Annotated in this window: 54 protein-coding genes and 2 pseudogenes; 22 read left to right on the top strand and 34 right to left on the bottom strand. The window is 70.2% G+C overall.

All coding sequences use genetic code 11. From position 1 onward, the window contains the following. Nucleotides 1-485 precede the first annotated feature (485 nt). The 12 genes from AWZ10_RS40045 to AWZ10_RS39990 all read right to left on the bottom strand — a co-directional run bounded on the left by AWZ10_RS40045 (nt 486) and on the right by AWZ10_RS39990 (nt 12,246). A complete protein-coding gene (locus AWZ10_RS40045) occupies nt 486-1,208 on the bottom strand; it encodes a FadR/GntR family transcriptional regulator (protein WP_046702579.1) in 723 nt (240 codons plus the stop codon). After that, the gene (locus AWZ10_RS40040) at nt 1,199-2,227 is read right to left on the bottom strand and encodes an aldo/keto reductase (protein ID WP_060893517.1); all 1,029 of its coding nucleotides are present in this window, start codon (nt 2,225-2,227) and stop codon (nt 1,199-1,201) included. Before AWZ10_RS40040 ends, AWZ10_RS40045 begins: the two co-directional genes overlap by 10 nt. A 70-nt stretch (nt 2,228-2,297) precedes the next feature. After that, nucleotides 2,298-3,335, bottom strand: a complete 1,038-nt coding sequence (locus AWZ10_RS40035; protein ID WP_046702581.1) for a sugar kinase — start codon at nt 3,333-3,335, stop codon at nt 2,298-2,300. Continuing rightward, entirely contained in the window at nt 3,332-3,961 is a 630-nt protein-coding gene (locus AWZ10_RS40030) for a bifunctional 4-hydroxy-2-oxoglutarate aldolase/2-dehydro-3-deoxy-phosphogluconate aldolase (protein ID WP_046702582.1), read from the bottom strand. Before AWZ10_RS40030 ends, AWZ10_RS40035 begins: the two co-directional genes overlap by 4 nt. Further along, complete coding sequence (locus AWZ10_RS40025; protein ID WP_060893516.1) at nt 3,958-4,719, bottom strand: SDR family oxidoreductase; 762 nt, start codon at nt 4,717-4,719, stop codon at nt 3,958-3,960. Before AWZ10_RS40025 ends, AWZ10_RS40030 begins: the two co-directional genes overlap by 4 nt. Next, nucleotides 4,716-5,768 carry a (R,R)-butanediol dehydrogenase gene (locus AWZ10_RS40020; protein WP_046702584.1) on the bottom strand — a complete coding sequence of 351 codons (1,053 nt, stop codon included), beginning with the start codon at nt 5,766-5,768 and terminating at the stop codon, nt 4,716-4,718. The genes AWZ10_RS40025 and AWZ10_RS40020 overlap by 4 nt, the downstream gene beginning before the upstream one ends. Next, entirely contained in the window at nt 5,765-6,202 is a 438-nt protein-coding gene (locus AWZ10_RS40015) for an RbsD/FucU domain-containing protein (RefSeq protein WP_037697294.1), read from the bottom strand. Before AWZ10_RS40015 ends, AWZ10_RS40020 begins: the two co-directional genes overlap by 4 nt. Before the next feature lie 18 nt (nt 6,203-6,220). Further along, nucleotides 6,221-7,111, bottom strand: a complete 891-nt coding sequence (locus AWZ10_RS40010) for an amidohydrolase family protein (protein ID WP_060893515.1) — start codon at nt 7,109-7,111, stop codon at nt 6,221-6,223. Next, the gene (locus AWZ10_RS40005; RefSeq protein ID WP_046702586.1) at nt 7,104-8,429 is read right to left on the bottom strand and encodes an L-fuconate dehydratase; all 1,326 of its coding nucleotides are present in this window, start codon (nt 8,427-8,429) and stop codon (nt 7,104-7,106) included. Before AWZ10_RS40005 ends, AWZ10_RS40010 begins: the two co-directional genes overlap by 8 nt. A gap of 113 nt (nt 8,430-8,542) precedes the next feature. Continuing rightward, a complete protein-coding gene (locus tag AWZ10_RS40000; RefSeq protein WP_060893514.1) occupies nt 8,543-9,580 on the bottom strand; it encodes an ABC transporter permease in 1,038 nt (345 codons plus the stop codon). Next, a complete protein-coding gene (locus tag AWZ10_RS39995; RefSeq protein ID WP_046702588.1) occupies nt 9,573-11,135 on the bottom strand; it encodes a sugar ABC transporter ATP-binding protein in 1,563 nt (520 codons plus the stop codon). The genes AWZ10_RS40000 and AWZ10_RS39995 overlap by 8 nt, the downstream gene beginning before the upstream one ends. A 46-nt stretch (nt 11,136-11,181) precedes the next feature. Next, nucleotides 11,182-12,246: a sugar ABC transporter substrate-binding protein gene (locus AWZ10_RS39990; RefSeq protein WP_046702589.1), complete on the bottom strand. Its 1,065-nt coding sequence runs from the start codon at nt 12,244-12,246 to the stop codon at nt 11,182-11,184. Nucleotides 12,247-13,018: 772 nt separating this feature from the next. On the opposite strand from AWZ10_RS39990, the gene pgm reads away from it, so the two are divergent. Beyond that, nucleotides 13,019-14,659, top strand: coding sequence for a phosphoglucomutase (alpha-D-glucose-1,6-bisphosphate-dependent) (gene pgm / locus AWZ10_RS39985; protein WP_060893513.1), 1,641 nt, complete (start codon nt 13,019-13,021; stop codon nt 14,657-14,659). A 315-nt stretch (nt 14,660-14,974) separates the two neighbouring features. Further along, nucleotides 14,975-16,546 (top strand): ricin-type beta-trefoil lectin domain protein, encoded by a 1,572-nt coding sequence (locus tag AWZ10_RS39980; RefSeq protein ID WP_046702591.1) that lies wholly within the window; start codon nt 14,975-14,977, stop codon nt 16,544-16,546. Here AWZ10_RS39980 and AWZ10_RS54585 read toward each other — a convergent pair. From AWZ10_RS54585 to AWZ10_RS39965, 4 genes and pseudogenes are all read right to left on the bottom strand, one after another. Further along, on the bottom strand, nt 16,527-16,808 hold the full coding sequence (locus tag AWZ10_RS54585) for an EthD domain-containing protein (protein WP_234360923.1): 282 nt from the start codon (nt 16,806-16,808) through the stop codon (nt 16,527-16,529). The two genes, AWZ10_RS39980 and AWZ10_RS54585, sit on opposite strands and share 20 nt — an antisense overlap. A gap of 55 nt (nt 16,809-16,863) precedes the next feature. Further along, nucleotides 16,864-17,079 (bottom strand): annotated as a pseudogene (locus tag AWZ10_RS54580) (EthD domain-containing protein); the annotation flags it as partial. Nucleotides 17,080-17,261: 182 nt separating this feature from the next. After that, entirely contained in the window at nt 17,262-18,536 is a 1,275-nt protein-coding gene (locus AWZ10_RS39970; RefSeq protein WP_046702592.1) for an MFS transporter, read from the bottom strand. Nucleotides 18,537-18,837: 301 nt separating this feature from the next. Then, on the bottom strand, nt 18,838-19,794 hold the full coding sequence (locus AWZ10_RS39965; RefSeq protein ID WP_046702593.1) for a LysR family transcriptional regulator: 957 nt from the start codon (nt 19,792-19,794) through the stop codon (nt 18,838-18,840). A 131-nt stretch (nt 19,795-19,925) separates the two neighbouring features. Here AWZ10_RS39965 and AWZ10_RS39960 point away from each other — a divergent pair, with 131 nt between their 5' ends. The 8 genes from AWZ10_RS39960 (at nt 19,926) to AWZ10_RS39925 (ending at nt 27,592) form a co-directional block, all read left to right on the top strand. Beyond that, a complete protein-coding gene (locus AWZ10_RS39960) occupies nt 19,926-20,924 on the top strand; it encodes a fumarylacetoacetate hydrolase family protein (protein WP_046702594.1) in 999 nt (332 codons plus the stop codon). Further along, nucleotides 20,921-21,883, top strand: coding sequence for a cyclase family protein (locus tag AWZ10_RS39955; protein ID WP_107417592.1), 963 nt, complete (start codon nt 20,921-20,923; stop codon nt 21,881-21,883). The genes AWZ10_RS39960 and AWZ10_RS39955 overlap by 4 nt, the downstream gene beginning before the upstream one ends. A gap of 23 nt (nt 21,884-21,906) precedes the next feature. Further along, a complete protein-coding gene (locus AWZ10_RS39950) occupies nt 21,907-23,049 on the top strand; it encodes an FAD-dependent oxidoreductase (RefSeq protein WP_046702596.1) in 1,143 nt (380 codons plus the stop codon). Then, entirely contained in the window at nt 23,046-24,044 is a 999-nt protein-coding gene (locus AWZ10_RS39945) for an amidohydrolase family protein (protein WP_060893511.1), read from the top strand. The genes AWZ10_RS39950 and AWZ10_RS39945 overlap by 4 nt, the downstream gene beginning before the upstream one ends. Nucleotides 24,045-24,068: 24 nt before the next feature. After that, the gene (locus tag AWZ10_RS39940; RefSeq protein ID WP_046702598.1) at nt 24,069-25,007 is read left to right on the top strand and encodes a VOC family protein; all 939 of its coding nucleotides are present in this window, start codon (nt 24,069-24,071) and stop codon (nt 25,005-25,007) included. 13 nt (nt 25,008-25,020) lie between these two features. Continuing rightward, entirely contained in the window at nt 25,021-25,950 is a 930-nt protein-coding gene (locus AWZ10_RS39935) for a fumarylacetoacetate hydrolase family protein (RefSeq protein WP_046702599.1), read from the top strand. After that, nucleotides 25,947-26,693: an SDR family oxidoreductase gene (locus AWZ10_RS39930; protein WP_046702600.1), complete on the top strand. Its 747-nt coding sequence runs from the start codon at nt 25,947-25,949 to the stop codon at nt 26,691-26,693. The genes AWZ10_RS39935 and AWZ10_RS39930 overlap by 4 nt, the downstream gene beginning before the upstream one ends. Before the next feature lie 335 nt (nt 26,694-27,028). Beyond that, nucleotides 27,029-27,592 carry a snapalysin family zinc-dependent metalloprotease gene (locus tag AWZ10_RS39925; protein ID WP_046702601.1) on the top strand — a complete coding sequence of 188 codons (564 nt, stop codon included), beginning with the start codon at nt 27,029-27,031 and terminating at the stop codon, nt 27,590-27,592. 229 nt (nt 27,593-27,821) lie between these two features. Here AWZ10_RS39925 and AWZ10_RS39920 read toward each other — a convergent pair whose 3' ends face one another. Beyond that, complete coding sequence (locus AWZ10_RS39920; RefSeq protein ID WP_234360924.1) at nt 27,822-29,267, bottom strand: FG-GAP-like repeat-containing protein; 1,446 nt, start codon at nt 29,265-29,267, stop codon at nt 27,822-27,824. Nucleotides 29,268-29,459: 192 nt separating this feature from the next. Continuing rightward, nucleotides 29,460-30,023 (bottom strand): DUF4396 domain-containing protein, encoded by a 564-nt coding sequence (locus AWZ10_RS39915; protein WP_046702602.1) that lies wholly within the window; start codon nt 30,021-30,023, stop codon nt 29,460-29,462. 213 nt (nt 30,024-30,236) lie between these two features. Between AWZ10_RS39915 and AWZ10_RS39910 the strand changes: the two genes are divergently transcribed. Next, complete coding sequence (locus AWZ10_RS39910; protein ID WP_052769453.1) at nt 30,237-30,938, top strand: DUF5134 domain-containing protein; 702 nt, start codon at nt 30,237-30,239, stop codon at nt 30,936-30,938. Between the two features lie 99 nt (nt 30,939-31,037). Here the strand turns inward: AWZ10_RS39910 and AWZ10_RS39905 are convergent, their stop codons facing one another. The 6 genes from AWZ10_RS39905 to AWZ10_RS39880 all read right to left on the bottom strand — a co-directional run bounded on the left by AWZ10_RS39905 (nt 31,038) and on the right by AWZ10_RS39880 (nt 35,776). Then, nucleotides 31,038-31,949 carry a M56 family metallopeptidase gene (locus AWZ10_RS39905; protein ID WP_060893510.1) on the bottom strand — a complete coding sequence of 304 codons (912 nt, stop codon included), beginning with the start codon at nt 31,947-31,949 and terminating at the stop codon, nt 31,038-31,040. Continuing rightward, the gene (locus tag AWZ10_RS39900; protein ID WP_037697597.1) at nt 31,946-32,314 is read right to left on the bottom strand and encodes a BlaI/MecI/CopY family transcriptional regulator; all 369 of its coding nucleotides are present in this window, start codon (nt 32,312-32,314) and stop codon (nt 31,946-31,948) included. The genes AWZ10_RS39905 and AWZ10_RS39900 overlap by 4 nt, the downstream gene beginning before the upstream one ends. Nucleotides 32,315-32,640: 326 nt before the next feature. Beyond that, nucleotides 32,641-33,276, bottom strand: coding sequence for a DUF305 domain-containing protein (locus tag AWZ10_RS39895; protein WP_060893509.1), 636 nt, complete (start codon nt 33,274-33,276; stop codon nt 32,641-32,643). A gap of 94 nt (nt 33,277-33,370) precedes the next feature. Next, entirely contained in the window at nt 33,371-33,832 is a 462-nt protein-coding gene (locus AWZ10_RS39890) for a hypothetical protein (RefSeq protein ID WP_234360925.1), read from the bottom strand. Nucleotides 33,833-34,413: 581 nt separating this feature from the next. Further along, entirely contained in the window at nt 34,414-34,890 is a 477-nt protein-coding gene (locus AWZ10_RS39885; protein ID WP_060893508.1) for a nuclear transport factor 2 family protein, read from the bottom strand. Between the two features lie 394 nt (nt 34,891-35,284). Beyond that, nucleotides 35,285-35,776 carry a MarR family winged helix-turn-helix transcriptional regulator gene (locus AWZ10_RS39880; protein WP_046702608.1) on the bottom strand — a complete coding sequence of 164 codons (492 nt, stop codon included), beginning with the start codon at nt 35,774-35,776 and terminating at the stop codon, nt 35,285-35,287. A gap of 101 nt (nt 35,777-35,877) precedes the next feature. Here AWZ10_RS39880 and AWZ10_RS39875 point away from each other — a divergent pair, with 101 nt between their 5' ends. Beyond that, nucleotides 35,878-36,624 carry a dienelactone hydrolase family protein gene (locus tag AWZ10_RS39875; protein WP_060893507.1) on the top strand — a complete coding sequence of 249 codons (747 nt, stop codon included), beginning with the start codon at nt 35,878-35,880 and terminating at the stop codon, nt 36,622-36,624. A 424-nt stretch (nt 36,625-37,048) separates the two neighbouring features. Continuing rightward, the gene (locus tag AWZ10_RS39870) at nt 37,049-38,242 is read left to right on the top strand and encodes a PP2C family protein-serine/threonine phosphatase (protein WP_046702610.1); all 1,194 of its coding nucleotides are present in this window, start codon (nt 37,049-37,051) and stop codon (nt 38,240-38,242) included. Nucleotides 38,243-38,714: 472 nt separating this feature from the next. Here the strand turns inward: AWZ10_RS39870 and AWZ10_RS39865 are convergent, their stop codons facing one another. Beyond that, nucleotides 38,715-39,164 carry an ATP-binding protein gene (locus AWZ10_RS39865; RefSeq protein WP_046702611.1) on the bottom strand — a complete coding sequence of 150 codons (450 nt, stop codon included), beginning with the start codon at nt 39,162-39,164 and terminating at the stop codon, nt 38,715-38,717. 492 nt (nt 39,165-39,656) lie between these two features. Beyond that, nucleotides 39,657-39,830 carry a CsbD family protein gene (locus tag AWZ10_RS49155; protein ID WP_078935109.1) on the bottom strand — a complete coding sequence of 58 codons (174 nt, stop codon included), beginning with the start codon at nt 39,828-39,830 and terminating at the stop codon, nt 39,657-39,659. A gap of 146 nt (nt 39,831-39,976) precedes the next feature. On the opposite strand from AWZ10_RS49155, the gene AWZ10_RS39860 reads away from it, so the two are divergent. The 5 genes and pseudogenes from AWZ10_RS39860 to AWZ10_RS54575 all read left to right on the top strand — a co-directional run. Further along, nucleotides 39,977-40,147, top strand: a complete 171-nt coding sequence (locus AWZ10_RS39860) for a hypothetical protein (RefSeq protein ID WP_037697218.1) — start codon at nt 39,977-39,979, stop codon at nt 40,145-40,147. Nucleotides 40,148-40,327: 180 nt separating this feature from the next. Then, the gene (locus tag AWZ10_RS39855; protein ID WP_052769454.1) at nt 40,328-41,161 is read left to right on the top strand and encodes a transposase; all 834 of its coding nucleotides are present in this window, start codon (nt 40,328-40,330) and stop codon (nt 41,159-41,161) included. Nucleotides 41,162-41,522: 361 nt separating this feature from the next. After that, nucleotides 41,523-42,746 carry a phospholipase D-like domain-containing protein gene (locus tag AWZ10_RS39850; RefSeq protein WP_060893506.1) on the top strand — a complete coding sequence of 408 codons (1,224 nt, stop codon included), beginning with the start codon at nt 41,523-41,525 and terminating at the stop codon, nt 42,744-42,746. Between the two features lie 515 nt (nt 42,747-43,261). After that, the gene (locus AWZ10_RS39845; RefSeq protein ID WP_046702613.1) at nt 43,262-43,687 is read left to right on the top strand and encodes a DUF6003 family protein; all 426 of its coding nucleotides are present in this window, start codon (nt 43,262-43,264) and stop codon (nt 43,685-43,687) included. Between the two features lie 126 nt (nt 43,688-43,813). After that, nucleotides 43,814-44,065, top strand: a pseudogene (locus AWZ10_RS54575) (IS200/IS605 family accessory protein TnpB-related protein); the annotation flags it as partial. Nucleotides 44,066-44,149: 84 nt separating this feature from the next. On the opposite strand, the gene AWZ10_RS51965 reads toward AWZ10_RS54575, so the two are convergent. The 4 genes from AWZ10_RS51965 to AWZ10_RS39825 form a co-directional block, all read right to left on the bottom strand. Beyond that, nucleotides 44,150-45,073 (bottom strand): hypothetical protein, encoded by a 924-nt coding sequence (locus AWZ10_RS51965; RefSeq protein WP_159058533.1) that lies wholly within the window; start codon nt 45,071-45,073, stop codon nt 44,150-44,152. A 69-nt stretch (nt 45,074-45,142) separates the two neighbouring features. Then, the gene (locus AWZ10_RS39835) at nt 45,143-45,544 is read right to left on the bottom strand and encodes a hypothetical protein (RefSeq protein ID WP_046702615.1); all 402 of its coding nucleotides are present in this window, start codon (nt 45,542-45,544) and stop codon (nt 45,143-45,145) included. Nucleotides 45,545-45,695: 151 nt separating this feature from the next. Then, entirely contained in the window at nt 45,696-46,403 is a 708-nt protein-coding gene (locus tag AWZ10_RS39830) for an AraC family transcriptional regulator (protein ID WP_159014910.1), read from the bottom strand. Between the two features lie 774 nt (nt 46,404-47,177). After that, the gene (locus AWZ10_RS39825) at nt 47,178-47,693 is read right to left on the bottom strand and encodes a YceI family protein (RefSeq protein ID WP_046702616.1); all 516 of its coding nucleotides are present in this window, start codon (nt 47,691-47,693) and stop codon (nt 47,178-47,180) included. A gap of 127 nt (nt 47,694-47,820) precedes the next feature. Between AWZ10_RS39825 and AWZ10_RS39820 the strand changes: the two genes are divergently transcribed. The 4 genes from AWZ10_RS39820 to AWZ10_RS39805 all read left to right on the top strand — a co-directional run bounded on the left by AWZ10_RS39820 (nt 47,821) and on the right by AWZ10_RS39805 (nt 50,937). Beyond that, a complete protein-coding gene (locus tag AWZ10_RS39820; RefSeq protein WP_060893504.1) occupies nt 47,821-48,345 on the top strand; it encodes a MarR family winged helix-turn-helix transcriptional regulator in 525 nt (174 codons plus the stop codon). Nucleotides 48,346-48,530: 185 nt separating this feature from the next. Then, a complete protein-coding gene (locus AWZ10_RS39815) occupies nt 48,531-48,773 on the top strand; it encodes a DUF6411 family protein (RefSeq protein WP_046702618.1) in 243 nt (80 codons plus the stop codon). A 146-nt stretch (nt 48,774-48,919) separates the two neighbouring features. After that, on the top strand, nt 48,920-49,876 hold the full coding sequence (gene ppk2 / locus AWZ10_RS39810; RefSeq protein WP_046702619.1) for a polyphosphate kinase 2: 957 nt from the start codon (nt 48,920-48,922) through the stop codon (nt 49,874-49,876). 95 nt (nt 49,877-49,971) lie between these two features. Next, nucleotides 49,972-50,937 (top strand): YihY/virulence factor BrkB family protein, encoded by a 966-nt coding sequence (locus AWZ10_RS39805; RefSeq protein ID WP_060893503.1) that lies wholly within the window; start codon nt 49,972-49,974, stop codon nt 50,935-50,937. A gap of 146 nt (nt 50,938-51,083) precedes the next feature. Here the strand turns inward: AWZ10_RS39805 and AWZ10_RS39800 are convergent, their stop codons facing one another. From AWZ10_RS39800 to AWZ10_RS39785, 4 genes are all read right to left on the bottom strand, one after another. Beyond that, nucleotides 51,084-52,043 carry a hypothetical protein gene (locus AWZ10_RS39800; protein ID WP_046702621.1) on the bottom strand — a complete coding sequence of 320 codons (960 nt, stop codon included), beginning with the start codon at nt 52,041-52,043 and terminating at the stop codon, nt 51,084-51,086. A gap of 10 nt (nt 52,044-52,053) precedes the next feature. Then, nucleotides 52,054-53,541, bottom strand: a complete 1,488-nt coding sequence (locus tag AWZ10_RS39795) for an APC family permease (RefSeq protein ID WP_060893502.1) — start codon at nt 53,539-53,541, stop codon at nt 52,054-52,056. Nucleotides 53,542-54,073: 532 nt separating this feature from the next. Then, nucleotides 54,074-54,769: a type 1 glutamine amidotransferase domain-containing protein gene (locus tag AWZ10_RS39790; protein ID WP_046702623.1), complete on the bottom strand. Its 696-nt coding sequence runs from the start codon at nt 54,767-54,769 to the stop codon at nt 54,074-54,076. A 461-nt stretch (nt 54,770-55,230) separates the two neighbouring features. Next, a partial coding sequence (locus AWZ10_RS39785; protein ID WP_341846115.1) for an FtsX-like permease family protein occupies nt 55,231-56,392 on the bottom strand: 1,162 nt, incomplete at its 5' end.

The raw sequence follows: 56,392 nt of genomic DNA, 5'->3' as shown, positions 1-56,392 counted from the left end.
CGCCGGCACGCATATGAGGGCGCGTCGAAACACGAACGCCTGCCATGCCGGTCAGTCCCCGACGCACACACGGTGACCAGCGCCGCGACGGTCGCCGCCTCCTCCCTCGGCAGCCACGCCCGGGTCGTATCATCACCGCCGGGACTAGGACGACCCTCACCGTCGGCCTGCTCGCCGGCACGTTCCGCCTGGTCAACCGCGCAGGCGGCACGATGCTCGACATCGAGCACACGTCGACCGCCGACGACGCCGACACCGGGCGGGTGGCGCGGGCGCCGGAACGCTCCCTGCCCATCGGCCCGGTTCTGCCGCAGACGCGCGACGCCCCGTACGCCGCGGCCCAGGTGTGGCAGAAGCTCCCGGCGGAGCCCCTCTCCACCTCGCCTTCGGGACCCACGACCACGATCCGAGTCCAACGACGACGGCGTCGCTCGCGGACTCGGCACGGCTGGTCTGCGCCGCGAGCATGCGAGTGACGCCGCTCGTCACTTCTGTGCCGGTGCTCCGTAGGAGAGGGGCTGGTTGGAGCGAAGGTGTTCCCTCAGCGCCTGTTCGGTGTTGCTCACGTGCAGTAGCGCTGCGGCCTGACTGAGGGCGGAGTCGCGGGTGACGAGGGCCGAGTAGATCGCCTCGTGCTCGGCGAGGGTCCGGCCCGCGGCCTCGTCGTCGACCAGGCCGCGCCAGATCCGGGCGCGCAGCGTTCGGCCGGAGACGCCCTCCAGGATGGTGAGCAGGGTCTCGTTGCCCGTCGCCGCGACGACGGCGCGGTGGAAGGCGGCGTCGTGCCGGTTGAGCAGTTCGACGTCATCGCGGGCTTCGCGCATGGCGTCCAAGTGGCTTTTGACCTCCGTCAGTTGGTCGTCGTTGATCCGGATGGCGGCCAGCGCGGTGGCGACGGGTTCGAGGAGTCGGCGTACCTCCATGAGGTCCTGCAAGGCGGCCGAGTCGCCCTGCAGAAGCTCCACCGCGCCGCCGAGCCCCTCCAGAAGCAGGCTCGGCTGCAGGCTGGTGACATAGGTGCCGTCGCCCCGGCGGACCTCCAGGACCCGGGCGACGGCCAGTGCCTTGACCGCCTCACGCGCGAGGTTGCGGGACAGGCCGAGCTGCGCCGCCAGATCCGGTTCCGGGGGGAGCTTCGATCCCGGAGGCAGCGCACCCGTGCGGATCAGTTCACGGATCTGGTCGATGGCTCTGTCAGTCAGAGACACTGCGCTCTCCTTGCCCTGCCGCCCCCACCGGGCGTGTCCGACCTGATCAGTCCTTGGGCACGGAGATCGTCCCAGAGTGCTTCGGGAAGGTGTTGTTGGTGGAGCGCCACGTTCCGTCCGACCTGTTCCGCAGTCCGCATACCGAGGGTGACGTTGATGATAGTGGGATGGGTGAGGGGGAAGGCGATGGCGGCGGTGGGCAGGGTGGTGCCGTGCTGCTCGCAGACGTCGGCGATGGCTCGGGCCCGGTCGATCAGAGGGGTGGGGGCGGCTTGGTAGTCGTACGTCATTCCTTCGGTGGGTCGGTCGTGCGAGAGCAGTCCTGAGTTGAACACTCCGACGGCGACCACGCTCTTGCCTGTTCGGTGTGCGGCGGGTAGGACGTCGTCGAGGGCGGTCTGGTCGAGGAGGGTGTAGCGGCCGGCGAGCATCACCACGTCGGCGGCGGTGTCGTTCAGGAAGCGGGTGAGCATGGCGGACTGGTTCATGCCGGCGCCGATGGCGCCGATGACTCCTTGGTCGCGCAGGTCCGCCAGGGCGGGCATGGCTTCGTCTGCGGCCTGCTGCCAGTGGTCGTCGGGGTCGTGCAGGTAGACGACGTCGAGGCGGTCCAGGCCCGTGCGGCTCAGCGTGGCCTCGATGGACCGCAGGACCCCGTCCCGGCTGAAGTCCCACTGCCTGCGCAGATCGTCCCGTACGACGAAGCCCTCGCTGTCGACGCCCCGCGGGCGTTCGTTGGGCACGAGGAGGCGTCCCACTTTCGAGGAGACGACGTACTCGGCACGGGGCCGCTGCCGCAGCGCGGCCCCCAGACGCAGCTCGGACAGGCCCAGGCCGTAGTGCGGGGCCGTGTCGAAGTAACGGATGCCGGCTTCCCATGCGGCCTCGATCGCGGCGGTCGCGTCCTCGACCGGGGTGACCCGGTACAGGTTGCCGATGACGGAGGCCCCGAAGCCGAGTTCGGTGAGTTCGACAGAGGTGTTCGTGATCTTCCGGCGTCCGACGGTGCGAGGCCTCAACTGTGCTCCTGGCGACTACAGCCATGAGGGGACATGGGCGTACGGATGGTGCGGTCGGCCCGTCGACCGGTCAGCGTCTGACGGCGGCTGAGCCGTCGTTCATGAGTGCTTCGACTTCGGTGAGGGAGGTCATGGAGACGTCGCCGGGGGTGGTCATGGTGAGGGCGCCGTGGGCTGTGCCGTAGGCGAGGGCTTGTTGGAGTGAGGTGCCGGCGAGCAGGCCGTGGATGAGTCCGGCGGCGAAGGCGTCGCCGGAGCCGATGCGGTCCAGGACGTGCAGGCCGGGCATGTGGGGTCCTGTGAGACATCCGGTTTCGGGTGACCAGGCGGCTGCGGTCCAGTCGTTGACACCGGCTGAGGGCACGTCGCGCAGGGTTGTCGCGAGGACTTTGGCGGAGGGGACCAGGCCGGCGACTTCGGTGAGTGCGTCTGCGACCTCGTCGGTGGGGACCTGTTTCTCGCCTGGGCGTGGGCCGGCCAGACCCAGAGCGCCGACGATCACATCGGCGTGGCGGGCGAGTCGGAGGTCGGTTTCGCGGGCGTGGTCGGCGCCGCCTCGGTCGGTCCAGAGGCTGGGGCGGTAGTTGGGGTCGTAGGAGACGGTGAGGCCGTGGCGGCGGGCCGCGGACATTGCTTCGTCGGCGACGTCGGGGGTGGTGTCGGACAGGCCGGCGAAGATGCCGCCGGTGTGGAACCAGCGTGGTCCGGTTGCGAAGATCGTGTCCCAGTCGATGTCGCCTTTTCGGAGTTGGGAGACGGCGGTGTGGGCGCGGTCGCTGACGCCGAGGGCGCCGCGGATGCCGTAGCCGCGTTCGACGAAGTTGAGGCCGTTGCGGGCGGTGCGGCCGATGCCGTGGTCGGGGACCCAGCGGATGAGTGAGGTGTCGACGCCGCCTTGGAGGATGAGGTCTTCGACGAGGCGGCCGACCGCGTTGTCGGCGAGGGCGGTGACGATGGCTGTGCGCAGTCCGAAGCAGCGGCGCAGTCCGCGTACGACGTTGTACTCGCCGCCGCCTTCCCAGACCTGGAAGGTGCGGGTGGTGCGGATCCGCCCCTCGCCCGGATCGAAGCGCAGCATCACCTCGCCGAGCGCCAGCACATCAGTCACGGCATGCTCCTCTCCACGGCCTCGGCGGTGAGCCGACGGATCTCCGCGTAGTCGCCCCGCCCCAGGTGCGTGGCGGTCACCATCCAGCTGCCGCCGACGGCGACGACCGCCGGCTCGGCGAGGTAGCCGGCCAGCAGATCGGCGCCGATCCCGCCGGTCGGCACGAAGCGCGCCCGCGGAAACGGCGCGGCGAGCGCCCGCAGCGTTTGCAGGCCGCCGAGGGGTTCGGCCGGGAAGAGCTTGACCGTGTCCACACCAGCACGCAGGGCACTCATCAGCTCGGTGGCGGTGGCGATACCCGGCACCACCGGCACGCCCAGTTCCCGGCACTTCGCGACGACGCCGACGTCGAAGCCCGGTGAGACGACGAAGCGGGCCCCGGCCGCCACGGCCCGCTCGGCCTGCTCTGCGGTGAGGACCGTGCCGGCGCCGACGACGAGCCCGCCCTGGGCCGCCATCGCCTTGAGCACCTGTTCGGCGTCCGGGGTGCGGAAGGTGACCTCGGCGCACCGGGCGCCGCCCGTGGCGAGCGCGTCGGCCAGCGGAGCGGCCGTCGCCGGGTCGGGCACGGTCAGTACCGGCAGGATCCGCGCGCCCGCCAGCACACTGGCCAGATCCGTGGTCATCGGCCGAGCCATCCGCCGTCGACGGAGAGAGTGGTGCCGTGGATGTAGGCGGCGGCGTCCGAGGCGAGGAACACGGTGGCCCCTGCCAGGTCGTCCGCGCTGCCCCAGCGTCCGGCGGGGATGCGCTCCAGGATGGCTTTGCTGCGTGCGGGGTCGTCCTGCAGTGCCTGGGTGTTGTCGGTGGCGATGTAGCCCGGCGCGATGGCATTGACGTTGACGCCGTGCGGCGCCCATTCGTTGGCGAGTGCTTTGGTGAGTCCGGTGATGGCGTGCTTGGCGGCGGTGTAGCCGGGGACGGTGATGCCGCCCTGGAAGCTGAGCAGCGATGCGGTGAAGATGATCTTTCCTTGGCCGCGGGTCACCATGGTTGCGCCGATGGCGCGGGTGAGCGCGAATTGGGCGTTGAGGTTGACCTGGAGGACCAGGTCCCAGTCGGCGTCGGTGTGGTGGGCGGCGGGAGCGCGGCGGATGGTGCCGGCGTTGTTGACGAGGATGTCGACGGGGCGTTCGCGTGCGGCGAGGTCCGCACCCAGGGCGCGGACGGCGTGGGGGTCGGCGAAGTCGGTGCGGATTGCTTCGAGGGTGCGGCCGGTGGCGAGGACGTCCTTCTCCACTGCGCTCCCCGAGGTCTCCAGTGTGGCGCTGACGCCGATGATGTCGGCGCCGGCCTCGGCGAGGGCGCGGGCCATGGCCCGGCCGATGCCGCGCTTTGCGCCGGTGACGACGGCGAGCTTTCCGGTGAGGTCGAAGGAGGTCATACGGCGGCTCCCTGGGCGTCGTCGGTGGTGTCGGTGCAGTCCACGAGGATTTTCATCACGTCGCCGCCCGCTTCCAGGGCTTCGAAGGCGGCGGGTGCCTCGGTGAGGGGTACGACCTTGCTGATGAGCCGGTCGGCGGGGATGGTGCCGTCCGCCACCAGGGTGACGGCTTTCTCGAAGTCGTCCCGGGTGTACAGGCGGGCGCCGATGAGGGTGAGTTCGCGCCAGAAGAAGCGGTGCAGGTTGATCTCGCGGGGCCGGGGGTGGATGGCGACGAGGCAGAGCCGGCCGCGTACGCCGAGGACCTCGACCGCGGTGTCCATGCCGGCGGCGGCGCCGGACACTTCGAAGGCGACGTCGGCGCCGGCGTCGTTGGTCCATTGCCGGACCAGTTCGGGTACGTCGTGGGCGGCGGGGTCCCAGGCGGTCAGTCCGGACTCCTCGGCCAGCAGGCGGCGGTGGGGGCTCGGCTCCACGATCCGTACGTCGGCTCCGGTGGCGCGTGCGACCAGGGCGATGAGGATGCCGACGGGGCCGCCGCCGACCACGACGGCTTTGTCGTTTTCCTGGATCTTGGCGCGACGGGTGTCGTGTACGGCGACTGCGGTGGGTTCGACGAGTGCGGCCCGGTCCAGGGGGAGGGAGTCGGGCAGGCGGATGAGGGTGGAGGCGGGGACGGTCCAGCGTTGTTGCATGGCGCCGGGGGAGTCGATGCCGATGAAGTCGAGGTGCTGGCAGATGTGTTGGTGGCCGGCTCGGCAGGCGGGGCAGGTGTCGTCCCAGCGCAGCGGCATCACGGTGACGGCGTCTCCGGGTGCCCAGCCTGCCACGTCCGGGCCGATGCTTACGATGCGGCCGGACATTTCGTGTCCCAGGACGGCCGGGGTGTGGACCCGGGTGTCCATGTCGCCGTGGAAGATGTGCAGGTCGGTGCCGCAGATACCGACGTAGGCGGGGGCCAGTTCCACCTCGCCCGGGCCGGGCGGTGTGGTGCGCGCGGGAGCCGTGTCCAGCGTACGGGCGGCCATGTAACGGACGGCGAGTGTCATCGTGTTCTCAGGGTCCCTTCAGCGCGGACACCGATGGTCAGCAGCAGGTTGGCGTAGGTGCGGATGTCGGCGGTGACGATCGTCAGTGCCAGGTCGGGGGAGCGGGCGGCGTCGTAGAACTCGAAGCGGCCGAGCGTGTCGACCGGGACGGGTGCCAGACGTGCGCGGTACTCGGCGATGGCGGGCGGTTCCGGTTCGCCCTCGGGTGGCACCATCACCTGGGCCGACTCGATGGGCAGGGCGCTCAGCAGGACGTCGAGCACGGTGGTGACGTCCAGCAGGCCGGGGGTCAGGTTGAGGTGGACGGTCCGGGCGCGTTCGCCGGTGGCGGTGCTCGCGGGGTAGTGGCCGTCGGCGAGCAGCACGCGGGCGCCGTGGCCGGCTCCGGCCAGCGCTTGAAGGATCCCGGGGTGCAGCAGGTCGGTCAGAAGCACGGTGTCGCCTCCTTCCTCTCAAAGGGCTTTCGGGGCTGGTGAGTTCAGGTGGTAGAAGTCGGTCGCCGTGCCGGCGAGGATCGCCTCGGTCTCGGCGGCGGAGCAGCCGCGGAGCAGGTCCTCGACGGTGGTGGCCCACCGGTTCCAGCCGCCGGCCAGGACACAGACCGGCCAGTCCGAGCCGAACATCAGTCGGTCGGGGCCGAAGGCGGAGAGCAGGACGTCCCACACCGGGCGGATGTCGTCGGTCGTCCACTTCCGGTGGTCGGCCTCCGTGACCAGGCCCGAGACCTTGCAGCGCACCTGAGGACGGTTGGCCAGTCGCCGCAACTCCTTCTCCCAGACCTTGAGTTCGCCCGAGGCGATGGAAGGCTTGCCGGCGTGGTCGAGGACCAGCGGCAGGTCGGGGAGGCGCTCGGCCAGGCGGACCGCCTGGCCGAGCTGGTGGCTCCGGACCAGGAGGTCGTATCCGAGCCCGTGGTCACTGACCGTCCGCAACCCCCGTTCCACGGAGGGGCGTTGCAGCCACTCCGGGTCCGGCTCGTCCTGGACGACGTGTCGTACGGCGCGCAAGTACGAGCCACCGGGGCCCGCGCACAGTTCGTCGAGGATCTCGCTGATGGCGAGACTGGTCAGGTCCACCCAGCCGACGACCGCGCCGACCAAGGGGTCCTTGTCGGCCAGGACGAGCAGGTCGCGGGTCTCCGGTAGGGATGCCACACACTGGACGACCACAGAGCCGGCCAGGTGCCGTCCGGCGATCGACCGGGTCGCGGCCGATCGCAGGTCGTCGGTGTCGAAGGTCCGGCGGATGGGTTCGTGGCCGGGCTCGTCCAGCCAGGGCTGGGGGCGGTGGTCGAGGTTCCACACATGGTGATGGGCGTCCACCACCGGCCGCTTGTCAGACACGGGAGGACCAGACCGGGCCGTCGGGGTACGTGTACTCCTTCAGGGACTCGGCGTGCATCTCCGCGCTCAGACCGGGCAGCGTGGGCGCGAGGTAGTGGCCGTCGGTGATACGCACCGGGTCGACGAAGTGCTCGTGCAGGTGGTCGACGTACTCGATGACACGGTCCTCGACGGTGCCGGACACGGCGACGTAGTCGAACATCGACAGGTGCTGGACCATCTCGCACAGGCCGACCCCGCCCGCGTGGGGGCAGACCGGCACCCCGAACTTCGCGGCGAGCAGCAGGATCGCGAGGTTCTCGTTGACGCCGCCGACCCGGGCCGAGTCGATCTGCACGATGTCCACCGCACCGGCCTGGAGAAGCTGCTTGAAGACGACCCGGTTGGCGATGTGCTCGCCGGTGGCGACCTTGATGGGGGTCAGGGCCCTGCGGACGGCGGCGTGGCCGAGGATGTCGTCGGGGGAGGTGGGCTCCTCGATCCAGTACGGGTCGTAGGGGGCGAGGGCACGCATCCAGTCGATGGCGGGCTGGACGTCCCATCTCTGGTTGGCGTCCACAGCGATGCGGATGGAGTCGCCGACGGTCTCGCGGGCGGTGCGCATCCGCCGTACGTCGTCCTCCAGGGACGCGCCGACCTTCAGCTTGATCTGGGTGAAGCCGTCCGCGACGGCCTCACGGGCGAGGCGGGAGAGCTTCTCGTCGGAGTAGCCGAGCCAGCCGGGGGTGGTGGTGTAGGCGGGGTAACCGCGCTCCAGCAGACGCGTGACGCGCTCCTCGCGGCCCGGTTCGGCGCGGCGCAGGATGTCCCGCGCCTCGTCGGGGGTGAGGGCGTCGGACAGCCAGCGGAAGTCGACCTGGGCGACCAGTTCCTCGGGTGACATCTCGGCGAGGAAACGCCAGACGGGCTTGTCGGCGCGCTTGGCGGCGAGGTCCCAGGCCGCGTTGACGACCGCGCCCGTGGCCATGTGGATGACGCCCTTCTCCGGTCCCAGCCACCGCAGTTGCGGATCGTGGACCAGGGAGCGGGAGAACCCGCCGAGGTCGTCGCAGACCTCGTCGACGGACAGGCCGATCACGTGGGGGGCGAGGGCCGCGATGGCGGCGGCCTGGACGTCGTTGCCGCGGCCGGTGGTGAAGGCCAGGGCGTGGCCCTCCAGTCCGTCGCCGGCGTCGGTGCGCAGGACGACGTAGGCGGCCGAGTAGTCGGGTTCGGGGTTCATCGCGTCCGAACCGTCCAGGTGTTCGGACGTGGGGAAACGTACGTCGAGGACGTCCAGGGCGGTGATGCGGGCGGAGGCGGATTCAGAGGACGACATGGCAACTCCTGTGCGAGCAGGGGGCGAACAGCCCCTGCGACGAGATGGGGGGGGAGGAGGAACGGGGTCCGGTGGCCGCGCCGGCACGGTGTGTCCGTGACGGCCGTCCGGAGTCACTCCTGGACCTTGCCGCCCGTGATACGCGAGAGCATCAGTGCGACCAGGATGATCAGGCCGTTGAGGGCGCCGATCCACTGGGCGGGGACGCCGGCCAGGGTGAGCACGTTCTGGATCATGAAGAGCAGCAGGATGCCGCTGAAGGCACCGAACATGGTGCCCTTGCCACCGTTGAGGCTGATGCCGCCGATGACGGCCGCGGCGAAGACGGTGAAGATGTAGCCGTTGCCCTGGGCGGAGGCGACGGACGCGAGCCGCCCGGACAGCAGCAGTCCGGCGAGGGCGGCGAGCAGGCTGCCGGTGACGATGACGATCCACAGCACCCGGTCGGTGCGGATACCGGCCGCCTTCGCCGCGTCGACGTTGCCGCCGATGGCGTACAGCGAGCGGCCGAAGCTGGTCCAGCCGAGGACGACGACGGCGACGGCGAACAGGGTGAGACAGAGCCAGATGGAGGCGGGCATCCCGAACCACTGGGCCGTGCCCAGGTAGAGCATCGACTCCGGTAGCTGGAAGAAGGTCTGGCCGCCGGAGATGCCGGTCAGGACGCCGCGCAGCACGATCAGCATGCCGAGGGTGACGATGAAGCCGTTCAGGCCGAAGCGGATGATCAGCAGGGCGTTGACCACGCCGATGAGTGCGCCCACGGCGAGGGTGAGGGGGATCGCCCAGGCGCCGGGGAGGAGCCCGAGGCCGTGTCCGGCGCCGGTCGGTACGACCAGCCAGGCCGCGACGCCGGGTGCGAGGCCCATGGTGGACTCCAGCGACAGGTCCATCTTCTTGACGATCAGGATCATCGTCTGGGCGAGGACCAGCAGGGCGATCTCGGACATGGTCTGCAGGACGTTGATGAGGTTGTCGCCCTGCAGGAAGATCGGGTTGACGATCTGGCCGACGATCGCGATGACCACGATCGCGGGGACCAGCGCGAGGTCGCGCAGCCGGGCCAGGGGTATGCGGCCGCCGAGCAGCGCGGTCCCCTTGGCCCCGGGCTCGGTGGCCCTGGGCGTGTCCGCGAGGACGGTTTCAGGCATTGAGGTCCACTCCTTCCATCGCGGCCACGAGGTCGTGGTCGTGCCAGCCGCGGGCGATCTCCGAGGTCACTCGGCCCTGGAACATCACCAGGACCCGGTCGCACATGCGCAGGTCGTCGAGTTCGTCGGAGGCGATGAGCACTCCGGTTCCGCTCTCCGCGGTCTCCTCGACCTTGCCGAGGAGGAACTCCTTGGAGCGCACGTCCACGCCCGCGGTCGGGTTGATCAGGACCAGCAGCCGGGGGTGGTCGGCGAGGGCGCGGGCCATGACGACCTTCTGCTGGTTGCCCCCGGACAGGGAGGAGACGGGCAGCTCGGGGCCGGGTGTCTTGATCGCCAGGTTCTCGATCAGTCCCTCGGCGAGCCGGTCCCGGGTGCGGCCGCTGAGGAACCCGTTGTGTCCGAGTCGGTGGGGTACGGACAGCGTGGCGTTGTCCGCGATCGACATGTCGGGGACGAAGCCCTGGTGGTGCCGGTCCTGGGGCACGAACCCGGCGCCCGCGGCGAGCGCGGCGGGGACGCTTCCCGGCCGGGGACGCGTTCCGGCGATCTCGACCCGGCCGCCGTCGGCGGCCCGCAGCCCCACGACGGTCTCGGCGACCTCGGTGCGGCCGCTGCCGGCCGCCCCCGCGAGGCCGACGATCTCCCCGGCGCCCACCCGGAAGGTGACGCCGCCGTAGGTGTCGCCGTTCAGGTCGCTGATGTTCAGGGCCGCCGTCGCGGCGGAGTTCAGCGAACTCGCCCGTTCCTGACGGTGGCCGGCCGCCGCCTCGCCGGTCATGGCGGCGACGAGTTCGGTGCGGGGGAGTTCGGTGACCGGCGCGGTCAGGATGTGCCGGGCGTCCCGGAACACCGTCACCATGTCGCAGATCTCGTAGATCTCCTGGATGTGGTGACTGATGAACAGGAAGGTCACGCCCTGGCGCTGCAGGTCGCGGATGCGGTCGAAGAGCCGGTTGATCGCCGCACCGTCGAGCTGGGCGGTCGGCTCGTCGAGGATGATGAAGCGGGCGCCGAAGGACAGTGCGCGGGCGATCTCGACGAACTGCCGCTGCTCCACGCTGAGATCGCCGGCCGGTGACTGCGGATCCACGTCCACCGACCACGTCGACAGCAGTTCCTGAGCCCGGCCACGTACCCCCTGCCAGCTGATCAGCCGGTGCCGGCCGTGATCGTGGCGGTTGAGGAAGAGGTTCTCGGCGACGGTCAGCGTGGGGATGATCGTCGACTTCTGGTAGACGCAGGCCACCCGCTGCCGCCAGGCGTCGCGGTCCGACAGTCGGGGGGCCGGGGCCCCGCCGAACGTGACCGTTCCCTCATCAGGGGCCTGAAGTCCGGTGAGGACGGACACCAGCGTCGACTTGCCGGCCCCGTTGCGGCCGACGAGCGCGTGGGTCTCGCCGGGCCTGATGGTGATCCGGGCGCCGTTCAGGGCCACCGTCGGACCGAATCGTTTGACTATGCCCGTCGCCTCGACGACGGCCGGGCCCGCCGGCGCCCGTCCGTCGTCCGCCGGGGCGGGCGCGGGGGTGACTGTTCGCTCCCCGTCGCTCATCTCAACCGCCTTGTTTTCGTGAGCCGTCGCGTCGTCAGGCGATCCGTCAGCCGAGGTTGTTGCCCCACAGGGACGTGTCGTCGCTCTTCAGGCTGGGCACACCGCCGTAGGTGCCGCCGTCGGCGGTGACGAGCGGGGCGGAGAGCTGGTCCTCCAGCAGTCCCTCGCGGACCTGGACGATGGTGCTGCCGTGGTCGGTCTTGCCGGGCTTGAACGTCTTCCCGTCGATCGCGGCCTTCAGGTAGTACAGGGCGTACTTGGCGTAGAGGTCCGCCGGCTGGGAGACGGTGGCGTCGATCTTCCCCTCCGCGATCGACTTGAGCTCCTCGGGGATGCCGTCGTTGGACACGACGAACACGTGCTTCTTGTCCTTCGGGTCGACCAGCAGGCCCTTCTGCTTGAGGACCTGGAGGGTGCCGGACAGGGCGAAGCTGGACTGCATGTAGATGCCCTTGATGTCCGGGTTGGCGGTGAGGTCCGTCTGGAGCTTCTGTGCGGCGACGGCGCCGTCCCAGTTGGTGGCCTCACCGAACACCTTGATGTCCGGGTAGTCCTTCTTCATGCACTCGTTGAACGCATCGGTTCGGTCACGGCCGTTGATGGAGTCGAGGCCGCCCTGGAGCATGACGACCTTGCCCTTGCCGCCCAGCTTGGTGCCGAGGTACTGGCACGCCTTCTCGCCGTACGCGCGGTTGTCGGCGCGTACGACCATGTAGACGTTGCCGCTGTCGGGGCGGGTGTCGACGGTGACGACGGGGATCTTCTTGGCCTCCAGCTGCGCCAGCGTCGGGGCGATGGCGGCGGTGTCCTGAGGGGCCATCGCGAGGCCCTTGACGCCCTGGCTGATGAAAGTCTGCGCGTTGGCGGTCAGCTTCGCGACGTCGTTCTGCGAGTTGGTGGTCTTGAGGGAGAGGCCGAGTTCCTTGGCGTACTCCGGCGTGTACTTGATGTACGAGTTCCAGAAGTCGGTGTCGGAACGCGGGTAGTCGACGCCGATCAGCGGTTTGTCGCTGCTCGACGCGGTGGTGCTGCCGGAGCCGCCGCAGGCGGTGAGCAGGGCCAGGGCGGAGAGGGCGGAGGCGGCGGAACAGAGGGCGGTTCTGACTCTCATCGGTGTGTCCTCACGCTGGTCCCGTAGCGGGAGAGGTTTCGCATGGGCGACGACTGTGTGGCGCCGCCGAGGAGACATGGGATGTATATATAGGCCGCGATCGCGGGACTGTCCAGCCCTTAGTCTGTTTTGCCTGTTGATCCCGATTTAAAGTGCACTTCCACATCAGGAGTGACCTGCGGGAGATCAAATCCATCCCATCAATTATGGCCGGTCTGTGATGCGACTTGACCGGATGGGAATGGTGGGACATCCCATGTCTAGTGCGGTTAAATGTGGCAAACAAGATGATAAGCCCCAAAAAATCTTGCTCCACGGGGCTTTCATCCCTGCACACCCGTTGACATCCCGTGGGCACTGAGTGACCCTCGTGCCAGACCGCGCCGAGCACGTACACGCCCGACGCCACCGACCGGTGGACACGGCACCCGCGACCGTGACCGGAGGACGCGACTGCGTCGAGGTCCTGGCGGCCTTCCGCTGGGAGCAGTCCGGGTGGCGACCGCCGGGTGGGTCGGGCCCGGTCTGCCTGTCCGGCGAGGCTGGATCCCGATGTCCGGCGGCTTCCGGGATCCAGGGTCGAGCCGTGCCCGCGAAGACGGTCATTGCTTCCCGACCGACTGCCCGACCTGTGCGAGACCTCCGCTCGCCGACCTGCCCGTCACACCGGCCGGACGCCTGCCACAACGGCCACCCGGTGCGCGTGCGTTCCGGATGGTCGGGCAGGGGAGAATGAGGACCGTACTCAGCGGTCGAGCGGAGGAGCGGGGAAATGCAGGACGCGCGTGCGGGCCAGGTCGCCGGGCCCGAGGACCTCATCGATGTGGCCCGCCTGGTCACGGCGTACTACGCGTTGCACCCCGACCCGGCCGAGCCGGGGCAGCGGGTGGCGTTCGGTACCTCGGGGCACCGCGGCTCGTCCTTCGCGGCGGCGTTCAACGAGGACCACATCGCGGCCACCAGTCAGGCCATCTGTGAGTACCGCACCGCCCAGGGCACCGACGGCCCTCTCTTCCTCGGCGCCGACACCCACGCCCTGTCCGAGCCCGCGCGGATCACGGCACTGGAGGTGTTCGCCGCCAACGACGTGAGCGTCCTCATCGACCAGACCGACGGCTACACGCCCACCCCGGCGGTCTCGCACGCCATCCTCACCCACAATCGAGGTCGTACGTCCGGCCTCGCCGACGGCGTGGTGGTCACCCCCTCGCACAACCCGCCCGCCGACGGCGGCTTCAAGTACAACCCGCCGAGCGGCGGACCGGCAGGTTCCGATGCGACCTCCTGGATCCAGGACCGCGCCAACGAGATCATCACGGCCGGCCTGAAGGACGTACGGCGCATCCCGTACACCCGCGCCCTGGCCGCGCCCGGCACCGGCCGCCACGACTTCCTCGGCGCCTATGTGGCCGACCTGCCCAACGTGCTGGACCTGGAAGCGATCCGGTCCGCCGGTGTCCGCATCGGCGCCGATCCGCTGGGCGGCGCGTCGGTCGCCTACTGGGGCCGGATCGCCGAACAGCACCGGCTCGACCTGACGGTGGTGAACCCGCTCACCGACCCCACCTGGCGCTTCATGACGCTGGACTGGGACGGCAAGATCCGCATGGACTGCTCCTCGCCGTACGCCATGGCCTCGCTCATCGAGCAGCGCGACCGGTTCGACATCGCCACCGGCAACGACGCCGACGCCGACCGCCACGGCATCGTCACGCCGGACGGGGGCCTGATGAACCCCAACCACTATCTGGCCGTGGCGATCTCGTACCTGTTCTCGCACCGGGAGCGGTGGCCCGCGGGCGCCGGGATCGGCAAGACCCTGGTGTCGTCCGGCATGATCGACCGGGTCGCGGCGGATGTCGGCCGGCAGTTGGTCGAAGTCCCGGTCGGATTCAAGTGGTTCGTGGACGGCCTGTCCGACGGAACGCTCGGCTTCGGCGGCGAGGAATCGGCCGGCGCGTCCTTCCTGCGCCGAGACGGCTCGGTGTGGACCACCGACAAGGACGGCATCATCCTGGCCCTGCTCGCCTCCGAGATCACGGCGGTCACGGGCAGGACCCCGTCGCAACACTACGCGCAGCTCACCGACCGCTTCGGTGCCCCCGCCTACGCGCGCGTCGACGCCCCCGCCTCCCGCGAGGAGAAGGCGCTGCTCGCCAAGCTCTCCCCGCGCCAGGTCACCGCCGACACCCTTGCCGGTGAGCCGGTCACCACGGTCCTCACCGAGGCCCCGGGCAACGGCGCCGCCCTCGGCGGCATCAAGGTCGTCACCGACAACGCCTGGTTCGCGGCCCGCCCTTCGGGCACCGAGGACGTCTACAAGATCTATGCGGAGTCGTTCCTCGGCCCGGACCACCTGAGCCGGATCCAGGAGGAGGCCAAGTCCGTGGTGCTCGCGGCGCTGGGAGCCTGACGCGGACGAGGCCGTCGGCCCGAGTGCCATCGCCCTTGAGACGTGGCCCGTCCCCGACGGCGGCCATGGCCCGGCCCTGTCGACAGGGCCGGGCTGCCCGAAACGGTCCGACGGCCGATGGCGACGCCCGTGGGTGAACCGTGTAACCGTTCGGGACGTACTCCTCATCGATGCCGCGTGACCGCGACCATCCGGCTCGGGCGTTGAGCGCGGAACCGCGGTCGGCCGTATCGACCGTACGGAAGCAGGGAGGGGACCGGATTCATGGATGGTGCTCCCGTGGTGGAAGCTCCGTTTCGCGGAGGAGAGCGCGTGATGCCCGGAGAGGACTTCGTCTTCAAGTACTCCGAGCCCATGGAATTCGAGCGTTCCGATCCCATGGAGGAGGAACACGCGGGCGCGGCGCCTTCGGCCGGTGAGCTGCTGACGCTGCACGGCCGATCCGTCCTGGACTACGCGGCGCTCTGCACGGAGCCGAGCCGGGGCGCCGCGGAGCGGCTGGCCGGGCAGGCCTTCCGGAACATCTATGAGGACGCGGCGTCGCATGCCGCCGCCGACTTCCCGTGGCGGCCGCGGCTGCTCGCGGCGGTCCATGCGGCCGCGCGGGAGTGGAACGCGGACGACAGGCGTTCGTCCCTCCACCCGGACCTGCGCGACGGCCCGACCGGCGACGTGGGCCGGGCGGTGTCCGGCACGGACCGCGGGAGCGGTGCCAGAAGCCTGGTCCTGCGCGCTTTACGGAACCTGCCGGACCGCGCTCAGGTACTGCTGTGGCACACCGTGGTCGAGGCCGAGGGCATCGAGGCGGTGGCACCCCTGCTCGAGGCCGAACCCTCCCTGCTGAATCCCGAGCGCGCCCGGACGCTGCTGCGCGACGAGTGCGTGCGGGTCCACCTCGACCTCGCGCCCGACGAGCGCTGCCGCCGCCTCAACCGGCTCATCGACGTCCACGCCCGCCGAGGATCCGACGAGATGATGGCGGAGGTGCGAGATCACCTCGACGGGTGCGCCTACTGCGGGGCTGCGGTGGACCAGCTGGACCAGTCCCCGGACCGGCTGCCCGCGCTGCTCGCGGAGGCCGTGCTGGGATTTCGTGCGGCGGACTACCTCGCGTCCCGGCCCGCCCGCCGGGCGATCGCGTCGGCCCGCGCGCGTTCGGAGCCCGCCCCACAGCCCGCGGACGCGGAGACCCGGCCGACGTCCACGGGCGATCCCGAACAGCGGCGCCGCCGCCGGCCGCTGCTGATCGCCGTGGGTGTGGTGCTGTGCGGGGTGATCGCGGCGTCTCCCATGGCCCTCAGCGGAACCGAGGACGACAGCGAGGCGGTGGGCAGTTCGGTGCCCGGGCCGACCGGGAGCCCGTCCGGCTCTGCCGCGCCGTCCGCCGCCCCGTCCGCCGCTCCCGGCTCGCCCAGCGCGTCTTCGGCCCCCGGTGCCGACGAGGGCCTGGTCACGCGGCTGCGCAACGTGAGGACGGGGCTGTGCCTCGACCTGCGCGCCGCGGCGGAGGTGGTGGGCGCCCCCGCGGTGACGGCGCGGTGCGCGGAATCGGCAACGCAGATGTGGCTGTTGGAAGAAGGGGGACGACTGCGGAACCAGGCGGCCCCCGAACTGTGTCTGAACGCCGAACCGCAGGGCACCGTCGCCCTGCGACCGTGCACCGATCCGCAGGGCGCGGAAGGAGAGGAGTCCGGCGACACGCGGTACGACCTTGCGGCCGACGGCCTCCTCACCCTTGTCGCCGAGCCCGGAGTCGCCGTGACGCCCGTTCGCCGGGCCGAGGGGGCGGTCATCCTCCTGGAGCCCGTCCCGCAGGACCGGCTCCGCAGGTCGCAGCGTTGGACCACCGACGAGGGGGCTGCCGGCGTCACCTTGCGAGAACGGTGACCTCGCGGCTGTAGAGGACGAACGATCGGGACGGGTCGTGGAAACCTCCGGCCTTGGCGGAATGCTCCCGCAATGACCACTCGTAGGCGGGGAAGTGGGCCAGTGCGTCGTCCGCGGAGTCGCAGTACAGGGCGGCGACTCCTTCGTACACATGCTGGTCCCGACCGCCGAAATGGCTCAGGAGCTGCTCGGCGCCCGGTACTTGGCGGTGCTGGACGCAACCGTGCAACGCCTTGGCGTGCGGCGCTTCCTGTCCCAGCATCGTTGAAATGGGCGCCGTCGGGGCCGACGACCTCGCGCGAGTACGGGTCGGACATCGTGGCGGCCGGCGCCTCCATGCTCTCGAAGTGCAGCTCGGTGACGGAGTCCCGGCCGAAGTCGGTCAGGTGGGTCGGGTCCCGATCGGTGCCGAACGCTGCGTCGAACACGTGGTTCTGGATGTATCGCCCGATGCGAAGTGGGTTCGCTGTGGCCAAGGATCCGTGCACATGCTGCAGGTAGTGCAGGTAGTGCAGGAACGCCTGGTGGGTCATTCCCGGCTTGCGGCGGATGGCGGCGATCAGGTTCAGCACGCTTCTCCAGGGCTGTGTGACGGAGGTGAGTGTCAGAGGTGTGTGCGACAGAGGTGTGTGACAGAGGCGATCGGCATCGCGGGGGAGGGGAGCAGCTCCGCGATGCCGATCTCGTGTGTGGTTCTTGGAGTGGGTCCAGCAGGTCAGCCCGCCAGTTGCTCGATCGGTTCCGGGGAGGCCGCCGTCCGGCGCAGACGGGCGGAGCGGGCGAGTCCGGCGGCGCCGACCGCAGCGGCGGCGGCGAGGACACCCATGGCGTTCGCCGTGCTGCCGACGGCGGGGGTGACGGCGAGGACCACGAGCGGGCAGATGAACTGGCCCAGGAAGAAGAAGCCGGTCCACAGGCCGGTGCCGCGGCCGCGGTCGGCGTAGTCGAGCTTGGACATCGCCAGCGTGAGCAGGCTCGGCAGCATGATTCCGCCGCCGAACAAGGTGATCATGCCGCCGATGGTGAGGACGACGGCGTTGGGGGCGAGCCAGATCACCCCGAGGCCGAGGGCACACAGGCCGAAGGCGATGGGCAGCCAGGCCTGTTGACTGCGGCCGGACCTGGTGAAGACGACGGCGCCGATCACGACTGCCGCGTTGCAGATGGCGATGGCCAGTCCGATCATGCCCGAGTCGGTCACGCCCCTGTCGTCCAGGAGGAAGGACAGCTCGACCTGCACGGTGTAGAAGAGGACGGCGCCGAAGAGGGTCAGCGCGCACGTCCCGGCCAGGGGCCGCCAGGGGAAGGGCCGCTTGACCGGCGCTGCGGTGGTGGCGGACTCGTCCGTGCGGTCGGCCGGCCCGGGCTTGGGCAGGAAGGCGGCCATGGCGGGGGCGAGGAGCAGGGCCACGGCGTAGGCCCAGAACGGTGTGCGCCAGCCGGCCGACCCGGCGGCGCCGCCCAGGAGGATGAAGGCCGTCGCGGAGATCGCGGCGCACATCGTCTGCAGGGCGAGATAGCGGTCGCGTTGCTTGCCGGAGTAGTAGTCGGCGATCAGAGTGGTGCAGCAGGTCATGATGGCGGCCTCGACGACGCCGACGAGGGCGCGGCTGGCGACGATCGCGCCGAGGGAGTCCAGCCACAGCGGGGCGGTGCCGAGGAACGCGTACAGCACGGTGGCGATGACGAGCAGGCGTTTGCGGCCGACCTTGTCGACGATGACGCCGGCGAAGGGGGCCAGCAGGGCCAGGGAAAGAGCCGGGACGGTCAGGGCCATCGGGACCAGCGCGTCCACGCCCGCCACGTCGGCGAAGTGGTCCTGCATCTGCGGCAGGACGGGAGCGATGAGGACGGCGCCGAGGATGGGCAGACAGCTGCCCGCCATCAGCAGCGTGATGCGAAGCCGGTGACCGGGGCCGGACACGGCCTCCTCGGAGGGGTGGCCCTCGACGGCTGCGGGTGACGGGGACGGGGGCACGGGTGCAGGCATGCGGGAACTCCACCGGGCGTAGTGGGAACGGTGATGGGGAGGCGCGGCCACGTGGGTGGGCCGCCCGGAGCGCGGAGCCGGGGCGGAGCGTGGGGCGCCGCTGACTGCCGTGGCGTCGCGAAGGGCCCGGTTGCCGGGCGCCTGCGCCGGCCCGGCAGCGGTGGGTGGTGCGGCTCCGGTGCCGGGTTGAGACGACTATGGGGTACCGCGCAGGTCCTGCCTAGCCCTTGCCCGATCGAGATCGAGGATGCCGATCATCCATGTCATGGATGCTGTGGGGTCGACGCACCGATCTGCTCCTTCAGCCGGACGTGGGCCTCGTCCTCGCTGCTGCGGCGATACGGCCGGGCACGGACGAGGTCAGCTCCGCTCCCACGCGGGCGGCGGTCTCGCGCAGCCAGATGTGGGCGGCGTCGTGGGTGTGGACGGGGTGCCACCACAGTGCTTCCTGCAGCGGCACGGCCTCGTAGGGCGGTGCCATGATGCGTACGGCGGCCACCCCGCTCAGCTGCTCGGCCAGGCGCTGTTGCACCAGGGCGATCCGGTGGGTGCCGGCGACCAGGAAGGGGAGGGCCTGGAAGCTGTCGACGAAGACCTCGACGTGGGGGTCGATGCCCAGCATGCTCAGCTGCCGGGCGGCCGGGGCGTCGTAGGTGCGCTGGTAGATGACCCAGGGCAGCCGTGCCAGGTCGTCCATGGTCAGCCGGTCGCCGACCTCGTCATTGGTCTCGGCGACGAGGAAGGCCCACCGGTCGGTGAACAGCTCGACGGCGGGGAATCCGCTGATGACACCGTGCGGCATCAGCAGGCCGTCAGCCGTGCTGAGCAGCGTCGCGGTGTCCTCGGTGACATCGGGCGGCGTCCGCTGGAAGCGCAGCCGTACACCCGGTGCCTCGGCGTGCACCGTACGGGCGAGTTCGGCACCGAACACGGCCACGGCGTAGTCCGAGGAGAGCAGGGTGAACTCGTGCTCCTCGCTGCCCGGCAGGAATTCGGCCCGGCTGCTGAAGACCCGATCCAGCAGGTCGCAGGCGGTGGCCGTGCGATCGAGCAGGGCGAGGCCGAGAGCGGTCAGCTCGTACTGTCCGCCGACGCGGGAGAGCAGCTCGTCATCGAAGTGGCGGCGCAGACGAGCCAGGGCCGCGCTCATCGCGGGCTGGCTGAGCCCGATGCGCTGTCCTGCGCGGGTGACGTTGCGTTCCTCCAGCAGAGCCCGGAGGGACAGGACGAGATTCAGATCCAGGCCGGACAGGGACACGACGCCTCCAGTTCGAGGCGGCCAGAGGCAGCCCTATTCACGCGACGGATGATCAACATCAAAAGAATCGATTTCCCAGATTAGGTGGGGCGGCGCCAGATTAGTCGCACCGCAATCTGGAGGACACGCCCGTGAAACCCGCTGCCCCTTTCGCGCCCTTCGCCGGCTCATTCGCCCTCGGCACGCTCTCAACCCCTGACCAGGCACCTTTCCCCGGCCTGGTGGTCCCCGAAAGGCGCGTGCTGGACCTTCGTACGGCCCTCGAAGAGCCCGCCCTGACGACCCGGGGGATCCTCGAACGCTGGGACGAGGAGCTGCCTCGCCTGCGGGCCCTGGCGGCGGACGCGACCGGTGACGCCTGGCAACCGCTCGACGGGCTGCATGTGCACGCACCCGTCGAGCCCCGCCAGATCTTCCAGTCCGGCGCCAACTACCGGCAGCACGTCATCGACCTGGAGGTCGCCCACCGCTCGCCCGACGATCCCCGCACGGTCGAGGAGGCACGGGCGGAGATCGCCGCGGTCATGGACCGCAGGGCGGCCGAGGACCTGCCGTACGTGTTCATCGGTCTGCCGAGCGCGATCACGGGACCGTACGACGATGTCTGCCTGCCTTCCTGGGCCGAACAGCCGGACTGGGAGCTGGAGTTGGCGGCCGTGATCTCCCGGCCCGCCTACCGGGTGTCCGTCGAGGAGGCCATGGACCACGTCGCCGGGTACACGATCGCCAACGACCTGACCGACCGCGCCACCGTCTTCCGGCGGGATATGAAGGCGATCGGCACCGACTGGCTGCGCAGCAAGAACGCGCCCGGGTTCACCCCGCTCGGCCCGTGGATCGTGCCCACCGGCTCGGTCGCGGACCCCGGCGATCTGCGGGTCACACTGAAGCTGAACGGCGAGACCATGCAGGACGAGTCCACCAAGGACATGCTCTTCGGCGTCGCGCGGATCGTGTCGTACGCCTCACGGACGGCCCGGCTCCTCCCCGGTGACCTCGTGTTGACGGGTTCCCCGGCCGGCAACGGCATGCACTGGGGACGGCTGCTGCAGGCCGGCGACGTGATGGACGGCTCGATCACCGGGCTGGGCGCCCAGCGCACCCGATGTGTCGCGGAGGAGGCCTTGTGATCCGGGACCGGCACGACCCCGAGGGCGCGATCGCCGAGTCCGCCAAGGCCTGCTCGAACTGGGGGCGTTGGGGTGAGGACGACGTGCTCGGCACCCTCAACCTCCTCGACGAGGCCAAGCGGCGGGAGGGCGCTGCTCTCGTGCGGCGGGGCGTGAGTTTCTCGCTCTCGCAGAGCTTCGACATGAACGGCCCGCAGAAGGGCTGGCGGCGCCGCACCAACCCGGTGCACACCATGCTGGACACCGGCACGGACGCGGCCCTCGGCAACCAGGGCTTCCCGCACGGCATCGGCGGCGCCGACGACGTGATCGCGATGCCGTTGCAGTGCTCCACCCAGTGGGACGGGCTCGGCCACATCTTCGACCACGGCAGGGCCTGGAACGGGCGGCGGGCCGAGAAGGTCGTCACCTCCGACGGCGACCTGGTCACCGGCATCGAGCACATGGCACCGTACGTCGCCGGACGCGGGGTGCTGCTGGACGTGGGCCGGGTGGTGGGCACGGACGGGGAGCTGCCCGACGGGTTCGCCATCACCGAGGAGCACCTGACCGCCACCGCCGGGGCCCACGGGGTGAGCGTCGGCCGCGGCGACATCGTCGTCGTACGGACCGGACGGCTGGCCCGCGCCCGCCGTGAGGGCTGGGGCGACTACGCGGGCGGCGCGGCACCCGGCCTGTCCTTCACCACGGCCGGCTGGCTGCACCGCACCGAGATCGCGGCGATCGCCACCGACACCTGGGGCTTCGAGGTCCGCCCGAACGAGTTCGAGCACGCCTTCCAGCCGCTGCACCAGGTCGCGATCCCCCACATAGGTCTGCTCATCGGCGAGATGTGGGACCCCGACGCGCTCGCGGACGACTGCGCGCACGACGGCGTGTACGAGTTCTGGCTCACCGCAGCACCCCTGCCCATCACCGGAGCCGTGGGCTCGCCGGTCAACCCGATAGCCGTCAAGTGAGCGGCGGAACAAGGGAGTTCCCCATGACCAGGACAACCGACGCCCGCAGAGTCCTCGTGATCGGGGGCGGCGCCTCCGGCAACGCCGTGACCGTCCTGCTCCGCAGTGCCGGTCTCACCGTCGACCTGATCGAGGCGAGACCCGACTGGAACGCCACCACCGGCTCCGGCATCACCCTCCAGGGCAACGCCCTGCGTGTCCTGCGCGAACTCGGCGTCTGGGAGAAGGTGCAGGCGTCCGGGTTCGCCTTCGGTTCGCTCGGCGTCACCGCCCCCGACGGCACCCTGCTGCACGAGGCCGAGGACCTGAAGACCGGCGGCGACGACCTGCCCGCCACCCTCGGCCTGCGACGCCCCCAACTGCAGCAGATCCTCATCGACGCGGTCCGCGCGTCCGGCGCCACCGTGCGCCTGGGCATCACCGCGGACATCCAGGAACAGGACGCCGACGGCGTCACGGTGCGCTTCAGCGACGACACCACCGGCCACTACGACCTGGTGATCGCGGCCGACGGCCTCCACTCCGCAACCCGCGCCGCGATCGGCATCACCGACAGACCCGAGCCCACCGGCATGGCGATCTGGCGCACCCCCGCCCCGCGCCCCGAGAGCGTCACACGCTCGGACCTCACCTTCGGCGGCCCGGCCTACATCGCCGGCTACACCCCTACCAGCGAGACGACCCTCTACGCGTACGTCGTCGAGGCGTGCCGGGGCGACCGCTCCTCGATCCCGCCCGAGTCGTACGCGGACGAGATGCGGCGCCTCGCGCAGCGTTACGGCGGCGCCTGGACCGAGATCGCCACCCACATCACCGACCCCGCGACAGTCAACTACACCTGGTTCAACCGGTTGCTGGTGGAAGGGTCCTGGCACCGCGGCCGGGTGGTCGTGATCGGCGACGCCGCCCACTGCTGCCCGCCCACCCTGGCCCAGGGCGCGGCCATGTCGCTGGAGGACGCCTCCGTGTTCGCCGAGCTGCTCACCGGCGGACAGGACTGGGGCGACCAACTGTTCCAGGCGTTCTACGAGCGGCGCATCACGCGCGTGCGGACCGTCGTCGAGGCGTCCGTGCAGCTCGGGCAGTGGCAGCTCGACGGCGTACGAGACGCCGACGTACCCGGCCTCATCGGCCGCACGATGACCCTGCTCAAGGAACTGCCGTGACGACACCCACGATCGACGTGCACGCGCACGTCCTGCTGCCCGAGGTGGAAGCCCTGGTGGCCGACCACCCAGGCCTGGTCGAGGCCAGGGCGCTGGACGCCCGCCGCAACGGCCCCGCCGCCCTCGCCGTCAACGGCCCGATGGTGCGCGAGCGCATCCCGAAGCTGACCGACGTCACCGTACGGCTGGCCGCGATGGACGCGCAGGGCGTGGACGTCCAGCTCGTCAGCCCGTCCCCCTCGCACTACCACTACTGGGCGGACGAGGACACGGCCGAGAAGGTGTACCGGCTGGCGGGCGAGGCGACGGCCGCGCACTGTGCCCAGGCACCCGACCGGCTGCACGGGCTCGGCCTCGCACCCCTACAGCACCCGGAGCAGGCTGTCCGCGCCCTCGAACACGCTCTGGAGCAGGGCCTGTTGGGCGTCGAGATCTCCTCCCACGCCCCGGGCCGGGAACTGTCCGACCCGGCGTACGAGCCCTTCTGGGCCCGGGCCGCCGCGACGGGCGCGATCCTCTTCCTGCACCCGTTCGGCTGCACCCTCGACGAGCGCCTGGACCGGTGGTACCTGTCCAACACCGTCGGCCAGCCCACCGAGAACGCCGTCGCCCTCTCCCACCTGATCTTCTCCGGGGTCCTGGACCGCCACCCGGACCTGAAGCTGATCGCCGCACACGGCGGCGGCTACCTCCCCACCCACATCGGCCGCGCCGACCACGCCTGGACCGCCCGCTCCGACGCGGGCGCCGACTGCGCCCACCTGCCCAGCAGCTACCTCAAGCGGCTCTACTTCGACTCCCTCGTCCATGACCGGTACGTGCTGGGGGAGTTGGTCCGAGCCGCAGGCGCCGACCGGGTCCTGCTCGGCTCCGACTTCCCCTTCGACATGGGCACCGAGGACCCCGTCGGCGCCCTGCGTGCGGCCCGCCTGTCCGATGCCGACTTCCACGCCGTACGCGGCGGCAACGCGGCCGCCCTGCTGCGGCTGACCTGACCCCCACACTGGAGGAAACCCGTCATGAGCGCACGCCTGCTCACCCACCTGCGCCACGTCGACCTCGCCGTGCCCGACTACGACAAACAGCTCGACTTCTACGCCGGCGTCTGGGGCCTGACCAAGGTCGCCGAGGACTCCGGCATCTCCTTCCTGGCCGCCGAGGGCAGCCCGGAGCAGTACGTCGTACGGCTGCGCAAGGCGGACGAGAAGCGCCTGGACCTCGTGTCCTACGGTGCCGCGAGCCCGGCCGACGTGGACACCCTCGCCGAACAACTCCGTGCGGGTGGCGTGCAGTTGATCTCCCAGCCGGGCAAGGTGGACACCCCCGGCGGCGGCTACGGCTTCCGGTTCTTCGACGTGGACGGGCGCACCATCGAGGTCTCCGCCGACGTCGAGGTACGGCAGCACCGCAGGATCGAGGAGAAGGAGTCCATCCCCGTCAAGCTGAGCCACGTCGTCCTCAACTCCCCCGACCTGAACCGCACCAGGGAGTGGTACGAGCGGCACCTCGGCTTCCGCCTCTCCGACACCCTCATGCATCCCAGGATGGGTGAGGCGATGCACTTCATGCGGATCTCCAACCAGCACCACTCCATGGCCATCGCCCAGGGGCCGCACACCGCCCTGCACCACGTCTCCTTCGAGATGCGCGGCATCGACGAGTACATGCGCGGCTCCGGCCGCGTCATCCGGGCGGGCTTCCAGAAGGTCTGGGGCCCCGGCCGGCACACGGCGGGCGACAACACCTTCAGCTACTTCCTCGACCCGCACGGCAACACCGTCGAGTACACGACCGAGCTGGAGGTCCTCGACGAGGACACCTGGCACCCGCACGTCTACGACTTCTCCCAGCCCGAGGTCGCCGACCAGTGGGGCACGGCCAACCCGATGAACGAGCTGGTCGCCAAGGAGTCGTTCAACGACGTCGACCGCGGCGTGTTCGTCGCCCCGCCGGTGTAAGGGGCGCCGACCCTTGCGTATCGCCACCTACCTGTACCAGGGACGGCGCCACCGCGGAGTCGTGGACGGCACCGTCGTCCGCGCGCTGCCGGACGGGACCTCGCCGTTCGACGCGGCGGCCGGTCTCCCGCCGGTCGGCCCCGCCGTACCGCTGACCGACGTACGTCTGCTGCCGCCGCTGGAGCCGCCCACCGTCCGCGACTTCGTCACCTTCGAGGAACACGTCGAGGGTGTACGGCGGTCCGTCGACGGAGTCGGCGGTGTGCCCGAGGCCTGGTACGACGCGCCGACCTTCTACTTCACCAACCCGTACGCGGTCATCGGCCCCCACGACGACGTCCCCGTGCCCCCGGGTTCGACGGTCCTCGACTTCGAGTTGGAGGTCGCCGCCGTCATCGGCCGCGAGGGCCGCGACCTCACCCCCGAGCGGGCCCGCGACCACATCATCGGCTACACCGTCCTCAACGACTGGTCCGCGCGTGATCTCCAGTCCCGCGAGATGCAGGTCCGTCTCGGCCCCTGCAAGGGCAAGGACACGGCCGCCACGCTCGGCCCGTACCTCGTCACCGCCGACGAGCTGGAGCCCTACCGCGACGCCGACGGCTTCCTGCGCCTGGCGCTGACCGCCGAGGTCAACGGCGAGGTGGTGGGCAGGGACCTGCTGTCCAACATGAGCTGGACCTTCGAGGAGATGGTCGCCTACGCCTCGCGCGGCACCGTCGTACGCCCCGGTGACGTGCTCGGCTCGGGCACCTGCGGCAACGGCGGCTGCCTGGCGGAGCTGTGGGGCGTACGCGGGGAGCAGTCACCGCCTCCGCTGAAGCCCGGCGACACCGTCACCCTCACCGTCGAGGGCATCGGCACCGTCTCCAACACCGTGGTCGCGGGGACCGCTCCGGTGCCGCTGCCGACCGCCCGCCGACGTACCCGGGAGCGGCCATGAGCACACCGGGCAGGCTGAGCGGCAAGGTCGTGGTCGTCACCGGCGCGGCCCGGGGCCAGGGTGCCGCCGAGGCCGGGGCCCTGGCCGGGGAAGGAGCCCGGGTCATCGCCACCGACGCGCAACCGGAGGGCGACTGCCGCCGCCTCGACGTCACCAGTGAGCGGGACTGGGCCGAACTGGCCGCGGAGCTGCGGGAGTCGTACGGGCGGGTCCACGGCCTGGTCAACAACGCGGGCATCACCTGGCGCGCCCGGCTCGGTGACGTACGCCCCGAGGACTTCGCCCGCGTCCACGCCGTCAACGTCACCGGCCCGCTGCTCGGCATCCAGCACCTCGCGCCCCTCATGCCGCCCGGCGCGTCCATCGTCAACGTCGGTTCGTCCGCCGCGCTCACCGGCCACTACCCGGTCGCGTACACGGCCAGCAAATGGGCCCTGCGGGGTCTGTCGAAGAGCGCCGCGACGGAGCTGGGTCCACTCGGCATCCGGGTGAACACGATCCACCCCGGCTTCATCGAGACCGACATGACCGCATCCGCCGCGCCCGCCTTCCGTGAGGCGAACGTCCGCGAGACACCGCTCGGCCGCACCGGCACCGTGGACGAGGTCGCGCCGCTGGTGATCTTCCTCCTCTCCGACGAGGCGTCCTTCATCACCGGCGCGGAGATCCCTGTCGACGGCGGATTCACCGCCCACGGCGGTGCCAAGTCCATCTCCGACGCGCTGCGCCCGGAGGCGCCCTGAGGAGGCTCGCCGACAAGGTGGTCTGATCCAGGGCGCGGCCCGTGGGCAGGGCCGGCGCCAGGCCCTGCCCCGGCCTGTCGGGGATCGGCATCGCCCGATGGCCGCTCCGACCGGCTCGTCACCCAGGCACGGCATCTCGCAGGGGCTTCCCAGCGGCCGGCATGGAGGGGCGCTACGGGCGTACGTGCACTTCGGCGTGCCGGCTGCCGCAGCCCCTCCAGGGCGGCATCCGGTGGGGATCACCTCGGATTGGCGGATTCGCCTCCGTCCGCACCGGGCAAGGGGCCAATAATGTCATGAGCACGACTGCCCTTTCCCCCACGAGGAGGTCGATCATGCACGTCCGTACGCTGACCGGTGGCCTGGCCGCTGCTCTGCTGGTGTCCTTGTCCCTGACGGGTGGCCAGGCCTTTGCCGCCCCTTCCGACGCAGCTGATGTCCCCCTGGCCGCCCGCGTCTTCACCTACGACGCCGCCGGCTCGGCGGAGTTCAGGAGCGCGGTCGACCGGGGCGCGGCGATCTGGAACGAGAGTGTCGACGCCGTCGAGCTGCGGCCGGTCGCCGCCGGGCAACGCGCGAACATACGGGTCCTCGCGGACAACGGCTGGCCGCGCGCCCTGCCCACCACCCTGGGCAACGGAACCGTCTACATCGGGCGGCAGGCCGTCGACCAGGGCCACAACACGATCCGTATCTCCGCCCACGAACTCGGGCACATCCTGGGCCTGCCCGATCGCAAGCCAGGACCGTGCTCGAGCCTCATGTCCGGCTCCAGCGCGGGCACCGCGTGCACGAACCCGTATCCGAACGCGGCGGAGAAGGCGGAGGTCGAAGGGAACTTCGGCGGTGTACTCGTCGGGCGGGCCCCGGCGGCGCGCACCGAGGTGATCGTCGACTGATCGAGCCGCACCACAGGTGAGGAAGGCCGTAGGCCCGGTGCCCTGCTCGCGCCGGGCAGGCCGAAGCCGGAAGGACCCACAGTCGAACGCCCGCCCCCGTCCCCGGGCGGGCGTTCGCGCGTCGCCCGGCGTGGCGGACGATATCGACCCGCGCCGCCGGGCCCGGCCGGCCACCCGTGCCGGGCTCAGCGGCTGCTCAGCGGCTGCTCAGCGGCTGTTCAGCGGCTGTTCAGCGAGCGAACACGTCCGCGAACTTCCGGCCCGCCACCACCGGGTAGCCGAAGTCCGTCGCGTTGAAGGACGTCGCCGATGTCGTCGTCAGGCCGGAGGCCGAGCCCCGCAGCACCCACGCCGCCCCGTCGTCGTAGCCGTTCGGCAGCACGTCCTCGCCGAACGCGCCGATCGCCAGATCGGCCTTGCCGTTGCCGTTGATGTCGCGCAGGCGGAGTGAGGAGCCGAAGTGGTCCCCGGCCTCCGCCGCGCCCGGCACGCCCGTCGTGGCCTGGTGGAAGGACTGGGCGCCGACCGTGGTCAGACCGTTCGGACCCCCCTTGAGGAGTACGACGTTGCCGACGTTGCGCTTGCCGTCCACGCTCTCGTACGGGGCGCCGACCGCCAGGTCCGCGCGGCCGTCGCCGGTCACGTCACCCAGGGCGAGCGCCGAGCCGAACTTGTCGTAGGCCTCGTCGGTGCCCGGGACTCCGGGACTGTCCTGGTGGTACGTGCGGCCCTTGAGCGGCAGACCGGACGCCGAGCCGTACCGCACGATGAACGAACCACCCTCGCCGCCGGCCTCGTCGGCGGTGACCAGGTCGTCGTACCCGTCGCCGTTGATGTCGCCCGTCGCGACGGCCCCCGACCACCATGCGGCGGAGCCGGTCGTCCCGTCGTCACTGAGGTCCGTGTGGAGGGAGCCGATGTCGCCGTGGCCGCCGTGCAGCACACCCACGTAGCCGGGGGCCGGGAAGCCGTCCGGTGTGGACCGGGTGCCGTGCAGGATGTACTCGAAGCCGTTGCCGCCGTCCTTGGAGGAGAAGTGGCCGGCCACGATGCCGTCCAGCCGGACGCCGTCCGGCAGGAAGTCCACCTCGGGGGCGAGTGCGCCGTCCTGCGCGGGCCCGCCGTCGCCGTACCACCAGAACGTGTCGTTGCCGACGACGGCGAGCTGGGGGCTGCCGTCCCCGTCGAGGTCGGCGAAGGCCGCGCCCTCGCCGAAGCCTGCCGCCGCGGCGTTCGGGGCCGTGAGCGACATGCCGCCGGAGGTGAACGGCTTCGCGCCGCCCCAGACGATCGTCACCGAGCCGCGCGGCTTGCCGGTGACCTCCTCGCCGGGCGCGCCGACGATCAGGTCGGCGTAGCCGTCGTGGTTCACGTCGCCGCTGGTGACGTTCTCACCGAACCTGTCCACGCCCTCCGAGGTGCCGGGCACGCCGGGGGTGTTCTGGGTGACGTTCACGAACCGGGTCCGGCTGATGCCGGCGGCGGAGCCGAAGAGGACGGTGACCGTGCCGCCGCTCGCCTTCGGCGTACCGATGGCGAGGTCGCGGTAGCCGTCGCCGTTGAAGTCGTCCGCCGGACCGGAGGGCGCCGCGACGGCGGCGGGCGTGCCGAGCCCGGTGACGGCCAGGGCGAGGACGGCGGCCGCCGTGGCCACGGTCAGGGTGCGTCTGTGCAACGTAATGCTCCCGTCTGAGAATCCGACGCCCGTACGACCCCCTTGGTGCACAAAGGGTTGTACGGGGCGGAAGACGGAGTGAACGGGGGCGTGCGACCGACTCGACAGCCGGGCGCTCCAGTTCGCATGCGGGGGCGCTCTCAGGGCTTGTGCTGCTCGGGTGCCCCGGACGCGCGCCGGCCGGATATGGCGTCAGTGGTATGCGTGGACGACGGCGTGTCCCTTGCCGCGACCGATCATCCACTTGTTCACCGGCGTGGTGATCAGGAAGGCGACCGCGAACCCGCCCAGGAGGGCCGACCAGAACAGTCCGTCGTCGAGATGGGCGTCCATCGCTCCCGGGGTGAGGGCGATGATCGCGTTGTCGACCAGCTCCATCACGGCGATCGAGACGGTGTCGGCGGCCAGGGCCACCTTGATCGCGCTCTTCCAGTCCAGACCGGCCCGCCGCACCGCGAACAGGGTGAACGAGTAGCCGAAGACGAACGCGAGGGTGATGGCCAGAACCATGGTCGGCACGTTGCCCCAGCGCAGGGCGGTGCCGATGACCATGCCGAGGACCTCGCCGATGGCGCACCCGGTCAGGCAGTGCAGCGTAGCCTTCGCCGCCATCGGCCAGGACGCGCCGCCGTGCCCCCCGTCGGGTGTCCCGCGGTCGGAGTGATCGACGTGGCCGGTGTGGCCGGTGTGGCTTTGGCGGTTTTCGCCGGTGGCGTGGTCGTGCGCGGCGCCGTCCGGGTGAGCGCTGTGGTCCATTCCCTTTCATCCCCATTCTCGTCAGTGCTGACCTGCCCGTCGATTCACCGACAGGCTATACCCCTGGGGGGTATAAGGCGAGTATTGCTCGGCCCTTCGTTCAGGATGCCAAGCGCACTCCTCTGAGTCGGATCCTCGTCCGCTACGTACTAAGCAGGTACGTAGTAGTCGACGAGGGGTGAGCCGACCCCGGCCCCCGCGAAGGGTAGCGACGTGACGGGACACTTTCTGGGCTGGACGCTCGTGGTGCTGGGCACGGGGGTGGCCGTCGGGAACCTCGTGCGCATGGCACTGGTCAGCGGCTGGGCCCGGTTCGAAGCGGGGGCCGAGGCCGTGATGGGCGGGGGAATGGCCGTGATGGCGGCGCCTCCGACAGCGGTTCTCTACGGGACGTACGGCATGTGGTGGGCGGCGCTGTTCGCAGCGCTCTGTCTCGGGGGCGTGGCCCTGTCCGTACGGAACGCCACCCTGCGCGGTGTGCGGCATCTGCGGCACACCGCTCATCTGGTGATCGGCAACGCCGCCATGGTGCTGATGACGCTGGCCATGCCCGGCGCCGCATCGGGGCCGGTGCTCGCTTTGGCCGGCTCTTCCGGGCACGGGCACGGGGCCATGGCAGGGATGGAGGGCATGAGCGCCCACGGCGTGACCGAAGCCGCCGCCACCTCGGGTTCCGCACTGCTGTGGCGTGTCGCCTTCTGGTCTCTGGCCGCCTACTTCCTGGTCAACGTGGCCCTGGCCGTACGTGCCTGGATGCGGGACGCGGGCGGATCACCCGCTCCGGCGGGCCGGAGGGCCCGTCACCGCCGAGCGCCCCGGACCCCCGGGGTGTTCTCCGTACCGAACGTGCGCCTGGCCGGCCACATCGGCATGGGCGGCCCGATGGCGACGATGCTGGTGATGATGGCCACCTGACGGTGAACGTCCCTCGACGACCGGGCTGTTCGTGTCAATCCTGGTTGACCTCCGTCGTCAGTCCTCGCGGTCGTGCCACACCAACCCCGTAGGAATGCGTCAGCCGATGCCGAGCGGGCAGGCGACCAGCAGTGGCAACAGCGGAACGGCAGCGGCTGCCGCGGCCATGGAGCCCCGGAAGGCGGGGTGCGGAGTCCTGCGGGGCCCGAGGACCCGCCGCATCCGGATCAGAACCGTCTGTCCACCCGCGGCGAACGCGCCCTTCGGGGTCCGGGCCGCCGCCATCTCGTACAGCGCGGTCGCCAGGACCCCGTCGGAGTGGGCGCGCAGGGCACGGTCGTCGGCGACCATCTCCAGCAGGAGCGCCGTCTGTTCGCGGGCGAGGCGGGCCAGGGGGAGCCGGGGGAAGACCGAGTGGAACGCCGCCGCGGCGGCGAGTGCCAGATGGTGGCGGCCGGCGATGTGGGCCCGTTCGTGCTCCAGAACGGCCGCGAGTTGCTCGGGGGTCAGCTCCCGTACGGCCGCGTCACTGACCACGATCCTGGGCCGGCGGCCGGGCAGGCAGTAGGCGGCGGGCACGTCGTACGGCAGGACGGTGGCGCCCAGCCGGGCGGAGCGGCGGCCCACCAGGTCCACCGCCTCCCGGTGCCTGGACCGCGCTCGACGGGCCCGCACGACATGGAAGATGAAACTTCCCGTGAGGGCGACCCCGAACGCCGCGGGAAGGGCCGCGGCGAGTCGGCCCGCGGTGTCGGGACGGGACCCGCCGGAGCCGATGTCGAGGCCGCAGGAATGCAGCAGACCCAACAGCCCCTCGTGCGAGTGCTCCGTGGGCATGAGCAGGTTGTACGCGGTCAGTGCGGTACCGAGCGCGAAGGAGAGGGCCAGGGCGTGCCAGACCGCCACGGCCAGGGCGGGTGCCCGGTGCGGCCAGTCGGCCCGCAGGAGGAGGCGTGGGGCGACGAAGCCCACGAGCGCCGTGTAGGCGACGAGAGAGGGAGCCGCGTTCACGACTTCGCCTGTCGTCCCACGGTACGCAATGCCTTGCGCAGCGCGGCCTGCTCTTCCTCGGTCATGTTCTCGACGAAGTGGACCAGCGCGGCCGGTCGGTCCTTGCTCGCGCCCAGGCCGTCCTCCATCAGCGCGGCGGCATACGCCTCACGGCTGCGCACCGGAGAGTAGAGCCAGGCGCGTCCCTGTTTGCCCCGCAGCAACCATCCCTTGTTGTAAAGGATGTTGGTCACGGTCATCACCGTGGTGTACGCGACGGGACGGGTCTTGTTGATGTCGTCCACGACCTCGCGCACCGTCGCCGGACGGTGCCACGTCCAGAGGCGGTCCATGATCTCCGCCTCCAGGTCCCCCAGCCGTCGCATGGCCCTGACTCCCCTTCGCCGCCGACCCGCACTTGAATACGCAAGGGCATAGTAGATGGCCCACCTGCGCAGTGAGTCGCGCGAGGGCGGCGGGCAACGGGGGCAGCGGCCCGGACCTGAAGGCTGTGATCGCCATGCCGGTCACGGTCACGGTCACGCCACAGCCACAGCCACAGCCACAGCCACAGCCACAGCCAGGCTTGGCCGGGTCGGTGCGGTCGGTGCGCCGATGAGGGAGCTGCCCGGGTCCCGCAGCGTGAGTGCTGCGGGCCCCGGACGCGCGGTGTGGCGGCGCGAGCCGACCGGTCCGCTCGCGCCGGGGATGCTCAGAGCCGGTCGAGGATGCTCTTCAGTTGCTCGACCTCGTCGGACTGGCCCTTCACGATGTCGCCCGCCATTTTCACGGCGTCCGCGTTCTCACCGTTCTTCCGCTCGTCCTGGGACATGCTGATGGCACCGTCGTGGTGCTCGATCATCATCTCGGCGAACATCTTGTCGAACTCGGCACCCTTCATGGCCGCGAGGTGCCCCATGTCGGAGTCGGACATCATTCCGTCGCCGTTGCCGTGGTCCATACCGGGCATCGATTCGACGTCGGTCGGCTCGTTCCAGGACTTGAGCCACCCCTTCATCGTCCTGATCTCGGGATCCTGAGCCTTCTCGATCTTGCCGGCGATGTCCTTGAGCTTCGTGTCGGATGCCCGGTCGTCGGCAAGCCGGGCCATCTCCAGAGCCTGCTCGTGGTGCGGGATCATCGTCTGCGCGAACGTGATGTCCGCATCGTTGAAGTCGGCGGATCCGGCCTCCGTGGCCGCGGACTCCGAGGCCTTGGCGCTGCCGTGGTCCATACCGCTCATGTCATCGCCGCAGGCGGAGAGGAGCAGGGCGCCGGCCGCGACGACGCCCGCGGCGGCAGCGCGGCGGGCGGTGCCGCGGCGCAGGGCATGTGTGAAGGCAGTCATGTCGATTCACCTCGTGGTGTTGGTTCTGTGGCTGTTTGGGAGCAGGCGAAGCCGCGGGTCCGCGCGTGATGCGCGCCCGCGAGAGCGGTTCGGCCTACAGCCGCAGAACTGACAGGCGGGTGGGATCGGGTCCGCGTGGCGGGCGGTTGGGTCGCGACACGGCGGCGACCTGGGCGAGAAGCAGCGCCGGCCAACCCTGATGGCGGGCGAGCGCCGACTTGAGGAGCGCGGTGAGAACCCATGTGCCGAGCAGGACCGCCACGCAGAGCGCCAGCATGTCCATGGCCATTGCGGGCTGGTGGGAGGACGCCGACTCCGACTCCGACGCAACTGCGGCCTGGCCGCCGGTGACTCTGCCGGCGGGAGGGCTCATCGGGTCGTGGGCCGAAGCCGTCGTGTCCGTCGCGGTCGAGTGGGACGCGGTGCTCATGATGGAGTGCGCCGACTCGCTGGGATGTCCCGTGCTGTGCATCGCGAAGACGCCCAGAGCGAGCATGACGACGAGAAGCAGGCGCCCCAGGGCGCCTCCTGCGCGTGCGCGCCAACCCACCTTCACACGGACTCCGTTACTGACCGATCTGGATCTGCTTCATCGACAGTACCCAGGAGGCGTGGGGCGCGCTGGGGGAGAGGGCGATTTCTACTGATGTACTAAGCTGTTTAGTGGCAAAGATCACTGTGCGCCTGCCGGATCCTCGCGGGGAGTCGGCCCTCTGCCCGGGCGTGGGCCGCTCGTGCCCGAATCGGGGTGCGGTTGTCATCCTGGCCATGAGGTGAGCGAGTTGCTCGGTGGAGAGTGCTGTTCGGTGTGGATCACCGCGGCGCCGATGCCTTCGTCGACGTCGAAGCCGAAGCCGAAGCCGAGCGTGGACCTGGCCTTCCCCGACCGGTCTCGGCAGCGATATCTGACCACGCCGGTCGGAGATATGGGGCCGTACCACCGACAGGTCGCAGCCTCCGTCCCGTGCTCATCCAGGAGTTGGTCGCGGATCCGGCCCGACCGAGTGACGCTGATCGCGCGGCGCATCCAGATCGGCCCGGACGAACTCGTCCAAGTCGCGGACGAGGAGACCCTGACCGGGCCCGCTGCGGGTACTGAGCCGTGCTGGAGTGCCACGGGCCGAGGGTTGCCTTCGATCAGGACTGGCTGGGACTGTCCAGGCGTTCCGTGGGCCCGCCGAAGGGCAGGGCGAGGGTCCGTGTCGCCAGGAGCCAGGTGCTGTCGATCTTACGGAAGGTGTCCTGGTAGTGGCCGATGTTCGCAGGCAACCGGGGCGCGATCAGTGCGCCTTCGGTGTAGCCGTCGACTCGGTATGTCGCGAAATAGGTGGTCGCTGTGGCAGTGTCCGGCGAGTCGACGGTGACGAGGATGTTCGTGCACATTCGCCGGGAAAGCCGATCTACCGGTCGAGAGCCGAAGTGCTCGCTCAGAGCCTCCCGGCCTTCGATCCGCCGCTGGTCGTAGGGCCATTCCCAGACGCCGTCGGGGGTGAAGAGGTCGGCGACCGTGCTCGGCTCACCGAGGTCGAGCCGATGGACGAATTCCAAGATCAAACGTTCGCAGGCGCGCTCCGCGAGGAGACGAGCCATCGGGTCAAGACCGCTGGTGCTCATCTCGGCTTCCTACCAGCCGTACCTGCGCGTGCACCACACCATGGTCCGGTCCCTCCTCGACCTCTGCTGGAAACGAGTCCTCCCCGGCCTGGTCCGAAGTGCGCTTCGTCCGATGAGCGCGGCGGCCTCGCCGACGGTCGGGCATCGCACCGCCGCCAGGTGGCAGAGCTGCTCGAAGCGCACAGCCTGAATGCAACTGCTCATGGTGGTGACGCGGTCGTGCCGGGTGTGGAACCACGACCCGGGTGTGGAACCACGACCTCGAAACACCGGCCGCCCTCGCGGCCGAGGTGAAGCCGGTTCGGCTGTCGGTGCGTTGTGCTGAGAACAGCGCACCGACAGCCAGCGTTGATGCCGATGCCGATGCCGATGCCGATGCCGATGCCGATGCCGTTCAGGTGGCCTGCGTGTGGTGGTCCAGCAAGCGGCTGAGCAACCGCACGAGTTGGTCGCGTTCCGCCGGACTCAGCGGCGCGAGCAGTTCGTCGTGGAGGTCGTCCAGGACCTTGTCGAGACGGGGTAGGTATCGGCGGCCCCGAGGCGAGATGGTGATGATGTTGCGGCGTCGGTCGTCCGGGTCCGGTGCCCGCTCGACGAGGTCACGCTCGGCCAGTTCGTTGAGCACGCCGACCATGTCGCTGCGGTAGATGCCGGTGCGCTCGCTCAGCGCCGCTTGGCTCCCCGGGCCGATGTCCTGCAGCGAGGCGAGCACGGCGTAGTGCCACTTTCGGGCGTCGACCTGGGCCAGCCCCTCGCTGATCAGGCGGTCCGACCGCACGGACACCTGCGACAACAGTCGGCTCGCCCGTCGTCGCAGTCTGTCGGGCGTCTTGAGCGCGCCGATGTCGGGCAGGTCCGCGGCGCCGTCTCTGATCACGGCGCCCATCCTATCCCTTTGCGTTAGTGCGACTAACGATGTACGTTCACTCGCGCCAAAAACGTTAGTGAGACGAACGTTTGTCGAGTGAACTCCAAGGAAGGAAGCCCTTGCCCACCAAGGCACTGCGGATCCCCACCACGGACGGCCGGGCCGACGCCTTCGCCGCCTTCCCCGACCGCGGCGAGCGGCACCCGGGGGTGCTGATGTACACGGACGGCTTCGGCATCCGGCCCGTGCTGCGGGAGATGGCCCGTGAACTGGCCGGGCACGGGTACTACGTACTCGTCCCCAACATCTTCTACCGGCACGGCCCGGCTCCGGTGATCGAACTTCCCGAGCACATCGGAGAAGAGGTCCGGCCCGCGGTCATGACCCGGTTGATGCCCTTGATCGAGGCGCACACGACCGAACGTGCCCTGAGCGACGCCGACGCCTACCTCAGGTTCCTCACCAGCCGGCCCGAGGTCGGCGCCGGACCGGTCGCGGTGACCGGCTACTGCATAGGCGGCCTCCTGGCGATGCGTACCGCAGCGGCCCACCCCGGCCAGGTGGCCGCCGTCGCCGGATTCCACGGTCCCGTGGGCGCTGACGGGCCCGACAGCCTGCACCGCCACCTCTCCAAGATCACCGCCAAGGTCCACCTCGGCCACGCCGAAACCGACATGACGCCCGAGGCGCTCGGCGAGCTCGACCAGGCGCTGGATGCCGCGGGTGTCGACCACACCTCCGAGATCTACCCCGGCACCGTCCACGGCTTCACCATGTCCGACACCGACGCCTTCAACCCCTCCGCACTGCAGCGCCACTGGGACCGCCTGCTCACCCTCCTCGACCGCACCCTGGCCAACAGGTGACGCTCCGGACCGGGACCGAACCCGAACTGCGCGGCTCCGCGGCCCGTAGCCCACCCGCCGGTCGTGAAGCAGCGGACGGGAGCCGGTATCGTGGTCGTGCGCCGCGATCGCGTGTACCGGGCAGACCGCGCAGCCGCGCAGCCGCGTCCGCCTGACAGGCCGTCGCCGCGCGGCGGGCCGTGCTCAGCCAGGTACGGCGAGATGCGGGAACAGCTCACCGTTTGTCCCGCCCAGCCTTCCTGTGCTTTTCAACTTTCCACAGCCGCCGACGCACCGGCTGCCGAGCCGCTCGCGGACGCCGTTCGACCAGCCCGGCACCTACTCGCGCCGACCGGGCTCACTGCCCTGACCAGCCAATGTGTGCGCAATGGGTGATGTTGCGCAGACTCGGGGAAGAAGTTGCGGCAGCCGATGGGAGGGTGTCGTGGAGGGTGGAGATCTGGAACTGGGTGAGTTGCTGGCCGCCGCGGAGGCGGCCCCGCCCGGAGAGTCCGTCGATGTGATAGCGCACGATCTGCAGAAGCGGCTCGGCGCGGAGCGGGTGTCCTTCCTGTTCGTCGACCTCATCGGTCAGCGGCTGGTACGGCTCGCCGCGGCCGACGACGACGTCGCGGACCGAGCCGAGCCGATCGCTCTGCAGGGCAGCGTCTACGACAGCGTCCTGTGCAGCCAGCGCCAGCATGTGGAACCGGACGGCCAGGGCGGGCGGCGTGTCGTCACGCCGGTCACCAACCGCGGTGACTGCATCGGCGTCCTGGAGATGACCCTGCAGTCCGCCGACGACGCCGTGCTCCGGCAGGTTCGCGACGCGGCGCACGCACTGGCCTACATCATCGTCACGGACGGCCGTTTCACCGACCTCTACCACCTGGGCCGGCGCACGACCGAGACCAGCCTGGCCGCGGAGATCCAGCACCAGCTGCTTCCCCCGGCCTCCTGCTGCGAGGCGACCCAGTTCACCCTCGCAGCCGGTCTGGTCCCGGCCGACGACATCGGTGGGGACACCTACGACTACTCCCTCGACCGTGGCACCCTGCACCTGTCCATCACCGACGCCATGGGCCACGACACGAACTCAGCTCTGCTTGCCACGTTGCTGGTCGGCGCGCTGAGACGGGCACGCCGCAGCGGCTGCGACGCCCTCAAGCAAGCCGACCACGCCCACCAGGCCCTGCTGCGCCACAGCCGGGGGCTGGCCACCGGACAGCTGCTGTGCGTCGACCTCGAAACCGGCCTGTGCGAACTCGTCAACGCCGGCCATCCCTGGCCACTTCGGCTGCGCGACGGCACCGTCGAGGAGGTCGAACTCGCCGTCAACCTGCCCTTCGGTGTGGCGGCGCCCATCCCCTACCGCGTACAGGAACTGCAACTGCGTCCCGGGGACCGGCTGATTCTGGTCACCGACGGAATGCAGGACCGCGGTGCCGCAGCCGCCGATCTGGTCTCTGTCGTTCACGACACCCGAGCGCTGCATCCAAGGGAAGTCGTCCGAAGCCTGACCGCCGCGGTGCTTGACGCCTGCCATGGCAACCTCAAGGACGACGCCACGGTCCTGATACTGGACTGGCACGGCAACCAGGACCGGTCGGCGGAAACCAGGCCGGGACCGCAGCGATGAGCCGCCCGCCGTCCGGCACCGCTGCGCCCACCGCCCTCTTTACGGCGCCACCGTCCGGGACCGCCACGGGACTTGGCCGTCCGCCCCGGACTGCTGCCGCGCCGCTGCGGCCGACCGCAGCGGCGCCGCCCCAGCCTTGACGCTCGCGGACGCCACCACCGGGGGAGCGGACCAGCCACCTCGTGGGCCCATCGCGCTTGACCACGAGTCGACTTCCTTCTCCTCCTCGTGAACGAGTGGGATTCCCACGGCTCACGATGTGGCCATGAGGTACGACATGTGGGCCCACGTCTTCCCCGTGCCGCCGAACCAAGTCGTCTGGGCAAGGACGTGCCGTTGTACACAGTGTGCGACCTCCCGAGCGCTGAGCGGCAAGGTCTCCGGAGACTCCACCTCCACCTCCACCTTCACGCTCAAGCGCTGAGCCCTCCTCGGAACCAGGGCCTGTCCGGCTCGATCCGCCGGACAGGCCCTAGTGGGAGGGCTTGCGCAGGTGAAGGTGGGCGACGACCTGTTTGCCGGTGTTCAGAGCGACGGTCTGCACCTGGTCGCACAGCCTCGCGACCAGGTGCAGACCGTGTCCGCCGACGCGGCGGGCGTCGTGTGCTCGCACTTCGGGCGGGCGGGGGGAACTGTCGCTGACTGCGATGCGGAGCAGGGCGGCATCGGGCGCCACCTCCAGCGCCAGGCCGCCCGGACCGGGTGCGTGGCGCAGCGCATTGGTGACCAGCTCGCTGACGACGAGCTGGGCGTCCTGGCTCGACCGGTGGTGGGGCGCGTGGCCGGCCCGGGCCAGCAGCGCGCGTACGGCCGTACGTGCGTCAGCGATCGATGCGTCTGCAGTGTGCCAGGCGGCGCTGTATCGCAGGGGCGCTGCGGATTCCTGTTCATCCGATGCCCGGTCTTCAAGCGGGGTGACCATAGAACTCTTCCCGTGGATCGTTCCTTGTCGTTCATCACGAGTTGCCGGTATCGCAGGTCGCTTACCCGCTGTCGGCCTGTTCATGAGGCACTCAGCGGTCCTGGCTGATCGGTACGGGGCGAGTGCCGGAGACCGTGCGTTTCGTGCCCATCGAATGTCGCGTCTGCCGGGGCGAGTTGGCGGCCCGGCCCGGCGAGGGCGCTCTCCGGGTCGGCAGCGGGGGCGCGGGTGCGGCGGCAGGGAGGAGAGCGGGCCCCGGGAGACTGGCCGCATCGACACCATGCTGATCGCAGCCCGCAACCAGGCCCAAGCAGCCGAGGCGGACATCGGGCTCGCACCAGTCCCTCCCCACGCACTGTGGGCGCCCCACGCGGCAGGGACGGTGACTGCCGACGATGGAGACCTGGAGCGCACTGGGCGTGGGGTACGCGACGCAGCAGACGAGGGCCTCCCCGGATCCTTTCCGGAGAGGCCCTCGACCGGTACGACGCGTCAGTGCTTGAAGGCGTCCTTGGTCTTTTCCTTTGCCTCACGGGCGTCGCCCTTGCTCTTCTGCGCCTGCCCCTCGGCGGCCATGCGGTCGTTGCCGAGGGCGCGCCCCAGGACCTCCTTGGCCTTTCCCTCGGCCTGCTCGGTCTTTGCCTTGGCCTTTTCGCCGGCAGCCATGAAACATGCCTCCTCACGGCATTGGTGCCGCTGTCGCGGTAGAACGTAAAGCCGCGTGTGCCCTGGCCAATCCTTCACAAACAAGGAACTTCCCAGGAATGGATAGGTATTGGCAGGGCACACGGAGCCGCAGGAGGTTGATATCCATGGTTCCCCTGCTTCTTGTTCTGCTTCTCGCGGTGATCCTTTTCGGCGCGGGATTCGCCCTCAAGATTCTGTGGTGGGTGGCCGTCGCCGTGCTGGTGCTGTGGCTGCTGGGCTTCGTGATGCGCTCCACCAACACCGCCGGTGGCCGCGGCCGCTGGTACCGATGGTGACCTGACCCGCACCACACCCTCATGTAGGGCCCGGCGCAGCACTCTGATGCTGTTGGTTGATTCGGGCCCTCGCGTGACGTCGGCCTTCAAGACCCGGTTGTGGTCTTGAAGGCCGACGTTGTCGTAGGGGCGGGTGCGAATGTCGATGCAGCCGAAGGGGTCTAGCGACCACCGGGCGTGATGCGCCTGGTGACCCCCTATGACCTGGAAGCCCGCAGCGGTGCGAAGCGCGACATCAACTGGGACGGCTACAAGGTCCACATCACCGGAACGTGCGACGAAGACACTCCCCGTCCGGTCACGAGCAGGTGCACCACCGTCGCCGGCGTCGCCGACGACCGGATGGCCGCTGCGGTCCATACGGAACTGGCCCGGCGGGACTTGTCGCCAGGCGGGCACCGGGTCGATTCCGGCTATGCCAACGCCGGCTCACTCACCGCAGCCCAGCGTGATCACGGGGGCGATCTCCACGGGCCGGTGAAGGCGGTGACCGTCCCGCACGCCCGCGGCGATGCCGTGTTCGCGCAGGACGCGTTCACCATCGACTGGGACAGCGGGCAGGCAACCTGTCCGAACGGGCACACGACCACGTCGTGGCGCGTCAACCGCTCCGAGGAGGGCCTGCCCATGATCCGTGTCCGGTTCTCCCGGACCCACTGCCGGTCCTGTCTCGACCGGGCCAGATGCATCAACTCGCCCAACGGAATCCAGCGCGAGCTCAGCCTGCGGCCCCGCGAGGAATACCACGCCCTCCAGCAGGCCCGTGCTGTCCAGGCCACAGACGACTGGAAGGCTCGCTACAAGATCCGCGCCGGTGTCGAAGGCACCATCTCCCAGGCGGTCCAGGTTTGCGACCTGCGCGCATCCCGCTACCGCGGCCTGGCCAAGACCAGCCTCCAGCACCAGCTCGCCGGCGCCGCCGTCAACCTCATCCGGATCAACGCCTGGCTCACGAGCACACCACGAGCCCGCACCCGCACCAGTCCCCTGACAGCACTCCGCCCCGCCGCATAGCCACGGGGCGAAGCAACAGGCCCGAATTGACCAACAGCATCTCAGCATGACGGCCGGGCCCTACGGATGGCCCTTTCGTGGATGCGTACCGCCCCACCGGAAGACGCGTCCGCCAGGCCCGTGGGGCGACCGTCGGCAAGGGCGCGCGGTGCGGGCGTCCGGGTGTCTCCGTGAACCTGGACCTGGAGTCGCCGAGCTGGGGGCCGCACCGCCTCGCCCGGCCCTCATGGCCGTGCCCGTGCCCGTGGCCGGGGCCGTGTGCCGTGGGCACCGGGTACGGTCGGCCGGCTGCTCGGCCCACGCCAGACCGGGCACTGCGGCCGCCCACGTTTCCGCTTCGCGTTCCGGGATAGGGGATGCCATGGCCAGTACCGGAGAACCGTCCGAGCTGATTCCCCGAGTCCCCGAAGAGCCGGGCACACCGTCCGTCGAGTACCGGATCGCGCGGATACGCCGACGCCTGGAGCGCCTGATAGGGATCGCGGCGACCGAGGGCAACGCCCTCACCCCTCTGCGCAACGGTGACGAGATCTTCGCCGCGATGCTGGACGCGATCCGCCGCGCCGACCACACGGTGGACATGATGACGTTCGTGTACTGGAGGGGAGACATCGCCCGTGAGTTCGCCCAGGCGCTGGCGGAGCGGGCCCGCGCCGGTGTGCGGGTGCGGCTGCTGCTGGACGGGTTCGGAAGCCGGCTGATCGAGACCGAGCAACTGGAAACGATGGAGCAGGCCGGAGTACAAGTGGCCTGGTTCCGCAAGCCGTTGTACCTCTCACCGCTCAAACAGAACCACCGCTGTCACCGCAAGGTCCTCGTCGTCGATGAGGAGACCGCGTTCACCGGCGGGGTGGGCATCGCCCAGGAATGGTGCGGCGACGCGCGCAACGAGAACGAGTGGCGTGACACCCATGTCGAGGTCCGTGGGCCCGCGGTGGACGGCGTGGCCGCGGCCTTCGCGCAGAACTGGGCCGAATGCCATGACGAACTCTTCGACGAACGGGACCGGTTCGTCGAGCACCACCCGCAGGGCAATGCGATCGTGCAGGTGGTACGTGGATCGGCCAGCTTCGGCTGGCAGGACATGCAGACCCTGATGCGCGTCATGCTGGAATCCGCCGAGGAACGCTTCCGCCTGGCCACCGCCTACTTCTCGCCGGACGCGTACTTCGTCGACCTGCTGTGCGCCGCCGCCCGGCGCGGGGTCGGGGTGGAGATTTTGCTGCCGGGGCCGCACACCGACAAACGGGTCTGCCGGCTGGCAGGCCAGCACCACTACGAGGACCTCACCGCCTGCGGAGTGAAGATCTACCAGTACCGGCCGACGATGATGCACGCCAAGGTCATCACCGTCGACCGCGTCGCCGCGCTCATCGGATCGACCAACTTCAACCGCCGCTCCCTCGACCACGACGAGGAGATCATGCTCGCCGTCCTCGACGAGGAGTTCACCGCCACCCTCGACGAACACTTCGATGCGGACATCACGGTGAGCGAACCGATCCAGCCCGGCCGCTGGAAGAGACGCTCCGCCCTGCAGAGAGCCGGAGAAGCAGCCGTACAACCCATCCGCCGCTTCCTGTGACCTGCCGCCCACCACACCGCCGACCCCATGGGCGCCCGCACGTGCCACGCCACATCTCCCAGGACACCGGCGTCAAGCCGCACACTGCTGTGCCGTGCCGTGCCGTGCCGTGACGGTGATCGGCTCGGCACGTTCGGGTAGCCGCTCCCGTCGGGCAGGGATCGCCCGACGGTGGAATGTCCGGGCATCACGTCGTCCGGGCCGACGAGCCGGAGGACGCGCAGCACGAGTTCCGTGGGGTGCGCCGGCGATACACGGCCAGTACGGCCCGTCTTCGGCGTCGGCGTCGCTGTCGGCCCGTCGGTGTGGCGCGGCGAGGGTCCGGGTCAGCGAAACCGGTCCGCAGCGGGGCGTACGTCATGAAGTCGTCGCAGCGTATTCGCCGTGTGCCGCGGGTGAACCGACGCGCCTCACCACGGTGACTCGGCGCCGGTGAGCCGACGATAATTCGGCCGATAATTCTGCCGCGGCGGGGTATTGGGATGTGACCTGCCCCCGTTGAGAGAGAGCCGAGGATGACCGACGACGCCTACCTGTTCCTGCTCGACGACGTATCCGCTCCGCTGGGCGTGGCCCCGGCCGCCGTCGATGACCTCGCGTGCATGGAGACTCCCGCGGTACGCGCGTGGCTGGACGCTCAGGGGAGCACGCTCACGTCCCCATACCTGCGCATGCTGCCACCGGAGGAGACCGCGGCCATCCCCGAGGGGGCGGAACGGCTGCCCGTCCCGCTGAGCGACGAGGAACTGAGCAGGGTCCGCCACCTGATGGCACCGGAGCCGCTCGCCCGGGTTGAGGAGGAGTTGCTCTCCTACCGCGACTGCGCGGACGGCCGGGACGGCCTGATCGCACGCGCGCTGGCCGCCGGCGTGCCACCGCACCGCATCGTCGAACTGACCGGGGTGGATCCCGCGACGGTGACCGCTGCGGCGAGCGGCTGACAAACGGCTGCGCGCAACGCCTACGTCGACACCGTCGGCGACCTGGGCGTGGACGAGACCTGCTGGGCGTCCGGGCCCGGCCGAATCGTCCTCGGCGCAGTTGCGAGCGGGTGGCGCGCCACTGACACGTCGTCACAATGGGTGGGCAGCATCACCAAAGCCACGCACGACCAGTGGGCGCTGGCCCGCCGCTGCCGGCTGGCGCACATCCAGAACCTGGAAACAGGCGTCCGCACCATCGAGGACCGGCTGTCCCTGCCGGTCGGGCAGAAGGGGACGAAGGAGGCGCCCGGGGATTACCGGCCCCGGCGGGAATGGCATGCGAAGTCGCGGTGGCTGCGGGTGCTTCAGGACCGGTTGACTGCCGTGCGGGCCGACTTGCCTCCGGACGTTGTCGAAGACGCCGCAAGCGCGACCACTGACGCCTTGACCGCGACCACTCATGATCCCGCTACGGGCTCTTCAGGGAGTGGGAAAGGAAATGCGGACCCCGTGGCGCTTCTCCAGCTCCTCCACGGCCGGTCCCAACTTCGAGCGGAGGGCCGCGATCTCGCGGGTGTTCTCCGAGACGAACTGTTCGCGCAGCTTCTCGCGCAGTGGCTCGCGGACGGCTTCCACCGGCCGCATGCAGTCGGCGTACGCGCCGGCCAACTCGCGGTCCTCCCGTACGAAAGCGGTGGCGTCGTCGGCATACTCCGCGAGTCGGCCGTCGACCAGGGAGAAGAAGTCGTCCTCGCTGTTCACCCGCAGGTCGTACCGGTTCTCCAGACATGCCGGCACCTTGGCCAGTGCGCGCCGCACCTGCGGCCGGTTGCGCAGTGCGTCGAGCTCGTCCCACCACCTGCTCTGCAGGGGTGAGAAGAGCGCATCGAGGCTGCGGACGGCGGTGGTCCCCGCCGAGCCGCAACGGCTGACGACCGCGTCGGAATCGCCGCCGGAGCCGTCGGCGGAGGCGGCGCCGGGCTCCGCGGAGTTCCCGGTGGCCCGCAGGACGCTCGGCAGATCGGGGGCGGGGCCGCTGTTGAAGCCGTCGCGTTCCAGGAGGTCCAGGTCCGGCAGCGCACCGAGCCGGACGAACATGGGAGGCGGGCCCTGCGGTCGCGGGCGCCCGGCGTCGTGGGTGCAACGTGCGGTCACCGCCGCGCTGACGGTCTGGCCGAATGCGCCCAGACCCACAGTCAGCCGGGTGTCGGCGCCGGTCGCCGGAAGCACCATGGGCACCGGGTCCTGGGGGAGTGCGTGGGACAACCGCGTTGCCGTCGTGGTCGGACGGGCCGGGTCGGGCCGGTCGGGCGCGGGGCTCGCGGACGCGGAGCATCCGGCGATCACCGCAACGATCAGGAGCACGGCCGGCGCCAACTGCGCCGGGTGGAGGCGGTGGGGCACCGGGAAGCCTCTCTGTGACGGGAGTCGGGGCCCGGCTCGCGGCGGGCGCGGGCCCCGAGGCGCGCTGGGTCAGTGCGCGACGTCGGCGATGTCGTTGCCCGCGTTGTAGCTGCCGACGCTCATCGGTACACCGTTGTTGACGTCGGACAGCAGGACGATCCACGGGCTCTGCGTGCCGTCGTAGGCGCGGATGTAGCCGCGGGAGCCCCGGATCCAGGTTCCGGAGGAGTTGCGGTAGAAGCCCGCGTACAGGTCGCTGGTGGCCGAGCTGTTCTCGTACGCGGCCGTGAGATTGAGGTCGTTGCAGGTGCTCGTGGACGACTTGTTCACGACGGTGCCAGGGCCCCGGTAGCCGGTGCGGAGTTCCGCTCTGGCACACGCCTGGGGCGCGGCCTCGGCGGCCGGGGCCAGGACGACCAGCGATGTGGTGACGACAGCCGAGGCCGCCAGCGCGGACCAGGTCTTCTTCATGGATGGTTCCCCCTTCGGGCTGCGGACGGACTGGTTGGTGTCCGCCCGTCGCCTCGCATACTGGCAGCGGCGCGGTGGCGTGGTCTTGAAGGAATGCGCACTGACGGCCAGTTCCTGAACGGGCTCCTCGGCTGGATCCTGAGCCGGCCGGTCAGTGCTCCAGCAGCACGCTCGTCAGGTGCCCGGGGATGCGCTCGACGACGCGGTGCTCGGCGATCGCCTGCAGGAACTGGCGTGGCCTGAGGGATGTCATCGCCTTGAACTCCCGGCTCAGATGCGCCTGGTCGGAGAAGCCGACGGCTGCCGCGGTCTCACACGGACTGCGGCCGGCGGCCAGTGCGCGCAGAGCGTGGTTGAGGCGCACGATCCGCCCGACGATCTTCGGGGACACACCGATCTGTTCGCGGAAGCGTTTCTCCAGCTGTCTGCGCCCCCAGCCCACCGAATCGGCCAGTACGTCGGTCGTGACGATGCCCCGTCGTGCGCCCACCTCGTGCCAGGCCTGTGCGACGCGGGGCGAGCAGGGCTTGCCGGCGGCCCTCCACGCGGTGAGGGCCGCGTCCACCAGAGCGAAGCGCCGTGGCCAGTCCGGCGCCGTGGCCAGCGCGTCCGCGAGCGTGTCGAGCCGGCGCCCCAGCACGTCCTCGGCCGCCAGATGGCGGCCGGCCAGCTCGTGCATCGCCGCACCCAGCAACGAGTACGCGGCCCAGGGCGTCATCACGATCTCCATGCCGGACAGCCGGCCCTGGTGCCCGCCGGTACCGGCGGATGCATGCACGCCGGTGAGGACCGCGCTGTACACGGCGGGGCCATGGCCCCGCGCGTTGTCCAGCGAGAGTTTCTCGTCGAACCCGACCACGAGTGTCACGGTCCCGCTGGGCAGTTCCAGCCGCCGCCGAGGACGGCTGAATCGCGCGCGAAAGCCGTGATAGCGCAGTACACCGGGTCGCAGACACTCCGTCGGTCGTCCGGCCACACTCTCCCAAGTACCGTCCGGGCATGCTGAATCGGGCATGAGGGTCCCCCTGTGGTCGGTGGGTCAGTCCGACGGGCCGCCGCGCAGCCCGGAGGCATGTTGGCACCCGGCGGGACGGGACTCGCCGGGCCCGATCGGAACCGGACAGGTCACCGGGGCGCTGGTGAACCAGAGGGCTTCCTGAAAAGGGTGTGTCCCGCGTCGAGCTTCCGGCCCTATGCCAACTCCTGTGACGGTTGTGGCAGATGGGGCTGGACGGGAGGGAGTTCCAGCCAGCGTACGGATGTCCGGGAGGCCTTCGCTTCGCCGTCGTCCCGCGGGCGGCGGCCGGCGGGTGCGCCGCGCAGTAGAGCCGATGTCCGGGGGAGTCGGACGACGGGAAGGCGCAGGCCGCGAAGAGCAGCTCCGCCTGGCGGAGCTGATCGACGAGCGTCACCCGTCGCGGTGGATGCTCACGCAAGCACTTCTCCCGGGCCGTCCGTGCTGTAACGCGCACCGGGAAATGGCGCACCGGTACACGTACGTCTCCCACGCATCGGGCATACGTGAACGGCTCGGCTCGGCTCGGCTCAGGCCGAGCCGTTCACGGTGTCTTCCGGCCAGGTCGCGTCGCCTGGCGTGCATGCCGCATCGGAGGGAGGAGGGTGGCCGCGAGTGTCAGGCGCCGGCTCGGACGAAGCGGAGTGTCGCCGTGATCGTGGCCAGGCCGCGCATCATGCCCAACTGGTTCCAGCCGATGCCGAACTGCTCACGGTCCACGGTGAACTCGGCTTCCAGCGTGAGAGCTTCGGGGGTCGCCTCCTTCAGGTGCGCGGTGAGGGAGCGTGACCTGCTGATGCCGCGGACGGTCAGCTGGCCGACGACCTGCACCGTGTCGGTGTCCCGGAGTTCGGCGCTGCGCACCGCGAAGGTGATCTCAGGGTGGTGCTCGACATCGAAGAAGTCGGCGGACCGCAGGTGTTCGTCGCGCTTGGCGCTCTTGGTGTCCAGGGAGGCGGCGTCGAGGGCCACGGCACCGACGGCGGACCCGTCGGGCCGGACCTCGCCCTGGCCACGGACGGTGCCGAAGGCGCCCTTCACGGTGACGAGGCCCCACATGGTCCTGTGCTGCAGGGAGACGGTCGAGGCGGTGGTGTCGAGCTGCCACAGTCCGGTGTCCACGGCGACGGTCATGGTCTTTCTCCAGTCGGTCAGTCGGTCAGTCGGTCAGGTCATCCAAATTTGTATGACTGACGCTAGCCCGTTATCCGAATTTGAACAACCTCGTTCTCCAAAATTGGACAACAGTTACACTTGGCCCATGGCCGACCTCGACAAGCACCCTGCTCGCCTGTCCGAATGCCCGTCCGCGCAGGGGGACGGCCTGCTTCCCGCCGAGCTGCACGCCTGGATGCTTCTGCTGGCCGCGACGGGTGCGGTGGAGCAGCGGCTGCGCGCGGTCGTGAAGGATCGGCTCGGCGTCTCCCACGACGAGTTCCTGATCCTGTGTCTGCTGGCCGCGCAGCCCGAGGAGGGCCTGCGCATGACCCGTATCGCCGAGCTCCTGGGCCGCCCCAAGACCCGGCTCACCTACCAGATCGCCTGCCTCAACCACTCCGACCTCATCACCCGCGAGTCGGTGTGCGGAGACAAGCGCGGCATCCAGGTGGCCCTCACCGACAAGGCGCGGCGCCTGCTGAAGGATGCCTCCGACCCGCTCGCCGGGACGGTCACCGACGCGCTCGGTCAGTTCATGGGTCCCGCCCAGCGGGAAGCCCTGCGCGGACTGCTGCCGGATCTCGTCGAAGCGCGTTCCACCGAGCCGCCCGGCCACGAGCCCGCGTGACCTGTGCCGGCCACCTGGTGCACGAGTCGCGGCCGTAGTCCGGGTGGGGCCCCATCGGCCAGGGCGGGACCGTCGCCCGGCCGGGCCGTCGTCGACCGACCGGCACAGGCCGCCCGGGGTGCGGTCACATGGAGAGAGCGTGACGGGGCACTCGTGTCCTCCCGACCAGTCAAGGGAGTCGACTCGTGATCGTTGCCGCAGTTGTCGGAGTGTGTGTGGTCCTGGCCGTGCTGGCCTTCTTCGTCCCGCGTCTGTCCCGTCATCCCGAGCGCGGCACGCAGCGTTCGCTCGGCGCCGGATCGAGGGCCGGTGGCAAGGCGCCCGGTGTCCTGGGCCGGCTTCTCAGCAAGCCGTTCCGGACGAGCTCCCGTGCCGTGTCCCGCAGCGGATCGGCCGGCCGCCGCACCCGTGGCCGCATGCCCTTCTGATCCTCCGGACGGTCATGCCGACCGGTGTGCCCGCCCGGGGCATGTGAGGTCTCCCCACATCCACCGTTGGCGCCGGCGTCTGTCCTGGACAGACGAGGGGCACCCACACCAATACTGGGTACACGGGCTCACGCGAGAGTGGTGCGATGAACGCTGAACAGGCCGACAAGCTGCTGGACGGGCTGACCGTTGACACCAGCCGGCAGGAGCGGCCGATCCTGCTGGACGGGACGGGCCGCCCCCTCAAGACCTGGCGCGAGAACCATCCGTACGGCCGCAAGGTCGGCCGTACGGAGTACGAGCGGCGCAAGCGCGTCCTGCAGATCGAGCTGCTCAAGCTCCAGCGGTGGGTCAGGGACACCGGCGCGCGCGTGATCGTCGTGTGCGAAGGGCGCGACGCGGCGGGCAAGGGCGGCACGATCCAACGCCTCACCGAGCGGCTCAACCCCCGCGGCGCACGCGTGGTGGCCCTGGACAGGCCCACCGAGCGGGAGACGGGGCAGTGGTACTTCCAGCGGTACATCGCGCACCTGCCCACGGCGGGGGAGATCGTCTTCTTCGACCGTTCCTGGTACAACCGGGCCGGCGTGGAGCGCGTGATGGGCTACTGCTCGAAGGACCAGTACGAGCTGTTCCTCGAACAGTGCCCGGCCTTCGAGCGGATGCTCGTCGACGACGGCATCCTGCTGGTCAAGTTCTGGTTCTCCGTGTCCCGCGCCGAGCAGCGCACCCGTTTCGCCATCCGGCAGGTCGACCCGGTGCGTCAGTGGAAACTCTCTCCCACCGACGTGGCCTCGCTGGACCGGTGGGACGACTACACGGAGGCCAAGGTCGACATGTTCCGGGCCACCGACACCGAAGGCGCGCCCTGGACCGTCGTCAAGAGCAACGACAAACGTCGCGCCCGGCTGGAGACCATGCGCAGTCTGTTGTCGCGCATCGACTACACCAGCAAGGATCCCGAGGCGGTCGGTACCCCCGACCCGCTCATCGTCGGCGCCGCCAACACCCTCCTGGAACCCGGGGAGGAGGACACCACCCTTTCGCCGACTCCTCTGTCCCACCGCACCAGCGGGCCCGGCAGCCACCCTGAATCCACCTGACGGCGACTGTCGCACTCGTTCGGCTGTACGGTTCTCCCGGCGGCAAGATCACGTTCCTCGTCCGGCCGTAGGAACGACAGGAGGAGACGTTCGCGATGGGGACCGTCGTGCACGTCCCGCAGACGCGGGACATGATCGGGGACGAGCTTTCCGGAGACGAGGCGCTCAACGCGCTGAGGCACTACGGAGGCCGCCGACTGCTCCTCGACGCGTTCGCCCGGTTCCGCTACGCCGACGGCTTCACCAACTCTCGTTCGCTCGCGTTCCAAGTGGTCGTGGGCCTGGTGCCGTTCACCATCGCGCTGGTCGGCGTGGCCACCACCGTGCACACGGAGAGCGTGGGGCGGATCATCGAACTCACCCTGGGCCAGATCGTGCCGGGCGCCAGCGCGAGTCTGGTCGAGGACGCTCTGGACGCCACCGCGCGCAGCGCCGGTTCCGGAGTCTGGAACGCCGTCGCCATGTGGCTGGGACTGGCCTTCGCCGTCCTCAACCTCGCCTCGGCGATGGGCCAGGTCGAGCGAGGCGCCAACCGCATCTACGGCATCGAACGCGACCGGCCGTTCCTGACCAAGTACGGGCGGTCCCTGCTCCTCGCCCTCGCAGCGGGCATGCCGATGGTCCTGGGGTTCCTCGTGCTCGTCGCGGGGGATGCCATCGGGAACGCGGTGGTGGAGGCCCTCGACTGGCCCCGGGAGCTGCTCGACTGGTGGAGGCCCCTCGAAGTGCCACTGGGAGTGGCGCTCGCCTGGGTCGCGTCGGCGGTGATCTTCCGCCGGGCCCCACGCAGGGACCAGCCGGGCTACACATGGCTCGCGTTCGGCTCGGCGGTCCACCTGGTGCTGTGGGTCACGGCCACGTGGCTGCTGGCGTTCTACGTTGCCAAGAGCGGATCGTTCGGCGCCGTCTACGGACCGCTGACGGCGTTCGTCGCCCTGCTGCTGTGGGCCAACCTGACCGGTGTGGCGCTGTTCCTGGGCATCGCGTTCGCCGCTCAGCTCGAAGCGGCGCGGGCCGGAATCACTGAGGCCGTGCAGCCGGATCCAGGGCCGGGGCCGTGACCCCGGCCCTGGGATGTGCTCTGCGGGCGATGCGGCATCGTGCGGTCGAGTCGGGGCTGCCGCTCCGAAGCGCTGTTGGGCCACCGTGGATTTTCTCCGCCGCCATTCGCCGGACATGGACCGCCCGCGCCCGCTGACGCCGCACCTCAGCCGCGCGGCAGGCAGTCCTTGCGTCCCTTCGTGAACTGGCGCACCGGGTCGCCGGTGTAGGACCACGGGGTGCGGGTGGCGTGCTGTCCGATGATGTTGAAGAGTGATCCGGCGATGTCCGTCAGGCCTGCCGAACAGGCCGCGTGCGTCAGGTAGTTGAGGTCGCGTATCTCTCCGGGGGGAGGGGGGCCCTCCGCGCGCCCGGTGATCCAGCGCTGCCAGGTGCGCCGTACGTCGGCGGCGGCGCCGTCGTGGCTCCAGTGCTGTCCCATGCCGACACCGGCGGGCCGCACCCGGCTCTCCTCCTGGAGGGTGCGGTACTCCTCGACCCGGGCGTACTGCACCAGTACCGGCAGCGGAGACCCGGCCGGGGCCACACCGGCCGCGTCCCGTGCGAAGTCGTACATCAGGCCGTGCGAGCCGTGCCAGCGCGACGAGTAGTAGTGCAGCACCTGGAGGTGGCCCTCCACGCTGAACGGGTCGCGGTCGTACAACTCGTCCCACCAGCGGGCCAGTTCCTGGCGGCGCACCCCGCCACCGTAGAGCCGGGCCACGGAGATCAGGGAGATCCAGGGCGTCGGGTCGTCGGGGTACGCCTCGGCGGCCTCGAAGCAGGCCACCGCCGCGCTATCGATGCGCCGCGGATCGATGGGTACGCCCCGGCCCGCGGTGATGGCCAGGTTGAAGGCCCGCGCCGTCTCGGTGGCGGCCCGCAGCGTCAGGGCGTCGGCGCTGCGGGGCTCGGCGGCGAGCCAGGACTCCACGGTCGAACTGCCCGCACACGCCTGCGCGAGCATCCGGACCCGGTGGCCGCGGGCGACCCACGCCGGGCCGGTCCTGCGCAGCAGGTCCCGGGGGCCCTGCCAGCGGCCGATGACGATGTCCTGCCGGGCCGAGGTGAGGGGCGCGTCACCGCAGTCGGAGTCGAAATCGGGAGTGAATCGTTCTCGCGCCATCGGGTCCCTCTCAGAAGTCGGTCGGGAGACCCTCATGGGCATGGGACCGTCCGGCCTCCGCCGCGGCCGCCGCGGCGTCGCCTGCGGCGGCATCCGTCTCGACGGCCTCGGCGGCGTCGAGCGGAGCGGGCCGGTAGTACTCGCTGCCCTTACGCCAGTACCAGAGCATCGGAATCACACCGACCGCGAGGCCGCCGAGTCCGATCGTCACGGACGCACTGCTCAGCTCTCCCAGCGACTCGACGAGCACCCAGAACATGAACAGGGCGCCGAACAGTGGCCACAGCCCGCCGAAGACGAAGTTCGACACGGACTTCAGCAGCATTCTGCGGTAGGCGACGACCACCGCGAGGCCGGCCAGTCCGTAGTAGACGGCGATCTGCAGACCGATCGCGGAGATGGCGTCGGCGAGGATCTCGCCGACCGAGCCGAGGGCGTTGGAGGCCACGAACATCACCAGCGCCACACCACCCACCACGGCGATGGCCACGTAGGGGGTGTTCCAGGTGCGGTGGACGCGGCCGAGGGCCTCGGGCATCGTGCGGTCGCGGCCCATCGCGAACAGGGAGCGGGTGACCTGGATGAGGGTGGTCTCCAGGGTGGCGATGGTGGACAGCATCACGGCGACGATGAGCAGCTTGCCGCCCAGGCCGGGCCATACCTCCTCGCCGAGTACCGCCAGGACGTTGGCGTCGTTCTCCTGGATCTGGGTGTCGGTGAGGATGACGTTGACCGCGATGGTGAAGACCTCGAACAGCAGGAAGACGATGCCGACGCCGATCAGGCCGGCGAGACCGGTGGTGCGGCGGCTGTCGCGGGTCTCCTCGCTGAGATTGCTCGTGACGTCCCAGCCCCAGTAGTAGAAGGCGGCGATCAACGCACCGGATGCGAAGCCGCTCACCCCGTCGAACTGACCGAAGCCCAGCCAGGACCATTCGAAGGACCGGGCGCTGTCGCCGTGGAGCAGCGCGAGCACGGCGAACAGGGCCAGGATGACGAGCTCCACGCCCGACATGAGGAGCTGGGCGCGGACGGTGAGGCGGGCGCCGCCGAGGACGACGAACAGCATGACCAGGAACCAGAAGGCGCCGACCGCCGTGGCCAGCGCCGTGTTGTCGGCCAGGTCCGCGTCGAAGAGGGACAGTGTCATCGCGCCCGCGGGCAGCGAGCCGGCCACCATGAAGATGGTCGCGGAGATCACCAGGGCCCAGCCGCTGAGGAATCCGAGGAAGGGGTGGAGTGTGCGGCCCACCCAGGAGTAGCTGGCCCCCGCGTTGACGTCGATGCGGCTGAGGTAACTGAAGGCCAGGGCTATGCCCAGCATGGGTATCGCGCAGTACAGCAACGCGGCGGGGCTCGCGAGGCCGACCGCACCGACGAGGACGGCGGTGGTCGCGGCGATCGAATAGGCGGGCGCGCTGCCTGCCACCGCCATGACCACCGTGTCGAACGTGCCGAGGACATTGGCCTGCAGCCCTCGGCCCCTGTTGTTGCTCATCGATGCGCTGCCTTTGTGAGGGCACGACGGGCGGACGCCATGGGCCGCCGGCGTGGAGGACGTGGGGGTGACGCTGCCTCGGGCCCGGAGGGGGAGGGCTACGGGCCCGGGGTGGAAATGGAGGAGCGCATCGTGCGCCGGCAAGCGGCGACGAATGATCACACCGTGTGCGAGAGATGATCACACCGTGTGTGCGAGTGATGATATCCGCGTTGTTTGATGGTTCAAGATTGACTGGTGGGTAATGTTCTGAGTTGGTGAAGATTTCACTGTCCCGGCCGTGGGCCGCCCGCCGCGCGGTCGGCTGGTCATGACGGCCTCGCACATGGTGCGCGCAGGGCACCCACACCCGCCTCCGGACGGGCGGCCGCAGTGTCGGCACGCGCATCGCATGAGCAGGTGGACCGACCGGCGACGGGCTGGGCGGCCAGGCCACCTGCTTCGTGCGGCGATGGTTGGGGGTGAGAGGTACGAAGGTCCTCGGGGAAAGGTGTCCCGAGGTGCTGTCAGGTCGTCTGCGGGGCTGGTTCCCTCAACTGAGCTGCCGGACGACCGCTTCCGCGACTGCCTTGGCGCTGCCGGGGTTCTGCCCGGTGATCAGCCGGGTGTCCTCGACAACATAGGTGGCGAAGGGCTTGTCGGCGATGCTGTAGACCGCTCCGAGTTCCTTGAGCCGCTCCTCAAGGCTGTAGGGAACGGCCTCCGCCCGCTGAGCCAGTTCCTCCTCGCGCCAGGAGAAACCGGTGACATTCTTGCCCTTCACCAGGGGATCGCCGTTGGTCAGCGTGACATCGAGCAGGCCGCACGGCCCGTGGCAGACGGCCGACACGATCCGCCCACTCTCGTAGAACCGTGCGATGAGGGTCTCCAGGGCCTCGCTCTGGTGGAAGTCGAACATCACGCCGTGGCCTCCGGTGAGGTAAATGGCGTCGTAGTCATCGACCTCGACCTGCGCCACACCGATGGTCTGCCGCAGCTTGTCCATGAACTCGCGGTCGGCGTACCGCTTGTCGGTGCCGAGGTCACCGAGGACGTTGTGGGCGAGGCTCTCCGGGTCGATCGGTACGGGACCGCCGTCGATGCTCGCGATGGTGAGCTCGAAGCCGGCCGCTTCGGCGACGTCGTAGAAGTGGGTCAGTTCGCCCAGCCACAGGCCGGTGCGGAAACCGACGGTCTGGTATTCGCCGGCGCTGGTGACGATGACAAGAATGCGGTTCGTGCGGGACATGTGTGTCCTTCTGTAAGGGGCTTGTGACGGGCGCTGCGCGAGCCGATCCCGCTGCTCGTCTCTGCCCGGATTCGTCCATCTGTCGTGGGGTCAGCGAAAATCCATCCTCTCACCGGCTACTCGATGAAGACGCCTGCGGAGATGCCGTTTCCGCTGTGCAATCGCAGTGGAAACGGCCGTGACGAAGCGGGTGATCGGGAAAGCGGCAGCAGATGAAGAACGGGAGCCCTGTCGTGAAGCGTACGAACGACAGGCTTTCCACGCCTGTGCCATATGCGTCAGCAGGACTCTTCTTGAGAGTTGTTTCCGAACCGGTGCGGCGGTTGAATTCAGCGGCCGACCGCAGCGTCGACTGCGGCTTTACGACAGCCGACAGCCGACGGGCGTATGCGTGAGTGGACGGGAAGTGCGCCCAGGTCGCAGCGGAGTGCCCCGACAACCCCGGTGGAGCGTGAAGCGCGTTACGTCACCGCGCTGAGTGTGTCCGCGAGGCGGTGACGGGAGGCGCGGGCCGCGGGGAGAGCCGCGAGAGTCAGGGCGCCGAGTACCGAGGCCGCCCCCAAGGCGGACAGTGCCAGGGGGGAGGGGCCGTGCGCGATGCCGGCCCCGATGCCGCTCGACCGGCCCTGGGCGTCGATCAGCCAGTGTGCGAGGGGGACGCCCAGTGCGAGGGCGACCGCGATCGCGGCCAGGGCGGTACAACCCGTGGCCGTGACGGTGATCGCGGTGATCTGGCGCGGCGACAGTCCGATCGCCTTGAGCGCCAGCAGATCCCGTTCGCCCTCGCGCAGGGTGCCGCCGATGACGGTCAGCAGCTCCACCAGCCCGATGAGCGCGAGAATGCCCAGCAGACCGACGACGACACCGCGCAGCGGCGACAGTCCGTCGGCGGGGTTCGTCACGGCGTGCACGTCCAGCTGCCCTCGGCCCGCGGCGCTGGTCAGGTCGGCGGCGACCCGGTGCGGATCCGCGTCGGCACGCAGAAGGACCTGGTAGAGCGTGGGCCGGAGTTCGGGGTCGTTCTCCTGGAGGGTGTCGAGCGAGGTGGAGACGACGCGGCCGGCGTTCTCCGGTTCGATGCTGCGGCCCACGATGTGCAGGATCTGGGGACGTCCGCCCACCGTCATACGCACCCAGTCGCCGACCCGCACGTCCAGCAGGTCGAGGAGTCCCTGCCCGGCCACCGCCTCGTCAGGTCCCCCGGCGGGGCGGCCCTCAGCGAGCGTGTAGGGGTAGGGATCCTCGTCGGTGCCGAGGCCGCGCAGCGCGATCGTGGCCGTCTGGCCCGGTACGAGGGCCGCCACCTCCAGCCCCGGATAGGCCGCGGTGACCTCGGGACTGCGCGCCAGGAGGGCCCGCGTCGCCGAGACGCTCAGGCCGTCGTCGGCGCGCACGGTGAGCGCGGCGGCCAGGCCCACCTGCTCCGGTCGGCTGTGGAAGCGGTCGATGGTCGTCCACGCGCTCATCGCCATCACGATCAGCGTCAGCGGCAGGGCGAGGCGGGCGATCGTGGCCAGGGTGCGCGGTCGGCGCGTGAAGGCCCTGTGCCAGCCGAGGACCAGCGCGGGCGGCACCCGCAGGCCGAGAGCCCGGCGCGCCATCCCGGACAGACGCCCGCCGGCC

Source organism: Streptomyces europaeiscabiei (assembly GCF_001550375.1).
GTDB classification, from domain to species: domain Bacteria; phylum Actinomycetota; class Actinomycetes; order Streptomycetales; family Streptomycetaceae; genus Streptomyces; species Streptomyces europaeiscabiei.
Note: the sequence above shows the minus strand (reverse complement) of the source record. Positions and strands in the feature narration are given on the sequence as shown.

What these genes read in the sequence shown, in the direction of transcription:
- AWZ10_RS40030 (WP_046702582.1), bottom strand. Translation starts at nt 3,961, where the DNA reads ATGACCACGGATCTGGCCAGTGTGCTGGCGGGCGCGCGGATCCTGCCG.
- AWZ10_RS40025 (WP_060893516.1), bottom strand. Translation starts at nt 4,719, where the DNA reads ATGACCTCCTTCGACCTCACCGGAAAGCTCGCCGTCGTCACCGGCGCA.
- AWZ10_RS40020 (WP_046702584.1), bottom strand. Translation starts at nt 5,768, where the DNA reads ATGACACTCGCCGTCCGTTACATGGCCGCCCGTACGCTGGACACGGCT.
- AWZ10_RS40005 (WP_046702586.1), bottom strand. Translation starts at nt 8,429, where the DNA reads ATGTCGTCCTCTGAATCCGCCTCCGCCCGCATCACCGCCCTGGACGTC.
- AWZ10_RS40000 (WP_060893514.1), bottom strand. Translation starts at nt 9,580, where the DNA reads ATGCCTGAAACCGTCCTCGCGGACACGCCCAGGGCCACCGAGCCCGGG.
- AWZ10_RS39995 (WP_046702588.1), bottom strand. Translation starts at nt 11,135, where the DNA reads ATGAGCGACGGGGAGCGAACAGTCACCCCCGCGCCCGCCCCGGCGGAC.
- AWZ10_RS39990 (WP_046702589.1), bottom strand. Translation starts at nt 12,246, where the DNA reads ATGAGAGTCAGAACCGCCCTCTGTTCCGCCGCCTCCGCCCTCTCCGCC.
- pgm (WP_060893513.1), top strand. Translation starts at nt 13,019, where the DNA reads ATGCAGGACGCGCGTGCGGGCCAGGTCGCCGGGCCCGAGGACCTCATC.
- AWZ10_RS39980 (WP_046702591.1), top strand. Translation starts at nt 14,975, where the DNA reads ATGCCCGGAGAGGACTTCGTCTTCAAGTACTCCGAGCCCATGGAATTC.
- AWZ10_RS54585 (WP_234360923.1), bottom strand. Translation starts at nt 16,808, where the DNA reads ATGCTGGGACAGGAAGCGCCGCACGCCAAGGCGTTGCACGGTTGCGTC.
- AWZ10_RS39970 (WP_046702592.1), bottom strand. Translation starts at nt 18,536, where the DNA reads ATGCCTGCACCCGTGCCCCCGTCCCCGTCACCCGCAGCCGTCGAGGGC.
- AWZ10_RS39950 (WP_046702596.1), top strand. Translation starts at nt 21,907, where the DNA reads ATGACCAGGACAACCGACGCCCGCAGAGTCCTCGTGATCGGGGGCGGC.
- AWZ10_RS39940 (WP_046702598.1), top strand. Translation starts at nt 24,069, where the DNA reads ATGAGCGCACGCCTGCTCACCCACCTGCGCCACGTCGACCTCGCCGTG.
- AWZ10_RS39930 (WP_046702600.1), top strand. Translation starts at nt 25,947, where the DNA reads ATGAGCACACCGGGCAGGCTGAGCGGCAAGGTCGTGGTCGTCACCGGC.
- AWZ10_RS39925 (WP_046702601.1), top strand. Translation starts at nt 27,029, where the DNA reads ATGCACGTCCGTACGCTGACCGGTGGCCTGGCCGCTGCTCTGCTGGTG.
- AWZ10_RS39915 (WP_046702602.1), bottom strand. Translation starts at nt 30,023, where the DNA reads ATGGACCACAGCGCTCACCCGGACGGCGCCGCGCACGACCACGCCACC.
- AWZ10_RS39900 (WP_037697597.1), bottom strand. Translation starts at nt 32,314, where the DNA reads ATGCGACGGCTGGGGGACCTGGAGGCGGAGATCATGGACCGCCTCTGG.
- AWZ10_RS39895 (WP_060893509.1), bottom strand. Translation starts at nt 33,276, where the DNA reads ATGACTGCCTTCACACATGCCCTGCGCCGCGGCACCGCCCGCCGCGCT.
- AWZ10_RS39885 (WP_060893508.1), bottom strand. Translation starts at nt 34,890, where the DNA reads ATGAGCACCAGCGGTCTTGACCCGATGGCTCGTCTCCTCGCGGAGCGC.
- AWZ10_RS39880 (WP_046702608.1), bottom strand. Translation starts at nt 35,776, where the DNA reads ATGGGCGCCGTGATCAGAGACGGCGCCGCGGACCTGCCCGACATCGGC.
- AWZ10_RS39865 (WP_046702611.1), bottom strand. Translation starts at nt 39,164, where the DNA reads ATGGTCACCCCGCTTGAAGACCGGGCATCGGATGAACAGGAATCCGCA.
- AWZ10_RS49155 (WP_078935109.1), bottom strand. Translation starts at nt 39,830, where the DNA reads ATGGCTGCCGGCGAAAAGGCCAAGGCAAAGACCGAGCAGGCCGAGGGA.
- AWZ10_RS39860 (WP_037697218.1), top strand. Translation starts at nt 39,977, where the DNA reads ATGGTTCCCCTGCTTCTTGTTCTGCTTCTCGCGGTGATCCTTTTCGGC.
- AWZ10_RS39855 (WP_052769454.1), top strand. Translation starts at nt 40,328, where the DNA reads ATGCGCCTGGTGACCCCCTATGACCTGGAAGCCCGCAGCGGTGCGAAG.
- AWZ10_RS39850 (WP_060893506.1), top strand. Translation starts at nt 41,523, where the DNA reads ATGGCCAGTACCGGAGAACCGTCCGAGCTGATTCCCCGAGTCCCCGAA.
- AWZ10_RS39845 (WP_046702613.1), top strand. Translation starts at nt 43,262, where the DNA reads ATGACCGACGACGCCTACCTGTTCCTGCTCGACGACGTATCCGCTCCG.
- AWZ10_RS39835 (WP_046702615.1), bottom strand. Translation starts at nt 45,544, where the DNA reads ATGAAGAAGACCTGGTCCGCGCTGGCGGCCTCGGCTGTCGTCACCACA.
- AWZ10_RS39825 (WP_046702616.1), bottom strand. Translation starts at nt 47,693, where the DNA reads ATGACCGTCGCCGTGGACACCGGACTGTGGCAGCTCGACACCACCGCC.
- AWZ10_RS39820 (WP_060893504.1), top strand. Translation starts at nt 47,821, where the DNA reads ATGGCCGACCTCGACAAGCACCCTGCTCGCCTGTCCGAATGCCCGTCC.
- ppk2 (WP_046702619.1), top strand. Translation starts at nt 48,920, where the DNA reads ATGAACGCTGAACAGGCCGACAAGCTGCTGGACGGGCTGACCGTTGAC.
- AWZ10_RS39805 (WP_060893503.1), top strand. Translation starts at nt 49,972, where the DNA reads ATGGGGACCGTCGTGCACGTCCCGCAGACGCGGGACATGATCGGGGAC.
- AWZ10_RS39800 (WP_046702621.1), bottom strand. Translation starts at nt 52,043, where the DNA reads ATGGCGCGAGAACGATTCACTCCCGATTTCGACTCCGACTGCGGTGAC.
- AWZ10_RS39795 (WP_060893502.1), bottom strand. Translation starts at nt 53,541, where the DNA reads ATGAGCAACAACAGGGGCCGAGGGCTGCAGGCCAATGTCCTCGGCACG.
- AWZ10_RS39790 (WP_046702623.1), bottom strand. Translation starts at nt 54,769, where the DNA reads ATGTCCCGCACGAACCGCATTCTTGTCATCGTCACCAGCGCCGGCGAA.